Origin of the sequence: Anaerovibrio sp. (assembly GCF_024697385.1) — a bacterium.
GTDB lineage: Bacteria > Bacillota > Negativicutes > Selenomonadales > Selenomonadaceae > Anaerovibrio.
Window position 1 is genome coordinate 1 of record NZ_JAILFV010000120.1, and the last position, 57,671, is coordinate 57,671.

Genomic DNA, 57,671 nt, shown 5'->3' on the forward strand with positions numbered 1-57,671 from the left:
GCCATTGTTCAAATTTTTCTTCTTTAGAAGAAAAATCTTCCAATTAGCGTTTCAACGAGCTGGGAGATATGCTCGCCAGCTGTTGTAGTTTGTTTTCCCCCACCTAAAGAGGAAGGGGACATCTTAAAGCTCGTTATAAGTAACAGAAAGCCTAAATATTCATTAACCCCGTACATCGAGAAATTGTATCCGCCCGTGGATTTTGACAGGCTCCGAATCAGCAGGAAAAAAAACACAATCCCCCCTGAACACCCTAAGCACCTGACCATCCTCCATAAAGATACTTCCACAGCCGTTGGTACACAGCAACACTCTAAAGGACACCTCATCAGCCCTGTATTCCACCAGCTGCCGGATCCGCTCCGTGTTGACCAGCATACGATAAACCTCAAAATATTTGCAGCGACATAAAAGCTCAGTAGCACATCCTGGCTGGTATTTTATGTACCGTATTGGTTGTTTCGGACAATTGGAGCCGTGGAGATCAGCCACCTCCAATGCCTTATCTATATGAAGCTCCCTTTTATTTCCCTGTTTATCAACACGGTCATAGTCATAAAGCCTGTAGGTGAGATTTGAACTTTCCTGAATCTCAGCTACCAGCACACCGGCACCAATAGCGTGTATCCTGCCGGCCTCCACATAGAAAACATCATCCGGCTGTACCGGTATCCTCTGCAGATATTTTTCCAGAGCCCCTGTAGCTATGCTATGCCTGATAAGCTCTTTACTGGCATCATGCTGCAGACCATATACCAGCTTGGCATCCGGTCTTGCATCCAACACATACCACATCTCTGTTTTTCCCAGCTGCCCATTTTCATATTCCCTGGCATATTCATCATCCGGATGAACCTGCACCGAAAGGTCTTTTTTTGCATCGATAAATTTTATCAGTATAGGTAATTCCCCTTTGCTTTGGGGATGTGTTCCCAAATATTCCGGGTGTCTGCTTAAAATTTCCTTGAGACTGAGTCCAGTGAACTCACCTCCGGCTGCATAGCTGGGCCCGTCAGGATGAGTAGAGCACTCCCAGGTTTCTGCCAGCGGCATCATATCTATATTCTTGGCAAAATCATCATTTAATCTGCTTCCTCCCCAGATATAATCCTTACCGGTGGGGCGCAGCAAAAATGGTCTGTTCTGTTTCAAGTCCTTCACTTCCTTTAGCCCCTGTCATGCCATGAAATACTTCTTCAGCTCTCCGGCAATATCCTTTTCCACCTGTTCAGCCAGCTTCCTGGTCGCTGCAGATACGCTTATGTATGCCTTAAGCTTTGGTTCGGTACCGGAAGGTCGTACTACTACAGAGCAGTTATCCTCAAGCATAAATTTCAGCACATCTGATTTGGGCAGGCCCTCTAATCCTTTAGAATAATCAAGGGTAGTTACGACCCTCTTAGGCCCAATACTTTTTACTCCGCCATGAAATTCTTCCATTATCGACTGCATCCTATTAAATCCTGATGCCCCGTCAAATTCAAAGGAATGTAAGGTATTCAGGCAGTAACCGTATTCGTCATATATTTCATTCAGCTTGTCCAGCAGATTAACTCCCAGACTTTTATAATATGCAAACATCTCACAAATCATATAAGAGGCATTTACCCCATCCTTATCCCGTACATAGGAACCGGTCAAATATCCATAGCTTTCCTCAAACCCGAAAATGTAACTGTCTGCCTTGCCCGCTTTTTCCAGCAGGCCAATCTGTTCACCGATAAATTTAAAACCTGTAAGGACATTCTTTACTTTTACGCCATAATGTTCTGCAATCCGCTCCCCCAGATCCATGGTCACTATGGTTTTTATCATAATCGGCGCTTCAGGCATGGTGCCATTGGCCTGTCTGCGGGAACATATATAATCAAAAAGCAACAGCCCCGTCTCATTGCCGGACAGCAGCACATACTCTCCCTGACGGTTCCTTACTGCAATACCTACACGGTCACAATCAGGGTCAGTGGCCAATAACAGCTCGGCATTACTCTGTCGTGCACATTCAATGCCTATGGCCATCGCTTCTTTTATTTCCGGATTAGGATATGGGCAGGTAGGGAATTGACCATCAGGCTCAGCCTGCTCCTTTACCACCGTTACATTTGTATAGCCACCTTCCCTAAGGGCACGGACCACAGGTTTTAACCCGGTACCATTTAACGGAGTATAGCAAATATCAACATTCTTATCAATTTTACAGTTTCCCAGTACGGATTGTTTTTTTACTTCTTCGATGTAGGCAGTGTACACATCATCATCAATATAAGTGATATTCCCGGAGGTCATGCCACTATCAAAGGATTCATTTTTGACATCGTCAAAAATATCAAGCTTATTTATTTCAGCAAGTATTTTCGTAGCTGCATCAGTGGTAATCTGGCAGCCATCCTCGCCGTATACCTTATATCCATTGTATCGGGCAGGATTATGACTGGCAGTTATCATCACTCCGGCAGAGGTTCCCAGCTTACGCGTTGCAAAGGATACAGTTGGTACCGGCATAAGCTGTTTCCACAGGTATACCCGGACCCCATTGGCAGAAAATACAGTGGCTGCTCTCTGGGCAAACAGCCTTGAATTGATACGACTGTCATAGCCAATAACTACCGCCGGGGATGAAAAATTTTTCTTTAGATAATCTGCAAGGCCCTGGGAAGCTCTGCCTACCGTATATATATTCATACGATTTGTTCCGGCTCCTATAATCCCCCTCAGCCCGCCTGTTCCAAAGGCCAGGTCACGATAAAATGCGTCCTCTATATCCTTTTCCGACATATTATCCAATTCATCCCTCAGGGTTTCGTCAAGCCCTGTCCTGTTGTGCCACATACTGTATCTGTCCATCAAATTATTATCCATACTGCCCTCACAAAAATTAAGCTGCAAATCCCTGATGAAATCTGCAGCTCATGGTTATTCAAAATCTATACTCAGCTCATGCTTCCCATAATCCATGTAGATTGCAATAAGCATAAGTAGCCTTAAGGCTTTCGCCCTCTGAAAGCTTAAACACAGCCTTTGGAGCATCAGCAGGCGTCAACTGTCTCAACTGGCAGCCCTTATCTGTCTCAATGCAGATCCACTCAATATAGTGAGCGTCAGTCATAGGATGCTCTGCACTTCCTACCTTAACAGTCACCACATCGCCTTCCACGCTGGCCACAGGAACATGCTTTTCCTGTGCACCATCAGAAGTGCCGGGGATCAGCTCAGTCATCCCCTGTCCGCAGCAGGACAAAGGTCCGCCACCATCCTTAAGAACCGAAATAATGTTGCCACAAAGATCACACTTAAAAAATCTCATTTCGATACACTCCCATCAATACACACATATCAACAAAATCACTCAAAACGGATATTTTAGAACGCCTCTGTCCTATTCTTCTTCACAGAAGAAAAATCTTCCAATTAGCGTTTCAACGAGCTGAGAGATATGCTCGCCAGCTGTTGTAGTTTGTTTTCCCCCACCTAAAGAGGAAGGGGACATCTTAAAGCTCGTTATAAAGAATTATATAATATACCTGCAAAAAATAAAAGGGGCTATTGGGCTTCTGGCTATATTATCCTTTAATATCAGGAACCAACACCGTTATTTTTATTTTTTCACAAAACTGTCGGCAAAATCTGTAGCCGCACAATCCCCCAGAGGCAGCCTCACAGGCTTCCCCTCTGCAGCTGACTTATAAATAGCCAGCACGACCTCTACTGCTTTCTTCCCGGCCACGGCATCCACATAAGGCTTACGGTCGTTCTGTATGGCATCTATCATATCTGCAAATAATCTTGTGTGGCCATTACCGTATACATTGCTGGCAGGCTCCTGCAAACCATGAATATCTTCATCAGCTTCCCTGACATCGGCAAAATGCCATATATCTATGGTGTTGGCTGATTTGCCACCTAATTTTACAGTCCCCTTTTCACCAAAAATATACAGGCTCTCCTCCAGATTTTCCGGATAAACATTGGTAGTCCCTTCTATAGTACCGATTGCTCCGTTACCAAAGCTTACCACTGCCATGCCCACATCCTCGATTTCCAGATAATCATGAAGCTGCTGGCGTGTCTGTCCATAAACCTCCACAATGTCCTCATCCATCATCCAACACAGAAGGTCTATCCCATGAATGCACTGATTAAGGAGAGCTCCCCCCTCCTGTGCCCAGGTGCCCCGCCATGAAGCCTGATTATAATAATTTTTTCCACGGCTCCAGCGCACATTAACAGAACCATGGGATATTTTCCCAAATCGATGCTCATCCACGGCCTGACGCAGCTTCTGCACTGCAATATTGAATCTGTTCTGATGGCATGCGGCTACCTTTACGCCTCTTTCCTCCGCCAAATCGATTATTTTCTGGGCATCACTGACACTCATGGTCATCGGCTTTTCAATGATTACATTAATTCCCCGATCAATGCAATACAAGGCTATCTCTGCATGACTGCATATTTCTGTTGCTATGGAAACAAGCTCCGGCTTCTCCTTGTCAATCATTTCCTTGTAATCAGTATATTTCTTTACAGTAGTTTCCTCATCAAAGCCCCTTTTTATCATCAGATTGTCCATGGCTTCCGGCACCTTGTCACACATTGCCACAAAATCAAGCCTGTTGTTCCTGGCTGCAATAACATGATTTACAGCAACCCTCCCGCACCCAATTAACGCATACCTCATAATATTACCCTCCTTGCGTATAATACTTAATATGATTATACATTTCACGGTTAATAAACTCAATTGTCACTGCAATATTACAACACCATTATTGAAATCATAACGGAAACAAAAAGCTGTGAATATCATAGGGACTTCCCATACTCAATTCACAGCTTTCGTTATCCTATATCGTTAAATCAGAACTTGAACTTTTTCAATACGGACTGAACATCCTGAGCCAGTTTAGCCAAAGCATCAGATGCTGATGCAATTTCTTCGGCAGAAGCAGACTGCTCCTCTGTTGCTGCAGATACAGACTGCATCTCATCCGCAACCTTCTGGGCTCCATGATCGATTTCTTCCATATCCTTGGAAACGCCTTCTGCCTGACCGGCAACCTCCTTAACGGACTTGCTCATATGGTTGACATTATCTGACACCTGATTGACCAATGCGGCAATTTCCTCAAATACCTTGCTGAGACCTTCAACTGACTTGGCGCCTTCCATAACCGCATCATTTCCTTTGGCCATGGCCTCTACAGCCCTGCCGGTATCATTCTGAATACCACTGATAAGCTGGGCAATCTGCTGGGCTGCAGCCCCTGACTGCTCAGCCAGCTTCCTTACCTCTTCGGCTACCACTGCAAAGCCACGCCCCTGTTCACCGGCTCTGGCAGCCTCAATAGCGGCATTAAGGGCCAGCAGATTAGTCTGCCCTGCCAAATCCGAAATGGTATCAACAATTGCACCAATTTCCTGGGAACGAGCCCCCAGCTTGTCCACCAGCTCTGATGTATACTGAGAACTTTCCCGCAGAGTATGAATCTGCTGAACAGAAAGATTCACCTCATCAGTTCCGGCTGTAGCCCTGGTGGCAGCCTGACGGGAATTATCTGCAACTTCTGCAGCTTCACGACTAATATCACTTACGGATTCACGAATCCTCCCTACTTCTTCATTACCCTTATCAACAGCATGCTGCTGTCCGGCAACTATATCAGCTGCCCCGGTAACGGACTGAGCTACTGAAACAGATGCATCTGCAGACTGCATGGAGCTTGCTGTCAACTCTTCAGATGCAGCAGCAATCTGCTCGGCACTGTTGGAGACTTCCTTCAGGAATCCGTTCACTGACTTGGACATGTCTGCCAAGGCTCTTTGAACATCACCAAACTCATCACCACGCTGGGATATATACTTGGATAAAACAAAATCACCGCTTTTCAGCTTGTAGCATGTAGCTATCATGTCTGACAAAGGCTCCTTGATAGCTTTGACAATAACATAGCTTACTACCAGTAACAATATCAGACAGGCCAGGCTGCTTATCAGCATAACCCGGATAGCCGAACTGCTGGCTTCCTTATTGGCCTCATTAACAGCTGCCGCTTCCTCTATGGCATCATTACAAAGAGCCTTCAGCTGATCGCGAAGCACAACAGTATCATGCTTACCTGCCCTGTTGTACTCATCAGTACCGGCCTGAGAGCCACCTGCCTTTACGGCCTTTATTACAGCCGGGAGGGAAACCTTGAACTTGCCCCAGCTCTTTTTTACTTCTTCTAATTTTGCTACGCTTTCAGGCTTATCCTTGATTTTTTCCGAATAGGCTGTCAATGCCTCATCAAAATTCTGGATGTCCTTAGCCTGGGTGCTCAGTACCTCATCCGCCCTGCTTGGATCTGCAATAGCCTGCATTGAACGCACCTGAATGGTCCTCATGGTCTCCGTGGCCTCACCCAGCAGGTTTACACACTGGAGCTCCCTTTCATACAGAAAATTCAGCTCCTGCGCTGCATTGTCTATGGAATAATATCCCCTATAGCCTACAAACAGCATACCAATTGCACTGATTACCACCAAAATCAAAATCTTAAAGGTCACTTTCAAATTGCTCACACACACTGCCCCCCACTTAAAATAATCATCCCCATTATAACGCTACTGTTATATTTTTGCCTTAGGCAATAAATCCCAAATATGAACCACTCGAGACGCAGCCTATGATCAATATGACACATAACCTTATCTGTGAGCACGGCAAGAATACATATTTGCATTCCAGCCGGACCTCATTCCAAAGGTCTCCAATCCCTTCTCCCACAACCATCACTGCTGAAAAATGCTTATTTCTCACCCATAGAGTAAAAAATAAGCATTTTATTTCTGTCAGAATTTTTTTCTGGGACTCAAATGAAAACTGTAGCATCCACGAAAAACGACCTGATTGATTTCCATCTAAGCCAATACCTTGGAAAGTCTGATAAACTCAGTATCCAAAGTTTTCCTGTTGTTGGTAGCCTCATTAATAGGAATTTCAACAACCACACCTGTATCAAAGCCCACAACAATATCACGCTTGCCCTCCTTCATGGCAAGGACTGCCTTTTCCCCAAGAAGGCTGGCGTTAATACGGTCCTGCACTGTAGGAGAACCACCTCTTTGGATATGGCCCAACACAGATACTCTGGTATCGATTTCAGTTTTTTCCTGAACCATCTTCCCAAGCTCGGTAGCCGATGCAGCTCCATCAGATACGACCAAAAGGCTGTACCGCTTGCCGGCAGCATAATCCTCCCTGATTTCGTCACAAATCTGTTCAATATTGAATTTGGTCTCAGGTACAAGTACATATTCGGCACCACCGGCTATACCCGCAGTCATTGCCAGCCAGCCTGAGGTTTTACCCATAACCTCAATGAGGATAATGCGCCTATGGGCACTGGCTGTATCCCTAAGCTTGTTGATGGCATCTACCACCGTATTGGCTGCAGTATCTGACCCAATAGTATAATCTGTCCCCCAAACATCATTTTCAATGGTCCCAGGAATGCCTATAACCGGTAAATCAAATTCCTGGCTTAATGCTGCAGCACCCTTGATGCTTCCGCTGCCACCTATGACAATAAGTCCATCAATACCGCGGTTTTTCAAATTTTCATAGCCCTTTTGACGGCCTTCCTTTTCAAAAAACTCCTCACTTCTGGCAATACCCAGGAAGGTACCACCTCTCTGGATCATATCACCTACACTGCGGGTATTAAGCTCTTCCATCTCATCAGCCAAAAGACCTTTATAACCGTTATGAATACCCCAGATGCGAAGCCCATTATGTACCGCTGTACGAACTACTGCCCTCAGGCAGGCATTCATTCCCGGGCAATCATTACCACTTGTTAATACTGCTATGTTCTTTACCATCGAGACGCCTCCCCTTATACTACTGCCGGCGATCCCGCAGAGCACGCTCTACATCACGCCTTACAGCTTTTTCCTTTAGATCCTGACGCTTATCATAATTATGTTTACCACTGGCCAGGGCAATTTCTATTTTAGCTTTACCACTAACAAAGTATATTTTCAACGGAACTATGGTAAAACCCTTTTCTTTGGTCTTACTAAATAATTTAATTATTTCCGCCTTATGCATAAGAAGCTTACGGGGCCTGCGTTCATCGTGGTTAAAGATGTTACCATGGTCATAGGGGCTGATGTGCATATTCACAATGAATATCTCACCATTTTTTATCTCACCATAGCTATCCTTCAAGTTAGCCTTGCCTTCTCGCAGGGATTTGACCTCTGTTCCCTGAAGTACCAGCCCGGCTTCAAAGGTGTCATGAATAAAATAATCATGTCGCGCCTTGCGATTTTCACAAACCACCTTTTTCCCTTCATTTTTTCTTCCCATTTAGCCAATCTAACCTTTCTGTGAAAAATCAGTCAACTGCCTGTTTATAACGCCATTGTTCAAATTTTTCTTTTAAAAAGAAAAATCTCCCAATTAGCGTTTCCCCTAAAGGGACTAACTTCGTGTCGCAACGAGGTGGGATATATGCTCACCACCTGTTAAGGATCGTCCCCCCCACCTGTAGAGGAAGGGGACATCTTACACCGAGTTATATCTCGGCAATTATTGACTGCTTACCCTTACCTTTTTTTCCTTTGGCAGACTTATGGTCATGCTTGTTCTTTTTATTGGATTTTGTTTTTTTTGCAGGAGCTTTACCGTTTTTGTTTTTTTTGGCATCGCTGCTATTTTTGGCAACAGATGCCTTCCCTGTAACAGATTTCTTCCTGCCCGGCTTCTTTCCGGCCTGACCATGTACTTTAACAGCTTTTGCAGATTTTTTTCCTTTTTTATCACCGTTCTCAGTAGACAGCTGCATATTTAACGCCCTTGGATCGCAATTATCCTTGACTACAAAATCCAATGCCTTTTCCTGAACACTGGCACGAACGAGAATAACCTCAACATCATCCCCCAGCTGATACCGGCGATGATGATGAGTCCCAACCAGGGCAAATTGTGATTCCACATAATCGTAATAATCGTCCCTCAGGGTGGTCATATGAACCAGCCCTTCCACACAGTTATCCAACTCCACAAAGAAACCAAATCCGGTTACACTGCTGATTACTCCATTAAAGGACTCCCCAACAAACTGTGCCATATACTCCACCTTTTTCAAATCGGTGGTATCCCGTTCGGCAGCAACAGCAACCCGTTCCCTTTGTGAAGCATGCTCTGCCATTTCAGGCAGCTTTATCAGCAGTTCTTCCCTGCGGTCACGGGGTATGGACCTGGTAGCAAAGCTCTCCCTAAGCAGCCTGTGAACAATGAGATCCGGATATCTCCTTATAGGTGAAGTAAAATGTGTATAATACTCCGCTGCCAGGCCAAAATGACCCATATTGGCAGCTTCATACCTGGCCTGCTGCATGGAACGCAGCGCTACGGTACTTATTATCCGTTCCTCCGGCCGGCCTGATACCTTTTCCAGCGCGATCTGTATATCCTTCGGCTTTACATTACCTTCAGCTGAAGTACGCACATGAAGCCCAAAGGTATTCATCAGTGCATTTAATGATTCAATCTTTGCAGGAGTTGGTTGTTCATGGATACGGTACATAAATGGCTGCTTACGACGACACATATGCTCTGCGACTGTTTCATTGGCAGCCAGCATGCACTGCTCCACAATGGATTCACCCAGATTGCTTACCCTTTTTTTCAGGCCCACCGCTTTGCCATTTTCATCAAGCTTGACCTTGATCTCAGGAATCTCAAAATTGATTGCTCCCCGACTATGACGATACCGATACATGGCATTTCTTACTTCTTCCAAATTGTACAACAACGGCAGGATATCCTCATTGTCACGACAAAAATCCTTATCCCTTTCCACCAGTATTTTGTTCACCAGGGTGTAAGTAAGTCTCCGATATACATGAATAACCACCGGAAGAATTTTATAGGCAGAGACCTTACCACCCGGGCTTATTTCCATTTCACAGGCCATTGCCAAACGGTCAACTCCCGCATTTAGACTGCATATGCCATTTGATAATTCCCTTGGCAGCATAGGTATAACCCTGTCTACCAAATAGACGCTGGTCCCCCTGGCTCTTGCCTCAATATCCAGAGGTTCATTTTCACGCACATACCAGCTGACATCAGCTATATAAACTCCCAGGAAGAATCCGCCATCAGGACGCTTTTCAACATATACACCATCATCCAGGTCCTTGGCGTCCTCACCGTCTATGGTGACGATTTTCAAGTCTCTCCTGTCTGCACGCCCATTTATGCCTATATGCTCATCAGCATTTATCGATTGCTCAACGCTGTTGGCTGCCTGTTGAACACCCTCGGGGAATTCTTCCTGCAGGTCATACTGCCGCATAATGGACAAAATATCCACTCCCGGAGCACCTGCCCGGCCCAGGACTTCAATGACCTGTCCCTCAGCCTTCAAGGCTTTTTCAGGCCATTGGGTAATTTCCACAACCACCTTATCACCTGTCCTGGCTCCCATAAACCGGTCGGAAGGGATATACACATCCTCCTTGATTCTGCTGTCATCCGGCGTCACAAAACCGAAGCTGCGACTGGCAGAAAATATACCTACAATTTTGCTGTTTGCCCGCTCCAAAATGCTGCAGACTTCCCCTTCCCTGGCTCTGCCCCCGGAAACTGCCTGACGGGAAAACAGCCGTACCTGTACTTTATCACCATGCATTGCCGTATTTAGGTTGTTTTTCAGAACAAATATATCCTCTTCATTTTTCTGTGCCCCTTCAGGTGTTACGAACCCAAAGCCACGGCTGGATACAGAAATAACACCTGTAACCGGTTCTTGTTGGTCAACTTTTTCAGCTTTAATTGCCGGCTTTGTATCTTTTATTTTTTTTATAATTTTCTTTTTTTGTATTTTTCGTGTTCTCATAAATCATTATCTTTCTCCGGGTGTCCGGAACTTCCTATCTGAATCTGGCCGGAGCTTTCCCGGCAGTTTTTTGCTCCCTATGCCATCAACTATGTTTCTTAATGAATTCTGCCACAGTATCAAAAACCTTGTCCCGATCACAGCCAATTGAAACAAGATGCCCTGATTCCTCCAGCCAAACCAGTTCCTTATCATAGCTTCCGGACCGTTCATATATATATTGGGCACTTCTGTCGCGAACGGTATGATCATTATGGCTCTGGACCACCAGCAAAGGACACTTGATGCGGGGCAATTCACTTTTCCCCAATTCAATCAGCTTGAGCAGCTCATGAATTGACATCATTGGATATTCACCATAAGATGCATTGCATGCCTCCGGCACATCTTGATGAATTCTCTTTTTTTTAGGCCAGAACTTATCCTGACACAGTTCCTTTGCCGGTAAGCGATAAAGCTGCTTATCTTCATGAATATATATTGGTGCTGCCAGTGAACAGCAGCATGCCACCTGCTCGTTTGCAGACAAAATAAGACCCAGCAATCCTCCCATGGACTGCCCCACCACTGATATCTTGCTGCAGCATCCTGAAAGCAGCGCATATCCATCACAAACTGATGAATACCAGTCATCACTTGTCATATGTGACATATCCATAGGCGTAGTTCCATGTCCGGCCAACCTGACACAAAGTACTGTATATCCACAAGAATTGAGATATTTACCCAACAACAGCATCTCCGCCGGTACCCCTGTAAAACCATGTATCAAAAGTATCCCATGGTCTCCTCCCTTCATAAAAAAAGGTTCCCCTCCACGGATTATCATTCACAAATTCCTCCTGCTAATAAAAAAAGGCGCTCACTACCTTAAACTGATCAGAGGATAGAGAACGCCTTAATTTTAAAATTACATAGTCATTTTTGCAATAACCAGGGTAACGATTGCAAAAAGTATTGCAAATACCACGGTAACGCGTGCCAACAATGCATCCATACCACGAGCACTGCTGCTGAATACGGTATCACTGCCGCCGCCCAAGCCCATACCGGCAGACTTTGGTGACTGCGCCAATACTGAACCAATCAGCACAATAGCAACCAACGCGTCTATAACCATTAAAACCGTAAGCACTTTACGGACCTCCTATCACATTTCAAAGTAGATAATATCATATCATAAAATCCAATAAAATACAAGGAATTTGACATACACCCCATGGCTAAAGCCTGGGTATTGGGGGATACCAGCGAACCGTACCTACTGAAATATCAGGTCTTACGGTTTCTTTCCACAATGAACAATTCCCTGCCCATCATTATGTAATCAATCAATGGTTCTTATCTGGATCTTATTGGTATTATTCCCCTTGCTCATGTTAATTCCGGAGGTGACCACTGCAATATCGCCCTGCTCAACATAACCGGCACGCAGTGCTGCTGCAATTGATGCTCCGGCTCTGTCAGGCTCATCATCCCAGATTCGTCCGCTTACAAGCTGAACACCCCACAGGAGATTTAACTGTCTGGCCACCTTGGAGGTGGAGGCATAGGCTATTATTGTAGCCTGTGGACGATATTTGGAAACCATTTTTGTGGTAAAGCCGGTTTCAGTAGGAGTGATGATGGCCGTGGCATCCAACTCATAGGCCAGCTGTACAGTGGAATGAGCCACTGCATCTGTGATGCTCTTTTTATGCTCTACGCCCTTATTGGCAAAACGATTTTTATAATCTATGGATTCTTCTATACGGCAGGCAATCTTATTCATGGTTTTTACAGCTTCCACCGGATAGGCACCGTTGGCGGTTTCACCACTGAGCATAATTGCATCGGTTCCATCATATACCGCGTTACCTACATCAGAAACCTCGGCCCTGGTAGGACGCGGATTGCTGGTCATCGACTCCAGCATCTGGGTGGCAACAATAACCAGCTTGCCGGCACGATTACATTTTTTGATAATCTCCTTCTGTATCACCGGCACATCCTCGGCAGGAATTTCCACACCCAGGTCACCGCGGGCTACCATCACCCCATCAGCCGCTTCAATTATAGAATCAATGTTTTTTACACCTTCGAGATTTTCAATCTTGGCAATGATATCCATGTGCCCCTTGCGGCTTTTGATCAGCTTGCGGATAGCCTTGATATCACTGGCGCGCTGAATGAAGGATGCTGCCACAAAATCCATATCGTGCTCTATTCCAAAAATAATATCCTTTTCATCCTGCTCAGAAATAGGAGGGAGTCCCACAGCCACGCCCGGTACAGCCACCCGCTTGCGGGTACTCATCGGTCCGCTGTTCAAAATGGTAGTGACGATATCCTTACCTTTGATTTTCTTGACCTCAAGGCCAACAAGTCCATCGGATAACAGGATGGTATCTCCAGGCTTAACCTCTTCATATAACTTCTTGTAGCTTATTGGAGCACCGTGCTCATCTCCCGGAGTGTCCGAATTGGTAAGCACAAATTCATTGCCCTTCTCCAGTTGCACCTTACCGTCCTTGAACTCACCGAGACGCATTTCAGGGCCTTTGGTATCCAACAGAAGCGGGATAATCATATCTGTATGCAGGGCTGCCTCCCGCACCCTCTCGATACGCCCCTGCTGCTCTGCATGGTCACCGTGGGAAAAATTAAATCTGGCACAGTTCATGCCATTCTTCATCAGCTCTTCTATTACTCCTGGCTTGTCAGTAGTCGGTCCCATGGTACATACAATCTTAGTCTTTTTAAACATTGCTCAATCACTCTCCCATAAATTCCATTTATAATTAACATTTGCGAAACAGCATAATATTTATAATCAAATTATTTTACTCCATTCTACATCTATTGTCTACCATAAAGATGAGAAAAAATCAAGAATTGTTATGTTAGATAAAATGATGTATTCTAATAAGGTAATTATTTTTATGGCTTTTTCAAAAAAAGTCATAATTTGTAATCAACTTGGACTTATCCGTTGGGATACATATTGTTCCACCGGATACCGGTCGTATATATAGCACTGATAAGGAGATGTTAGAAAGCAATGAAGCTCAAGCATGTAATCAAGCGCTCCGGTGTCGTTGTGGATTACGATTCTGAGAAAATCTATAACGCTATTGCCGGTGCCAGCAAGGCTGTAAACGATTCCATGACCCAAAGGGAAATCCGCAATGTTACCGATCAGGTAGAAGAAGCAATTGCCAATTGGGAAAACATTAATGTGGAGGATATTCAGGATATTGTAGAAAAGACTCTGATGGAGCAGAATTTCTACGAGGTAGCAAAGCGCTATATAATGTATCGCCAAAAACACACCACCCGTCGTGAAGCGCAAAAGCACCTTATGAACAGCTATAGGGATATTTTCTTCGCCGATGCTGTTGATTCTGACATGAAACGCGATAATGCAAACATCAACACCGATGCATCCATGGGCATTATGCTTAAGCTGGGTGCTGAAGGCGCCAAGCATTTCGTGGATAACTATATGCTGCCGGAGGAATTCGCCAAGGCAGACAGGGAAAACTACATTCATATTCACGACAAGGATTTTTCGCTGATTACCCTTAACTGTTGTCAGATTGATCTGCTGAAGCTTTTCCATGGAGGTTTTTCCACCGGGCATGGGTTCCTCAGGGAACCTAATTCTATAAGGGCTTATGCCTCACTGGCCTGCATAGCCATACAATCCAACCAGAATGACATGTTCGGTGGCCAATCCATCAATGCATTTGATTATGCCATGGCAGAGGGCGTCACCAAAACATTTAGGAAAGCTCTTGCTGATGAAGCCTATAAAGCCTGCATTTATCGTTTTGGCTCTGATGACTTTCTTTCGGCAAAGGCCTTCCGTCAATTATTCACTGAGGCCATGGATTTTGCTAAATGCCGATTTACTGACCAGGAACCAATTGCCCATGATGCAGATGTAAGGGCCATTTCTGAGGCCCTGAATAAAATTTTGCCTCCGTCTATATTGGAAAAAACTCCTGATCTGACAGTTGATGCCCGGAATATATACAAACTGGCCTGCGATGATACCACCGAGGAAACCCATCAGGCCATGGAAGCATTGATTCATAATTTCAACACCCTCCATAGCCGGGCAGGAGCTCAGGTACCATTCAGCTCGATCAATTACGGAATGGATACATCTCCTGAAGGGCGTCTGGCAATGCGGGAAGTAATGAATGCCATCTGGAGCGGTCTGGGAAATGGTGAGACAGCCATATTCCCAATCTCTGTTTTCCAGCTGAAAGCAGGCGTAAATTACAATCCGGGAGATCCGAACTACGATCTTTTCCAACAGGCCTGCAAGGTGAGTGCCAAGCGCCTGTTCCCAAATTTTGTAAATGTTGACGCTCCATACAATCTTCAATACTACAAACCTGGCAATTACAACAGTGTAATCGCCACCATGGGATGCCGTACCCGAACCATAAGCAATGTCAATGGACCAAGCGAGGTAGGAAGCCGCGGCAATTTCTCCTTCACCACCATCAATCTGCCAAAGCTGGCGCTTGAGGCCAACGGCAACATGGACAAATTTTGGTGTCTCCTGGATAAATATATTCAGGTAAGCCATGATTATCTTCTTTTCCGTTTGCAGACCATTAAGCATAAGCATGTATATAATTACCCATTCCTTATGGGACAGGGCATATGGATGGATAGTGATAAGCTCCGTCCATCTGATTCCATTGCAGATGTACTGAAACACGCTTCTTACTCCATTGGTTTCTGTGGTCTGGCTGAATGCCTGGTAGCATTGATAGGTGAGCATCATGGGGAAAGTGAAGAGGCCCAGAAACTTGGTCTGGAGATTGTCGGACATATCCGCAAACAGACAGACAAGTACTCTAAGGAAGAAAGCATGAACTGGACTACCTTCGGTACTCCTGCTGAATCTACAGCGGGACAGTTCCAGCGGGCCAACCGTGAAAAATTTGGTATAATCCCTGGTGTTACCGACCGTGATTATATGACCAACAGCTCCCATGTGCCGGTATATTATGACATTATGGCTCTTGATAAAATACGCATTGAGGCACCATATCACGAGCTGTGCAATGCCGGGCACATTGCCTATGTGGAAATGAACGGTGACCCATCGAAAAATGTAAAGGCCTTTGAAACACTGGTTAGGGCCATGCACGACGCCAATATGGGTTATTTTTCCATCAATCATCCGGTGGACCGGGATCCTGTCTGTGGCTATACCGGCATTATTGAAAATGAATGCCCTCACTGCAAGCGCAAGGAAATAATCACCGGACGAAAAGTAGTGAAAAGAATACGCTCCTAAACTGACATAAGCTGTCAAAAAAAATTACCGTCATGAAACATCTGTTATCAATGTATCATGACGGTAGTTTTTTACTTTGTACCTTCCATTGCTCATCCAAATCCACAGCTGAAAACAGGTAAAAAATCATAATTACAAATATTACCAACAACAAAACCTTTAATCTATTTATTTACTTCCTCCATAAATTACCAGAATCGCATATTACAATAAGGAATCCAACGAATCCGGTAAAAAGAAACAATTACTGTACTTTTGATGTAAATTGTCCAATAGCTTTTCCATTTGCGGTGAAATTTTCATATCGAGACATTTGCGTATCAAAACACATTTATTACCATCGCCAATAGTCAGTGGTGACAGGCATACTGAGCTGGACGCAATGGAAATAAACACACAGTCTTCAATATCATTATTACAGGCATACAACTCCCAGGGAATTTTTCTGGGCTCAATAGACTGAAAAACGGACTCATCATACTCCTTCAGCATGCTGTCAGGCGTGCGGGGGTGATATTTTATAAATACCTTTTCTGTGCCGGCAATTTTTTTAAATGCGGCTATCTGACTCATGTATATATTATGATCTTCCATATGCTTTTTTATGGAATTAGCCAGTATCATTCTTTTCAGGCCTTTTGCATTTTGCATATATGATGGCATCAGCTCACCACCAATATCGAAAAACACCTTTTTGCCCTTTATAACCTGATGCTGTGGGTCAAAATCAAAAATCCTGTTGGCAATACTGAGGAATTCTTCACCTGCAGATGATAATCGCGGTATTTTAACAAAATCAATCCCGTCCTTGTCATAGACAACAACCTCAGGATCATATAAATATGCCTCATTCGCCTTGGTATCACCATGGCATATGGTATTATCATAATATGAGCCTACACCTTCATCAAGGATTGCCATCTTTGCCACTCCATGTAGAGACTCATAAAAATTACTTACAATAGCATTCCCGCTTTGCATCAGCACCTTATCATAATGCACTCCACGAATTTTTTCATAATCATGCAGCAGCTTACCCAGTCTATACTCCGGGCCACGCAGTTTGCCCATAAGGTCCCTGTATAGCACAAAAAAAGTATTGCCTATGGCCTGTAAAAAACTGGTTTTGGTATGTCCACCGGCGCGTACAATGCGGATATATTCATGAACATCCACTACCCAATCCTTGGCCACACAAATATTCTCAAACATACCAATTTTTTTTAGTCTATTGGCCAAGGCCTGAAAGCCTGACCTTTGCAATACAATATCCGCCTTATCCTGAGGCAATAAATGCATTTTTATGTTTAAGGCATTCAATATCTGAAACTCTGTTGAACAAACAAACAATATTCGCATTAGCCAACTCCTAACATTATCCTGTCATCTGTTGCGAAAATCAGCAAAGACATCCTTTATCGCATTATCAATCTCATCCAATAACGCAAATCGCCTTCTGTACACTGCCCGTTTTCTGGTGGGAACCTCTTCCATGGATTTTCTTTTCTCCACCAGTGGAAGCACATCAAATCTCTTATCATCTGTGGAAGCCCCACCCGCTTCGGTCCAAAAATCACTGAAGGATGTCTTCAGCTTTCTGTCCACACGCACATGATTATTGGCGTAATAGCCATAATTAGTCACGGCATATATGCGCTTTAGCCCCAATTCCCTGGCTACTGCCTGGGCAATATAAAGTATGAGGTTTTTAGTGCGATAGCTGTGACAGCTTTTGGTAATTTTCTTGATAACTTCCTTGGCATCATCCATATTAGGACCTTGCATGGCTCCAATCCACATCGACCAGTCCCCAGCCTTATCCGGAGCGATCCAAAAAATAATCTGATAAAGCGGTTCCTCATCCAATCGCAGCATCACAGATAAAATTCCTTCCTTGCGCTGTCCCGGTTCATAATAGATACATGCCCAAAATCTTTTTCCATCTATATCCATACCTTCCCACAAAGGTATATTCTTTTCCCGATAAATATCCAAAACCACTTCAGGCTTTAATACCTTGACCATGTAATTCATATGCTGTTTGACTATTTCAGCCCGCTCATCAAAAGTGGATTTATTATAAAAAAAAGCCCTGGTAGGCTGCTCGTAAACAAAAGGATACAGTTTCTGTATCTCTGTGAGCAACGGCGTACTGGTAAAATGCCTTTGCAGGCTGTTCAGCCGCCCCCTGTTGAAAATTGAACGCAATAAAAATACATAGTATCTGCGTGCTTCTCTGGTTTTTCTGATATCATAAATCTGCTGTCCCAAAGACCGGTAGCTCTGCAATTTAACCTCACCCATCACTCAATCAACTCTTTTCCTCTGCCTTCCTGTCATCCTCCGGCAATCCTATCCCCTTGCCAAGATAATACAGCTTGGAATACTTCATAAAAACATTAACACCGTGGGCTATGGTCAAAAAAAAGCCTGTTAGTCCATCCAAAAAAGCCCGTTGAATAAAAAATATCTTAAACATGCCAAAAATTGGATGAAAAATTATATCCAAAATTCCCGCCCTTTTACCGGCATCATATTTTTTCCTGGCCCCCAGGGTGGTATAGGTGTTCAGCTTGCGCAGATACTGTTCCCATGACACATAGGTATAATGCAGCAAATATGCCTGACGGGGAAATCTTTTAACAGGATATTTATAATGAATCTCCTCATGTACATAGCCTGTGACATAGGTACCTTCCTTTGGCACAAGATGAATGCCATAATCCGGAAACCATCCGCTGTGCCTAACCACACTGCCGCAGAAATGATTCAGTCTTGAATTATAATAGACTATTTTTTCATCCTTTTCCACGGCCTTCAGGATTTCATCCCTTAATGGCTCTGTCACCCTCTCATCAGCATCCAAAAGGTATATCCAGGGATTATTTGCCTCTTGGATGCCAAAGGTCTTTTGCTGTCCCCAATTGCCATCCATAGCATGCTGAACAACCCTTGCGCCCAGATTCTCAGCAATTTTTACAGTAGCATCTGTGCTGAAATCATCTATCACCAGGATTTCATCAGCAAATAACACACTTTTAATGCAATCACCAATATTTTTTTCCTCATTTTTCGCTAAAATCAATGCCGTCAGCTTGGCCATTTACAGAATCCACATCCTTATCTGCTTAAAAAGACTTTTTTAGTTCAATAATTTCAGCTATATCCCGTTTAAACTGCTCCATAATACAGTTGTAGGAAAGTTCCCGAAGCCGCTGAGTACGTCCCTTTGCCAGGCCGGCAAGCCGAGCTTCATCATGTAATACGCCGTATATGGTCTTGGCAATATTTTCAGGAGATTTATCCTCCAAAAGGATTCCGGCTTTTCCCAAGGTTTCAGGCACTGCTGAACAGGCATAAGCAAACACCGGCTTATCAAAAATCATGCCTTCCACCAGTGGTACACAAAAGCCTTCATGCTCACTGAGAGACAGTACAGCATCAGTTATTCTGAACCAGGTACATAGCTCCTCATTGGATATCTGTCCCGTAAAAATAACATTGTCAGCCAACCGGAATTTCTTCACCAGCTTTTTCAGCTTGGCGCCATAGCTTGGCTTGATATTTCCCGCCAGCACCAGCCGTACATTTACAGAAATATTGGTCTTGTACCAGTTAATGGCTGCTATGGCTTCATCCAGTTTTTTGTGTGGCACTCCCCGGCCAACCATCAGTATGGTAGTGGTATCATCCTTGTATTTCTCAATCATTTCCTTGACTGGTTGATACTGAGTGTATTTGTCCGGCTCCACTATAATGGACATTTCACTGGTATGTTCCAGCCCCAGGGCAGACAGCTCCTGTCTTGAATACTCCGAGGCCCCCCAGGCAAAAAAACAGTTGTCAGCAATTTTTTTCAGCTGCCGACGCCCCTTAATGCACTTCCACCAAGATCCCCAGGCATTGCCAAAAAAGAATTTGGCAGGCGTTATATTATGATAAAACAGGACTATTTTGTGAGGATATGCGGATACCCAATCATTGAATGAAGTCCCCGTAGTCATGTGATATATTACTATATCATCCTTTGTGGCTTCAAAATCATCCATATGCTTTACCTGCCCCGCCAGGCGCTCATCCACCTTATGGGCATACATGGCTGTCTCGTGCCCCATCTCACGGAGCATGGTATCCATATTGATCAGCTGCCGGCTTGCGGCATCATCCTTGGTAATTGCATGTGCTATCTGAACAAACTTCATCATCTGGCCCCGTTTCTTTGATTCTGCATTATTCCGGCAATAAGAGACTCATACAGATTGCCCCCGGTATATCTTATTCCATAAACTCCTGCAGCTTTGGCACATTCCACATCCCTGGCTCCATCACCAATAAGATAAGATGCCGCCAGGTCAATATTCTGCTCCCTGGCAGCCTGTATAAGCATACCTGGCTTTGGTTTACGGCAATCGCACTCCACTGCATATTTAGGAATAATCCCCTGAGGATAATGTGGGCAATAATATATGCCATCCAAATGGGCACCTGCCTCCGCCAATTGGCTATTCATCCAGGAATAGAGCTCCATAATGGCTGACTCTGGATAATAACCCCTGGCCACACCACTTTGATTGGTGACAACAATTGCCAGGTAGCCATTATCGTTACAATATTTTATAGCTTCTACAGCTCCATCAGTCCAAATAAATTCCTCTTTTTTGTGAAGATAATTAACCTCCACATTCAATGTCCCATCCCTGTCAAAAAAAATGGCTTTGTTCATATTATTTACCGTATTTAAAATATCCGCCTTCATCAAGGAAATCACAGTATTCCTTTACGGCATCATACATATCATAGAAGCCTTCATCATAGCCTGCTTCCAACAGCTTTGAGGTATCAGCCTGGGTGTAATTCTGATATTTCCCCTTAAGCACCTCCGGGAAATCACGGTATTCAATTCGGCCCTTGCCCAAAGCTTTGATAACAGAATCAGCGACCTCATTGTAGGTATGAGCTGTACCTGTTCCACAGTTATATATCCCACTTGGCCCATGGTTCTTCCAGAACCAGAGATTAACCTTGACAACATCCTTTACATAAACAAAATCTCTCTTTTGCCCACCATCAGGCACCGGAGAACCATCACTGAAGCTGCCATATCCTTCGAATAAGCGGCATACACCGGTATCCTTTATCTGATGGTATAGCTGATAGAAAATAGAGGCCATATTCCCCTTATGATGCTCCTGAGGACCATATACATTAAAATATTTGAGGCCAACAATCTGGCTCTGGGTATCTGACATTACCTGCCGTACATACCGGTCAAACAAAAGCTTTGAATAGGCATAAGGGTTCAGGGCATCCTCACAGGCGTCTCCCTCACGAAAGCCATTTTCACCGGCACCATAGGTCGAAGCAGAGGATGCATAAAGGAAAGGAATTCTGTGTTCCATGCAGAAATGAAGTACAGCCTTTGAATACTCGTAATTGGCCTTCATCATGTAATTAACATCATATTCCATGGTGTCTGAGCATGCGCCCTCATGGAAGACCACATCCACATCTGTTCCATCAAATTCATTGGTCTGTATTGCCGAAAGAAAATCGTCCTTATACATGTAGTCAATGAACTGAAGGCCACGGAGATTTCTGTACGCCTGATTTTCTTCCTTGCGGTTGTTAAGGTCATCAACTATCAATATATCACTACGGCCCTGACGGTTTAATTCCTTTACAATGTTACTGCCAATAAAACCGGCACCTCCGGTCACAATAATCATTCCTTGTTGCCACCTTTCATCTGTTCCAATAATACGCCTTCCAATTCTTCACGGCTCACTGCATATGTCCCCAATTTGGCTACAACAACACTGGCAGCCAGATTGGAAAGATAAGCTGCTTCTCTTGGGGTAAGGCCACCGGCAATCCCCAGGGCAAACACAGCAATGACTGTATCTCCGGCACCGGATACATCAAAGACCTCCTGGGATTTGGTCGGTATATGTATAACCTCAGAAGGTGTAACCATTGACATACCACATTCCGAACGGGTTGCCAGAACATTTTTGATCTTGAATTTGCTCATAATGTAATTGGCAGCCTGATGAATAGCTTCATCCCGATTCTTGATTGGTTTCTCAAGAATCATATTTATTTCCTTTACATTAGGGGTAATATAATCAGCGTTCATGTATTTATTCCAATCCCACCCCTTAGGATCAACAAATACCGGCACCTCAGAATCATTGCACATTTCAATTATGCTGCTGCATACATCCTCTGTACATGCTCCCTTGCCATAATCAGATAAAACCACTGCATCAATGCCACTTTCCAGCGTTTGCTCAACATAATTCACCAAGCGGTTGGCATACAGTGCCTTAACAGGCTCCACATCCTCGAAATCCAGCCTGAGCATCTGCTGATGCCCGCCAATTACCCTCAATTTTGTGGTAGTAGGCTCCTCACGATAAATTATTCCCTTATAATCAATACCACGGGATATAAACTTGTCAATAAGTGTCTGACAGTGATAATCGTTACCCACAAAACCGGCAATAGATGTTTTGCAGCCCAACAAGGCCAAATTATGTGCTACATTGGCTGCACCACCCATTGTATCCTTGGTATCGACAACCCTGGTAATCGGAACCGGTGCTTCCGGTGATATTCTGGTAACCTCTCCATAATAATACTTATCCAGCATCACATCACCTACCACAAGAACATGCACCTTTGACATGCCAGTAGTAACAAATTCTTTTAGCCTATCCTTTTTTGCGGTCATGATATCCTCCTTACTCTCTTGCCGTCAAATCAATAACCCGACATTTATATTTACCATATTCACGGGGTACATTACCTGCCAGATTGCCATATTTATCCAGCAGTTCCCATACATATTGCATTACGGCTTCCACCGTTATATTCTTCATACATGCCAGATTCCGTTCACCTTTCCATGGGCACTTATGTATCCCACAGGGATGGCATGGCTCAGGACTCTTGAGCAGAACAGCTTTGGCATCATAGGGATAAAACCCTGGTATAGGCGATGCCCCGAACATAGTGACCACAGGTACCCCCTGGGATACTCCTACATGCATCGGGCCAGAATCAGTCGTCAAAAACAAAGCACATTTTTTCAGCATGGCCCCCAGCTCTCCCAGGGATAGCTTTCCTGTAAAAATCCTGATCAACGGACTGTCCTTATGCTTCATCTGACTTATACATTTTTCCACCAGCTCCTGGTCCATCGGCCCACCAAAAAAAGCTATTCCGTAATCCTTTTCCAGCAGCTCATCTGCGCATTGGGCAAAATAGCTGTCCAGCCACCTCTTTGTTTGCCAGCTGGCCCCAATATTAAAGGCAACAACCTTTATGTCTTTCGGAAAACTGTCCTGCCAGAGTTTATCAGCCTTGGCGGTGATTTCCTCCGGAATCCACATTTCCAGGCCACCATCATCTATTTTTTCAATCCCCAGGCACTCTTTTAACACCTCAAGATGGGCATGGACCTGATGCTTCCACCCCGGTACATATTTGCGGGGGGGGAATAAGTTAAAGGGACCATGTCCAATATGATGGGCCACAGATGGATTTTGCATTACCTTTGAAAAAAACAGGGAAAATCCGGGCTTGCTGTAGCCTACAATTCGCTTGGCTCCGCTAAAGGCCGCAATTGCCGAAGCCCGTTCATTTCTATGCAGGTTAATCACAAGATCATATCTTTTGCGTCGTATATTTCCAATAAACCTAGCCAGGGCCAACAGAGTATTGTCTGCCCCTTTTTTATCCAGTAACAGGCACTCATCCAACCACTTGTTGTGCATCACCAGGTCAGACAGCTTCTTATCGGCCAAAAGAGTAAGCCGTGCCTTTGGGTAATTGGCCCGCAGGGTACGCAATACGGGTGTCACCAGCATCAGGTCACCAATATGCATTAAATTTATAACCAAAATATTATTGTAATCGCTCATAAAGGTCCTTCGCTTTTATTTTTTTCATACATATATTATCCTGGCATTCTCCCTTGCCCCAGCAAGGAGAGCATGGTTCCCCGGTATAGAGATAACAGCTGTTGTTATTCTGTGGCCCCCATACCTTGGGATCTGTTGGCCCAAACATGGCTACAGTAGGGCAGTTTACTGCCTGGGCCATGTGCATCGGACCAGTATCTACAGAAACCATGCCCGCCGCTTCGCTCAAAAATACTGCCAACTCCTGTAAATTCAAGGTTCCGGCAAATACATGCCCCTCATCTATTTTCCCAGCCTTGGCATAGCCCAACAGGCCCGTTTTCTCCCCCTGACCACCTATCAGGTAGACAGGCAGTTGGCTGTTTAATTCCCGAATCAATTGCGCTGCAGTGGAAAGAGGCATGTTCTTTCGCTCATAGCTGCCAAAGGGACACACTACATAATATTTCCCCGGGACTATTCCCATCTGGCGCATCCTGCTATGCATCATATTTACTGCCTCCATTGGAGGCTCCAGCTCCAGGGATGTATCCTCTGCAGAAAGCCCAATGGGCTCCAACACCTCCAGGTGATTCAAGGTTTCATGTTTTATCCCATGACGGATATGACTCATCGCCCATGTTAAAAACAACCCACCATGCTGGGCATCATATCCCAAACGATATGGAATTCCTGCCAGTCTGGCAACTACGGCACCCCTAACGGCAAAATTCATACATATCGCCAAATCGTAATTATGCTTTCGCAGTTCACCTGCCATCTGCCACATGCCCCAAAGCCCCTTATGCCTACCTCGCTTGTCATAAACAATGGTTTTATCAACATACGGATTCATCTGGGCAACCTGTGCGGTAAGTGGTACAGTCAGCATTGTGATTGCTGCATCAGGCCATTTGGCATGTACGGCTCTGGTAACAGGAGTGGCCAAAATCACATCACCTATAAAGGCCAGATCTATAATAATTATTTTCTTTGGCTTAAAATCTTTTAAATTCATATAGACTTTCCTTCACACAGGCATAAATCCGGCTATTACTTCAAATGCTTCCTTAATATAATATCCAGCTTTTTTTCCACATCCTCAGGATGAATTACCGAAAGGCAATCCAACCCCTTTGGACATGCACGCTTCCAACAATATCGGCAAGGACGGTTGCATTCAATGGCATTATCCAGCTGTCCATAGGGACCATTCCTGTTAGCATCAGTCGGGCCCATAACCATGATGGTATCTACTCCCAACCCTGCAGACAGATGCACAGGTCCGGTATCTCCACCAACTACGGCACAGGCATTTTTAATCACATAAGCCAATTGCTTTAAAGTAGTTTTTCCAACCATATTGATTGGTGGTATTTCTACAGCACCTTCTATATCAGCAGCCAGCTGTGCATCCAAGGCACCACCGCCAATGATTACAGGAATGATTTTCTGTCCATAGAGCCAATCACTCAGCTGTGCATAATATCTTGTAGGCCATCGTTTATTGGGCCAGTTGGCGCCAACTGCGAGTACCACATATGGATTATCCATGTGGGCGCCGGCATGATTCATGGCATTAATGGCAGTGTTACAATCTGAATCAGAAATTTCCATAGGAAAAACGACATCCTGAACCTTGCAGCCCATTTCCCGGACTACATCAAGATATCGTTCTACTATATGCCCCTGGGCATACCTTCCCACCACTGGCCGACTTATTTTATGACTCATTTCACGCATGTTGCAGGTACCCAGGCGCAAAGGTGCTTTGGCTGCCCAGGCAATGGCAGCAGATTTAAATAATCCTTGGAGATCAAGGGAAACATCATATTTATCGGCATTGAGAATCTTGGTAAAAGGCCCATAATTCTTGATGAAACCCTTTAAAGACTTAAATTTCTTCTTCTCAAAAACAATTATGCGGTCTATATATGGATTATCCTTTAGAATATCATAGGCAGGCGGTTCCACCACCCAGGTGACCCTGGCGTCAGGATAGGTTTCCTTTATGGCGTAGGACACCGGCAACGCATGAATAACATCTCCGATAGCACTCAACTTAACAACAAGTACACTTTGTATATCCCTCATCATCATACTCCTGCCTGAATTTTCTCGATAACCCTTGTGGTAGAACGGCCTTCCACCAGCCGTACCAGCTCCACCGTACCACCATATGCCTGCACGATCTGCCCCTCCGGCAGTGTCTCAATGGTATAATCTCCACCCTTGACATAAACATCAGGATGAACCTTTGTTATCAGGGCTTCTGCCGTAGGCTCATCGAAAATAACCACATAATCAACACAGCCCAAAGCTCCAACCACCTCAGCCCTATCAAGCTCATTGTTGATTGGCCGGGAAGGTCCTTTGATACTGCGCACAGAAGCATCACTATTCAGCCCCAGCACAAGACAGTCCCCAAAGGAACGAGCCTTATTAAGGTATCTCACATGCCCGGCATGGAGTATATCAAAGCACCCATTGGTAAACACAATTTTTTGACCACCATCACGCAGGATTTGGCAAAATTCAGTTATTTTTGCGGAATCTATCAGCATAAAAATCTCCTGTTGCAGGGGGAATATAAACCCATCCCCCTTTTCCATCATCATTCAATCAGCATCATGCAACATGAATTACAATCTCTTTTCTACAAAATCACGCAATTCGTCAACGGTTACTACAGATGTTCCCATCTTGCGCACGGCAATTCCCGAGGCTATATTGGACAGGGTTGCAGCAGACAGTGGATCCACACCTGCAGCCAAGGCCAATATCACAGTGGCAACACATGTATCCCCTGCACCTGATACATCAAAGACCTCACTTTTATCCGAAACTGGAATATTATAAACAGAACCATCATCACAAAAAAGGGTCATCCCATCACCACCACGGGTAATCAGAACACCCTTGGCAGCCATCCTGCTGAGCAGTTCCCTGCCGGCCACAATCAGGTCATCTTCACTTGTTAAAGTCCGCCCCACTGCAGCAGCCAATTCTGCATCGTTTTGCTTCACATAATCAACAGACTTAAATCTCAAAATATCATACCTTGAATCTACAATGGTAGGTATATTATGCGCCTGACAAAAGGAAAGAATTTTATTAAGGATTTTGTCGGTAATGGTGCCACTGCCATAGTCACTGAACACCACTCCCTGAACCTTTGGCAATACACCATCCAGATATCCCACCAGCCTTGATTCATATTCTGGCTGAAGTGGCAGCTTGCTCTCCCTGTCAATTCTGACCACCTGTTGACTGACAGTGGTCCTGCCTCCGGCAATAACCCTGGTTTTTGATATGGTAGGTCTTAAAGCGTCACGAATAAAACCGTCAATATCCACTCCCCTGGCTGACAATATATTACTAAGACCGGTGGCACCGGTATCATTACCAAGGACCCCGGCAGCATGGACTCTGCCCCCCAATGTCGCAGCATTGTTGACCACATTGGCCGCCCCACCGGCAACCACTTTTTCGCTTGCCTGCTCCAAAACCAGTACAGGAGCCTCCCTGGATATCCGGGAAATAGTTCCCTCCAGATAGATATCGGCTATCATATCACCAATTATCAGGACTTCACTGCCCTGCATCCTGTCTATAACCTTTATCAATGATTCCTTCATCATAGACACCTCTGTCACCATGGATTAAACTGCAGTGTTACACCAGCTGTACGACGCTTAACACGATATCTGACAATGAGCTGATAACAATGCATATCATGGAACCAATACAGGTCAACATCCTCCAGGTCATGGGTCGAAGCATTAAAGGCAGAACCAACCACCAACCTGTTGCTCTTATCCCATCTGTAACTGAAGCCTGCAGCAAATTTGCGGGAATAGCTGTCAAGATCAAAATCAAACACAGAATTCCTGCTATTGGCCTGTGTATAGCTGTATAAGGCATAATAAGCCCACCGGTCATCCACATCACGGCGTACCAAGGCTTTATAGCCAACACCCTTTATATCCCTGTGATTGGCTGACTCCTTGGTAACGGAATAATTAGTGCTCAGCTCAAGCATATGATTACCGCCCAGGGCAATCGGGTCATGGGACATAGTAATCCCATAATAGGTATGCATACTATGTATATTCCCCTGACTCCAGGAACCGCGTTCGTACATCAGCCCCCAGGAAATAGGAAAATCCTTCAGTTTTATTGTTTTTGTGTATAGGAAGGATGGTGACTTTTTCAGCCACTGATGATTGTTCCCGGCATAATATCCGTTCATAAACTCAAAGCGGCCTAAGCCGGTATCCCATATTATGCTTCCATGATTGCGGAATGCGTGCTTGGTTGTATACTTAAAAAAGCCATACAGGGATAGCTTATCCGTAAGATAATAGCTAAAATCCTTGCTCAGCCACAAGCCATCATCCTTATTGAAGCCCACTCTTGGAAGCTGCTGACTGCCATCCTTCCCATTGAGCTTAAATGTCTGCTTTTTAGTGGAATAAACAGGTATACTTCCCAACCAAAATTTCATGTTATGGCATATCATCTTGTCGTTAGGATAAACCTCAATCCTGGAGGCTGTAACCTTATAGTCCGGATTTACTGCCGAGCATTTGGTCATATATCCATCGTAAACAATAATCTTATCAGGATATAGTTCAATCCGCTTGCCCTTGATGTACTGGTGCCCAACCTTACCATCCACATCTTCCATCTTACCGGTCTTGGTTTCATAATTGTATTGCGTCTTATAGCCATCCAGGATTATTTTGGCCTGGCCCGGTGTCATCTGCAACATATGTGCCTTGCCGGGAACTTTGATTTCATGAACATCAAGATTACCATCTGTCAAATCACTCTGAAATCTCTGAGCATCCAATGTTGTGATTTTTACATTGCCCTTTGCTGTAAAATCGCCATTACGCTGATCATAAAATAAATCATCACCTTCAACGGCAATTGGTATATTCTTAGTGGGATCAAGAGGATCATGGAGATTTTTGCGCATCTCAAAAGCATCCTGTACCAGCTTCTGCTGTTCATCAGTCAGTGCATTTTCCCTTTGGGACCGTCTGTCATTTTCTATATAATCCAAAACATCTGCGTTTGTATCGGTATCACTATGATATGTGGCCGCCGATGCATTTCCGCCCAACATAAAGGATGTGCCTGCAATTCCGGCACACAATAATGCCTTAATTTTTTTCTTCATGGATTAATCCCCTATCTAAAGTTACTCTATTATATGATACTCCATTTAGTAGGCAAAAACAAGCAAAGTAAAACCCTCCCGGGCTACACCAGGAGGGTTGTTAAAGAAAGCTTAACATTATGACGCCATTGTTGAATTTTTCTTCTGCAGAAGAAAAATCTTCCCATTAGCGTAAATAAATTCAATAGGATTTACCCAACAAAATTCCCTGATAAATCGCCAATATCCGCCAGATAATTATTTCTGCATACAGCTATCAGCTATAAAGCATAAAGTATCGCAGGAACAGAAAACCTTATTCTGCAGTGGTAGTTGGTATAGCATATACTGTACTGTCACTGCTGGTCTGAATATACAGCTCAGTTCCCTCAGGCAAATTAATGTTCTTCCCCTTGACAAAGGCACCACCAATAATACCTATAGGTCCCAATACAATCATACCGGCCAGGCTGGCTCCGGCAGCCATACCAAGCTGCTCCATATTCTTCTGGGATTCTTCTCCCAATGTCATGCTTAAGCTGCTTCCATCTACAGCTTCTATATTCTTAAAATCTATTTCTATCTCAGCATCACGGCCAAAATTTTTGGCCTGGGAAACCTTGTTTATGACGCCTTCACCAGGAGCACCCTTGGTAATCAAAAGCATATCATTTTCAATCACATCTTCTGCTGCCTGATATTTGATTGTATCTCCCGCCTTCAGGTTCTTGGCATTAATAGGGGTTACCAATGCCACCTTAACCAGGGTATTGGCAGGAACAGACACCTGGGTAAGTGGGATGGTAGTTGACCCAAATGCAAAGGTAGAAAGTTTCTCTATCCTGGCCTTAAAGGAGCCCCCGGAATTCTTGCCCTGAATGGTATTCTCCATAGCGTTGACACGCTTTTGTATAGGTTCCATGCTTACAGTATGGGATATGGTCCATTCCAAGGCATTCAGCTGTGTGAGCAGGGATGGACTCTGAGTATTATCGAAGGTGGTATCATATAAGTAATTGATTCTGTCCATCATTCCCCCTTTACCAACGCCCCCATCAAAATCCTTTTCCAACCGCTCTATTCTTTCCACAATGGCCCCGGTCTGGGTGGCACCATATACTACTTTCTCAATGGCATCCAGCTTTCCATTGGCGGTGTTGGGAACTTCTGCCATGGCAATCCCTGTGGAAGTAATAAGGAAAACCATACTTAAAAATACGCTAAATAATTTCCTGATCATATAAAAATCCTCCTAAGTCAGAATATTAATACCTATAACCTTACGGAGCCAATATTCGCATCCGCATTATCCTATACCCCTATTAATACTAATATATCAGAGGCAACAGGTCAATAAATAATAATCATGCCATTTTTCTGTCCAGCCACCACATCAATACCATACCACCGGCACCTGCCACGACAAAACCTTTTAAACCGTTGTTGTACATGACTTTAACCCACCTCCTTTCCAGTCTGTATCCCAATAAAAATATTTTTTAAAAATGCTGGACTTTTAAGCAAATATTTGCTACTATGCAGGTGAGCTGTAGATACAGCTTACTCAAAAGCACTTATTTTTTTATATTTTCTTTTTTTGCCGGACTTTTCAGTCCGGCCTTTTTCTTTTTTATTATAAAAATCCTGTATAACAGCATTATATCTGTTATACAGGATTATAACATTTGATTCTGATTAATTTATGATTAATTTTAATTCAGCATCTCTACCGAAAAATATGGTTACCAGATACATTTCATGAATTTACGGTAATGCGCATCCAGGTAATCAATAATCACAGAGAACATGGTGTAAATCATATCCCCGTTCAGGTTATCATCAACAACCAGGCATACATCCAGCATCAAATCTCCAGCTGAATTAAGATAGAGCTTGAAAGGCTTGTATGCCGCAGATTCCTCATTTATCATTTTCAGGAGCTCCAACTGATTGCTCTCAGTCAAAGCCTTTGGTGAAATCTGTACCCGCACCAGTGAAAAAATTGACTCATCCAGTATCACAATGAGTGGAAGCTGCTGCCCCTCCGTCGTGATACGGGAGCGAAATACCGTTGTTTGCTGACTGTCTCCTTCCAGCTCCTCTACCTCAAATACATGGATATCCTTTTCCTCCAGATACGCTTTAAATGCCTCTGCTTTTTTATTCATTTTATCAGTCTCCTTTTTTAATATATCTAATATTATTCTACCACAATTTCAGCATCAGATGCATGTTGCCGACGAATAATATCAAGTGTTGATTCCATGCCGAAGAACACCGGTGCCTTCATGCGCCTGCCATACTCAGTCAACAGCCTGCTGTCAAAGGTATATTTACCATGCTCATTCGTAACCCGTTCACGCATCATGTCCATCACACTGAGATTATCCCCGTAAAGCTTGTTATAATTTCTGCCAGCATCAACCAGTACAGCCCTCTTGGTCCGTACCTTCCCATCCTGATATAAATGGAAGCTACGCGCCTTACTGTCTGCCATATTAAAATTGTTCCAGTAGACAAGATTGGCTCCGTCCCGTACAGGAATGCCACCAAAGACGGCGAAATTCGTATAACTGTTGTCAACATGGATCTGATTCACCGCAAACATATCGTCTATCACCAGGTCTCCCTCGTCAACATGGAGATATCCCTGATTGGTCCAGAGATTCGGTATCCGTGTGCCGTACTGTGAGTGAATACCTCCCACAGAGACACCGCCGCTGATAAGCTTCTGAGCGCCTGCTCCTTTAAATGAAACCTGCAGAGGTGATGTACCGTCAGCAGCAACAATAGAACCAATCTGAATGAAATTGCCTGACAAGTCCACATCAGCAGTATTGCCGCCCCCCGCTTTTGCTGATACACGGTTAACATTTGATGCAGCAGTATTATCATCCATGTGAAGAACCACAGTCTCACCTTCAGCAAGATCCAGGGAGAGATCACCTTGGGAAAGTACAACACTTGTAGTACCACCTGAAGTGACATTATTGCCTTTGATTGACCCCTGTGCGATGCTGGAAATGTCTATGTTCCCTGCGGAAGTCACATTTTTCAGTTCGATATCGCCGGTTCCTGCACTGATTCCTATATTGCCCCCGACAGAATTGATATCTCCTACGGTATTTATATTTCCCTTGTCCGTCGTCATGGAAATATCTTCACTGGCCTGAATATAACGAGCTTTAAGATGTCCCCTTCCTCTTTAGGTGGGGGAAAACAAACTACAACAGCTGGCGAGCATATCTCCCAGCTCGTTGAAACGCTAATTGGAAGATTTTTCTTCTAAAGAAGAAAAAATTGAACAATGGCGTTATAATCCCCAACAATGATATCTCCTTGATTAGCCTTAATCTTCACATTTCCATCTACATTCAAATCACTGTCTAAATAAACACTTCCTGCGTCTTCTGTATTAACCGTCAAATTTTTATTACTTTGAATACGGTCAGTAACATGCAGGTCACCATTGCGTCCGGTCAGCTCTATATCAGCCCCGGACTGCAGTACACCGTTCTGGCTTATGATGATATTCTGGCTGCCTGGATTATACTGAGCTTCACCGGCTGACATGGATATATCCCCATTTTTAGTAGAGGTTTTGCCATAAATCATTATCTTGCCCAAATCAACTTTTGCATTGATATTATCCCGTGCAGTAACAGTTTCCACATCCGGGCCATTATCACCAATAGTAACATCTCCCGTTCCTACCTGAAGACCTATGCTTCCCCCGGTGGAGGTGATAGCAGAGCCTATATCAATATCGCCCTTATTCGTGGTCATGTTAATATCATCAACGGCTTTCACCTCATGTCCTACAACGATTTCGCCCTCATTTGTGGTGATATTCACAATTCCATTTACATTTACATCTGTATCAAAGTATACACTTCCCTTTTCTGAGACTTCAGTCGCAAGACTCTTTTTTGGCCTGAATACGGTCGGAAACATATGGAGACTCTTCCTTTTCTACTTGATTTTTCTTGGTGGCCTCATCCTCCGCTATCTGTTCCAATACCCTTTCCCGTTCCATGTCCCTGCGGTCCCGCTCCATCTGTGCACCGGTGTCCATTCCCATCGCTGACTCTGCGACAGCCGTCCCATGACTCCCGGCAATCATACCAAGCAAAAGAGCAACAGAAATCAAATTGGATATCTTCATCATAATTCCCCTCTTATTCACATTTAACCCGACCTGAAAAAACACGGACTTCTACAACATATTATTTAGATATATTTTACCATAAAAAAGCTATGTAACTATCAGTTATCACCTGTTATCACAATCACCATTTCCTGATGATAGTAGCCGGACTCCACCTGATATATCTCCTTTTTGCCGAACATTTTATGCCAAACTTATTGCAGCAAAAAAATCCTGTATAACAGCATTGTATCTGTTACACAGGATTTTAATAATCGATTGTTTATTGTTCTTAGAACAGGAATTCTAACTGGCCAAAGTATTTCTTGCCATCAGTTTCGGCATCAGCAGTAAACTCCTTGCCCTTGAAGTATGCCAAAGAGCCTACCACATTAGTGAACGGAGTAAAGGATACACCTATCTCCCAACCCTTCTGATTCTGATCACCTGTTGCCATTACACCATCAAAGGCAGGACTTGGTGCAGCCGCACGAGTAAGATACCTGTATGCACCGTAGATTCCGAAGGAACCAGGCTGGGAAGGATCTGCCTCACCATAGGAAAGCTGAACACTGTATGCCCGCTTCATGGAAGCATCTACTCCGGAGCCCTTGAAGTTTTTGGCATATGCAGCTGCCAGACTGAGCTTGTCAGTAAAATTGTATGCTCCACCAACACTCCAGATATCCAGGGAACTGTCAGTATAATCACCAAGATTAATATATTCACCTACTTTGGAGCTGCGGAAGGTATGATAGGCAGCACCAAAGGTGTACTTGTCGGTTGTGGTCAATAACTCCAGTGAACCATAGGTTGCTACCGGGCTGTCTGTGGCAGGATCGCCAATCAGCATTCCGGCTTCATTGCTGTGCTTGCCAGGATCGAAATTAAATCGGCCTGCCGTGAGAATTCCCTGCCATTTGTCCCCATAGGCAGCCTGAAAACCGACAACATCATCACTGATAACAAGACCACTGTCTGCTACTGACTCAACAGGAACATGACCTATCATGAGATTTCCCTTATCGGAAAAGCTGGTCTCAGCAAATATTTCCTTAACAGAAAAATATGACCCATTATATGGAACATCGTCACCGGCAGTAGCATTATGTGCTGCATTTGCATCCATGCTGTACTCCATGGTGGCATGAGCAGTCCAATTATCATTGATTGCCATGGTAGGATTGAGCTGTAATACCAATTGATTACCGGTCTGTCTGTCTCCAGGACGGTCATCGCTTCTATAAAGATACTTGACGGAACCATCCCAGGTAACATTATCTATACGCTTTTCCAGCTCATCAACACGGACACCAAGATTTTTTAATTCATCCTGAAATTCCACCGCCAGCTTATCAATCATTGCCTTATCAGCCCTGGATGTATCACTGCTTAAAGAAGGTTTCTTGGCCATAGCCTTGGCCACAATCTGAGCCATTTCATACCTGGTCATGGTTTGATTCCCACGAAAAGTACCATCACCATAACCATTTACCACCCCATCCTGCTGCAATTGACTGACAGCATCATACGCCCAATGATCTGCCGGCACATCACTAAATGGATTAACTGCAGCCAACGCAGAACTGGTTGCTCCAACAATCAAAGCAGCAGAAACAGCTGCTATAGCCTTTTTACTCATATGAAAATACCTCCAATACAATATGTTATCATCTCCACTATGAGATGATAACATATTATTGGATATAATGCAAATGATTATCAATATAAATATTTTTTAACTTTTCCCAAGGCTATCCCCGCGGCCTCTATCGTTTTATCTAGATCCTCATCAGTATGGGCCCCGGACATGAACAATGTTTCAAACTGAGAAGGTGCCAAATATATGCCCTGCTCCAGCATTTCCCTGAACCATACCTTGAAGGCCTCCTGATTGGATGCTGCAGAAGTTTCATAATCAACAACTTCCCGCTCATTAAAGAAAAATCCAAACATTGAGCCTGCCTGCTGTACCTGAAATGCTAATCCCAGTTCTCTTGCCTTGGCCGCGATTCCCAATACCAATTTCTTGGTTTTGATGGTAAGCACCCTGCTGTAATCCGGTTCTCCCGGCTCTGGTTCTTCAGTAATGATTCTGAGCGTTTCCAAGCCGGCAGTCATGGCCAACGGATTACCTGACAAGGTCCCTGCCTGATAAACCGGTCCGGCAGGAGCAACGCAGTTCATAATATCTGCCCGTCCACCATAAGCCGCCACAGGAAGTCCACCGCCGATTATCTTACCAAGGCATGTAATATCCGGCTTGACTGCATATGCCTTTTGCGCTCCACCCAAGGAGGCACGGAAACCACACATCACCTCATCAAAAATAAGCAATGAACCACTTTCCTTTGTCAGCTTGCGGAGCAAATCCAAATATCCGGGTCTTGGCAACACCAATCCCATATTACCCGCCACCGGCTCAACGATAACTGCAGCTATTTCCTCGCCATGTTCATCCATAACCCTGGTAAAGGCCTCTGTATCATTATATGGAATGGTAATTGTATCGTTGGCTGTACCTGGCGTAACTCCCGGGCTGTCCGGTACACCGAAGGTAGCCATCCCTGAGCCGGCCTTCACCAGCAGGCTGTCACTATGTCCATGGTAGCAACCAATAAATTTAACAATCTTATTGCGTCCCGTAAAGCCCCGGGCCAAACGCAAGGCGCTCATTGTTGCCTCTGTCCCTGAATTTACCATGCGAATGATCTCAATGGATGGATAAACCTCCATTACCAGCTTGGCCAGCTCACTTTCTATCAGTGTAGGCGCCCCATAGCTTGTGCCCCTTGCAGCAGCCTCCTGCAAAGCCTTGACTACCCTTGGATGGGCGTGTCCAACGACCATTGGGCCCCAGGAACCCACATAATCTATGTACTCGTTACCATCTATGTCAAAAATATGACTGCCTTCAGCCCTGGCAATGAAAGGTGGATTACAGTCCACATTTCTGTAAGACCTGACCGGACTATTTACCCCACCAGGCATTAATCTCTTGGCTTCCTCAAAGGCAGCCGCTGATTTATCCAAAGTCAACATGATAATATTTCCTTTCCAAGATAATTGCTTATTTTTCATGCAGCCAGCCTGCTGCATCAATGGCATGATAAGTAATGATAATATCTGCACCTGCACGCTTCATGCTTGTAAGGGATTCCAATACAATGCGTTTTTCATCTATCCAGCCCTTGGCTGCAGCAGCTTTTACCATGGCATATTCACCACTTACATTATACACGGCCACCGGATGATTTATAGTGTCCCGTACCTGTCTTACAATATCAAGATACGCCAATGCCGGTTTTACCATAATAATATCTGCACCCTCGGCCAGATCCAGTTCAACCTCTTTCATGGCTTCCCTGCTATTGGCAGGATCCATCTGATATGCCCGCCTATCACCAAATTGTGGTGCCGAATCAGCTGCATCCCGAAATGGCCCGTAATATCCCGACGCATATTTCACCGCATAGGACATAATGGAGACATTGCTGTGGCCATCCTCATCAAGTGCTTCCCGGATAGCCGCCACACGACCATCCATCATATCTGAAGGCGCAATTATATCTGCCCCCGACTGAGCCTGACTAACCGCCACCTTCTGTAAAAGCTTTAAGGTAGCATCGTTATCCACATAATGTCCACAAAGTTGTCCACAATGACCATGGGTTGTATATTGGCAAAGACAGACATCTCCAACTATAACCAGCTCCGGAACAGATTTTTTTATAGCACTTATGGCGCGCTGTACCGGTGAATTCATATCCCAGGCACTGGAGCCCTGTTCATCCTTGTATTCAGGCAACCCGAAAACTTCTACTGCCGGTATTCCCAGATCATGAATTGTTCTGGCTATTTCCACGGCCTTATCCACAGATAAATGGTAACAGCCTGGCATACTGGATATTTCTTCCCTGACATTATTACCTGGCACAACAAAAATCGGATAAACAAAATCTTTTACCGAGATACTTGTCTCCCTCACCATGGAACGAATATTTTCATTGATGCGCATCCGCCGTGGGCGGAGCTTCTGTTCAATCATATAAATGCCTCCTTAATAGCATCTACCAATCCGGATATTGTATATTCTTCTGCCACAATATCAGCCTTGAGTCCGTACTTTGTCAGCGTATTGGCAGTAACAGGTCCAATAGCGGCAATGCACGCAGACTGAATCAAATCCCTTGAATCAATGAGCTTCAGGAGATTGACCACAGTAGATGAACTGGTAAAGGTTATTACATCGATTTTTCCCTCTATGAGAAGTTCCCTTATATTATCTGACTCCATGTCACCTATAACAGTATTATAGACAGGTATTACATCTACTATTGCACCTTTTTCCCTCAAAGCATCCGGCAGTACTTCCCGTGCTTCTGCAGCCCGGGGAATCAACACCCTGCTCCCGGGGCCTACTTCCTTTTGCATGGCATCAATTATCCCCTCTGCCTGATATCGCTCCGGAATAATATCAGCCACCAATCCGTGTACAGCCAATTCCTCAGCAGTAGCCGTTCCTATGGCACATATTTTATTTTTCCCCAAAGCTCTGGCATCCAGCTCTTTGGCCTGCAGCCTGTTCCAAAAATGTTTTACACCATTGGTGCTGGTAAAAACAATCCAATCATATCCGGCAATTTCTTCTATTGCCCTATCAATCATTCCGTAGGCATCTGCAGGCTCTTCAATTTTAATGGCAGGCGCCTCCACGCATTCCGCTCCCAAAAATTCCAGAGCCTCCATGAGCCTGGATGCCTGTGGCCTGGCCCGGGTAACAAGTATCCGCCTGCCAAACAAAGGCCTCATTGCAGGATTGTCAAACCATGCAAGCTTATCCCTGAGAGATACAACATTGCCCACCATAAAAATACATGGTGGCTTAATATTTTCCCGCTCCACCATTTGGGCTGCATCAGACAGGATTGTAGTCCACACCTGCTGTTGTGGCTTTGTTCCCCACCTGATAACAGCTACAGGAGTATCGGGATTTCTACCGTATTCAATTAATTTTGCTGTTATACCGGGCAAATTTGCTATCCCCATCAAAAAAACCAGCGTATCCGTGGCCGTTGCCAATTGCGGCCAATTTATATCTGAGTGCTCCTTTGCAGGATCCTCATGTCCGGTAACAACTGCAAAGGAAGCGGCTATCCCTCGGTGTGTAACCGGAATCCCGGCATATGCCGGCACAGATACTGCCGATGTTACGCCAGGAACAATTTCGAATCTGATGCCATTTTCCTGAAGCAGCAGGGCTTCCTCCCCACCGCGCCCAAAAACAAATGGATCTCCGCCTTTAAGCCTGACCACAGTTTTACCTTCCATGGCCAGATCCACCAGCAGCTGGCATATTTTTTCCTGGGTCATGGTATGCCTGTTGGAAGCTTTGCCCACATAGATCTTTTCGACATTCTCTGCCGCATATTGCAAAATACGCTTATCGGCCAAACGGTCATAAACAACCACATCCGCCGTTCCTAAGCATTCTACTGCTTTCATCGTCATCAACCCTGGGTCACCTGGGCCTGCACCAACCAAAAAAACCGTCCCTGACATCTATCCAATCTCCTTAATCAGCTAAATTTCTATACCCAGTTCCTGCAATATACCCTGACCACCTGCAGCCAAAAGGCCTTCAGCCAGCCTGCACCCCAACGTAACGCCATCGGCAGGATTACCGGTTATTTCATCACGATATACACATGCCCCATCAAGGGATGCAATAACCCCTTCCACATGGAGGCTCCCCTCAGCAATAGAAGCATATACACCCACCGGCACCTGACAGCCCCCCTGGACCTTGCCCAGAAATGCCCGCTCAGCACCTGTACATATGCTGGTATCACTATCATCAAGAAATGCTATCATCTCATTTATAACAGTATCATCGGCTCTGCTTTCTATAGCCAGTGCCCCTTGTCCCACTGCAGGCAGACATATATCCTTGCCTAATATATCTGTCGCCAGGTGTCCCAACCCCAGCCGCTTTAAGCCCACAGATGCCAGGATTATCCCATCAAAATGGTCTTCCTCCAGCCGTCTTAAACGCGTATTGACATTCCCCCTAAGATTGCAGATATCCAAGTCCGGTCTGACACTCAGCAATTGTGCCCTGCGCCTGAGACTGGATGTACCTATCCTGGCTCCCGGCGGAAGCTTGTCAAAATGCTTATATTGGGGGCTGACCAGTGCATCCCACGGATCTGTACGACGGGTGACCGCAGTAATTTTAAGGCCCTCAGGCAGGGTTACCGGCATATCCTTCAGGCTATGAACTGCAATATCGATTTCTCCCGCAAGCATGGCTGTTTCCAGCTCTTTGGTAAACAGTCCCTTACCACCTATCCTGGCCAAAGGTGCATCAATAATCCTATCCCCCTTGGTAGTAATAAGCTGCTTTTCAACCACTGTATCAGGATATTTTCTTTGTATCTCACCAGCTACATAATCAGCCTGCCATAATGCCAGCTGGCTGCTTCTCGTACCAATTACGATCCTATTCCTGTTCATCCATCGTTTCCTCCTGCAGCTTGAACAATTTTCTGATTGCAAACTTCAATACGCGCTCCCTGGAAGTCCCTGCCATTTTATTTACCATCCGCATAGGATCCCTAAGCATTTTTCTGACTATCATGCGAGTCATTTTATCAATAATCCGCAGCTCATCATCAGTAATATCAGGCAGCTTGCGCATAGCTCGCCGTACTTCCTGAGACCGGATGAATTCTGCCTTATCTGAAAGCTGTGCCATTATCGGTTGCATGGACAGATATTCCAGCCGTTCCATCAACAAATCCAGTTCTTCCCGGATGATTTTTTCTGCCAAAAGGCCTTCCTTGCGACGTTCCTGGATATTGTCATCTACCACGGCCTTCAAATCATCAATATTGAACAGCTTAACGCCGGGACAATCCCCCACAGCCGGGTCTACATCCCTTGGCACAGCAATATCTATCAGCACCAATGGTTTGCCCTGGCGACTGTCGATAGCATGTAATACCTCTTTCTTATGTATGACATAATGTGGAGCCCCGGTAGAAGTAATAACAATATCCATGGACTGCAGGAGGCCATATACCTCAGGCCACTCCACGGCCTGCCCGTTAAATCTTTCCGCCAGCTCTGTTGCCCTTTCTACATGACGATTTGCCACATAAAGGGATTTTAGCCCTCTGGAAACCAAATGTGTTGCTGTAAGCTCGGCCATTTTACCGGCCCCAAACAGCAATACCTGACAGTCTGTAAAATCCCCCAATATATCCCTTGCCAACTCAACAGCTGCGTAGCTGACCGATACAGCACTGTAAGCTATACGAGTCTCAGAACGCACCCTCTTTCCTGTTGCAATGGCGCGGTTAAACATAAGATTAAGTACCGTGCTTGTGGCATTGGACGACTGGGCTATATTATATGCCTGCTTAACCTGACTTAGTATCTGGCCTTCACCTATAACCAAAGAGTCAAGGCTTGCCGTGACCCGAAGTAAATGCTCAATACATTCTTCATCAGCATAACAATATGTATATTCTTCAAAAAATTCCCCGGAGCATTCTGTATTATTCAAATCCATCCAAAATTTAGCTACAGCCCCGACACAGTCCCGCCTTACCACCGCATAAATTTCACTGCGATTACAGGTTGACAGGACGACCGCCTCATTAATATCGTCATAGGCATAAAGCTTTTCCAGCCCTTTCCTGATAACCTCAGGGGGCAAACAGAACTTTTCCCTGATTTCAACGGGTGCTGTCCGATGATTTAATCCCAGCACAATTAATTGAATTCCTGATTTCATTTTTCGCTCGCTTCAAATCCTTATCCAAAATTAATTGAATAATATCCTCCTTCAATACCTGTTTCCAAAGCAACTCACGGGTGCGGGACGAATCACCGCTTTTTATCAGCTCCTGCCGCAAATTCTGCAGAAATTCGGCCATCTCCCCAAAGCCCTCATGATATCGCCTTTCCAAATCCTTGCGCAATAGTCTTACAAAAGCCGGGCTGGCACCATCGCTGGAAACTGCAAAGGTAACACTGCCACGCTTTACCACACCGGGCACTGTAAAATCACACAGCTCCGGAGCAGATGCCACATTCACCAATGCCCCGGCCGCCCTGGCCTCAGCTGCAGCCTGTCGGTTTACAACAGCATCGTCTGTTGCACAAAAAACACAAAAAAAATCCTGCAGCAAGCCTTTGCTGTAAGTTGTCTTGTTCCATGATACCTTATTGACCTTGACCATATCTGTGAGCTTTTCAGTTAATGTCGGTGCAATAATTGTTACATCCGCCCCGGCTTCCACCAGCCTTAATATTTTACGGGTTGCAACCTCCCCACCGCCAACAACGGCACAGCGCCTGTTCGTCAATACAAGATTGATAGGATACATATTATCTCCAAAACACAACACATAAATTAGTGAATCAGATTCACTTTTCAAATTATATAATATATTATCACAAAATAAAAGAGCCATAGCAGTATGCTATGGCCCACGCCTATCATCAGTCCAGTTTCATAATATTGTGCTTAAGCACATAAATCAATGCCTGAGTGCGGTCACCAACATCCAGCTTCCGGAAAATATTTGTCAAATGATTTTTGACTGTCTTCTCGCTTACAAACAGGGTTTTGGCAATTTCCTGATTACTGAACCCCTTGGCGATACAGGATAATACATCCAGCTCCCTGGCGGTAAGCCGTCCACTGCGACCGGAACGCCAAAGAGCCTTGGCTTTTTCGTTTATATTGTCATCATCCCGTATGCAGCCAAAAATACGCTCCTCCAACTCAGGATATATAAATACTCCACCATTATTCACAATGTGAATGGCCTTGATAAGCATATCAGGCTCCACATCCTTTAACAAATAGCCCGAAGCACCATTTTTCAACATTTCTATTACATAATTATCATTATCATGAATAGTCAACGCTATGATTTTAGTATCACACTTAACGGTCTGAAGCTGCTTGGCAACATCCAGTCCACTTATTCCGCCTGGCATGTTGATATCCAATAATAAAACATCTGGTTGTAAGACCAGGGTCCTTGCCATGGTCTCCTGACCATCACCGGTTTCCCCTACAACTTCAATATCCTCTTCAAAATTCAGCACCCTCTTAATGCCTTGTCTTAAAAGGACATGATCATCAGCAATCATCACTCTTATTGCCATTACAATTCCCTCTCTTCATGTTCTCCAACAAGATAATACATTATCATTATAACATACATAAATTTTTTATTGAAGTATTTGAGCCTTTATAAACACCATAATTTCCTCATTTAAGACTTTTGTACTTCGATACTGAAACAAACTTCCTAAAATCGGAATTTTATTTAGCCATGGTATTTTAGAGAATTGTTCTGCCTCTTCCCGGCTGATCAGCCCGCCGATAACCAATGTTTCTCCATCCTTCATGCGCACCCTGGTATCCACAGACCGTTTTTGAAAGCTGTATGCCTTCATTTCTTTTACATAGCTTGGAGCACTGACCTCGATATGAAGAATCGACTCTATGTCCCCGGATTTATTGACGAAGGGACGGCATCGAAGAATAATCCCTGCAGGGCGATAATCTATAGATGTTGTAGTGGTCGTGCTGGTAACAGATACTGCAGGCACCGGAACATCTCCCCCAATATTGATTACAGCCTCCCTGCCCTGGAGGGTGAGAATATTAGGCCGGGATAATACCCTGGCCCGCCCCTGGGAAATCAACAGATTAACCAACGCTTCATAGGAAAAATTGTGCGGCAGACTGGTCCAATTCCAGGTAACTCCCAAATTCTCCGCATCATCCCTTTTTACTGCTACTACCTTAGCCTCCAATGACACTTGCGCCGCCGGCACATCCAGGCATTCCACCAGTCGTTTTACCGCAGCTGCATCCTCCTGTGTACCATATATCAATAATGACCTGGTATTAATATCCACCCCCAGCTTTATTGTGTTGGTTCCGATCCGTCCCCGGTTCTGTATGACTTCAGTTGATTCACCGGTATTATTATCACTCTTTCTTTTTCCTTCTTTATTTTTACGCTTTTGAACCGTTACCCTTTCCGAGATACTATCTTTATTCCCCAAGAACATTTCCACCTCGTTTTTCAGCTCATCCAGATCCGCATATTGAACAGGAATGATATGCACATCACCAAATTGTGCATTAACCTTTTCCCTTGGCCCTATAAACAATGCTCCTTCCGCTTCGGTTACCTCCATTCCACTTATGAGGGAAATTCTTTTTATAGCCTCCAGTGGGGTAACATCCTGAAGGTTGATACTTATTTTCGCATCACAATTACTGGCCATCAAAACATTGATATTTCCTTCCCTTGCGATATATTTAATAAGTTCGTGGGCACTGCCATCAGATACATTGATATTTAAGGCCTCACAATTACCGGTCCCAAACAATACACACATAATGAATACTATTATTTTCATCTTCATAAAATGCACCATTCCTTTTTTAGAAAGCTCCGGAATATAATGTCCGCCTTACTCCACTGATAGTGACATACACACTTGTAGTGCCAATGCTTTCAATCTTGATGTCATCAAGCTGTTCTCCCTCAGCCAATATATATTGATGGCCCTGTTTTTCAATGAGTGCTGATTTTCTGTTATTTTGAATTATTACACCGCATAATCTGACCGCTTCTTTCTCCCTGGAGCTGCCTCCTTTTTCACGAGGGGCTGATTCCTTCCTTGGCTCCACCTTGACCTTTGGTGTTTTTCCCACCTTCTGCAAAGTGTCCTTTTCCCTTTGTTCATCTTTATCCATGAACGGATTATATAATTTTGTTCCCCTATTAGATTCCTGAATACCCTTGATCTCAATGAATCGGCCTGAATTGTCCTGCACCTTTCTTCCCTCTGAAAAAACAGTAATGGCCTGGGGCTGCTGCCCCAGGCCATCTGCATTTAACAACACCATTGACACACACACCACCATTATAGCCAGAATGCGTATCTGCCAATAATCTCTGAATAATCGCAAACAATGCCGGCCAGCTCTTTTCACAAGGTCCACAAAATTCCCCTGCAAATCTGCCACTCCTTTTCGACATATCGTGCTGACAAGGCAACCATGCAAAAGGAATACATGCCCGCGAAGCCTCATCACTATGATATTTTGTTAGACAGGCAGTTAGCAACAGCACCACCTGTTGATGTTTGATTCCACCCGGCTGTATAGCAGGGGGATATCTTGAACATCGTTATTTTTTTAATTCCTGCAAGCTCGGTCCCATAATGCGCTTATAGGCTTCAACACCCGGCTGGTTAAATGCATCCACATCAGCCAGTTCGCCTTCATAGGCTATGGACAGCGCCAGCATATACAACAGCTCACCTAAATGATAGGCATCCAGCTTTGGCAACGAGAACAGTGCATTAAATCTGTTATTGGACGCCAAAGCCGAAGCATTCGATTTCCGTGCCACTTCCAGTGCCTGGCTCATCCTGACACCAGAGATATCCGCCAATTTTTTCGCTTCAGGGAAAACATTTGGTACAACAAAATCCGTATCCCATTCTTCTATCCGGATAAACTGAACTACCTTGTTTAATTTTCCCTCCTGATGCTGCTGGGTCTGGGCATGCATATCAGTTGTTCCCACTGCCACAATCGGCGTGCGTCCATAAAGGACTTCCTTGCCACTGCGGTCAACCTGCTTACCCAGGGACTCAGCCAAAAGCTGGATATACCACTCAGAAACAGATTTAAGATAATCCCCATATGGCATCATAACTTCCATATCCCGACCATACTTTTCCGCTGCAATATATTTCAGGACTGCGTTCAAAAGTGCCGGATTCTTCCATACATCCTCATCCTGACAAGCTATATCCATATCCTTTGCTCCGGACAGGAAAGCTTCAATATCAAAGCCACAGACTGCAGCCAAAACCAGCCCTACATCGCAGAAAATTGAAAATCTTCCTCCGACTCCATCAGGAACACTATATTGTGGCCAATTATTTTCCATGGCCAATTTTTTCAGAAGGGTAGGCTTTTCCTCATTTGGATCGGTGACAGCAATAATCTCCACATCTATATCCGGGTTACCCTTCAGGGCATCATAAATCACCATAAAATTCGACATGGTATCCAATGTACTGCCGGATTTAGAAATAACCATCAAATCCACAACCATTTTTCTCTTGGCATGGGATTTGATAATCCGTGCTGAACGCTCCAGTTCTTTGATCAGATCACCAGTGCGCCTAGGGTCGATATTCTGACCGCTGAAATAAATCTTTGGCAATCCATCCCTTTCTTCACTGGTCATTGAGTTCCAGAATTCACCACACTGAACATCAAAAATAACCTTGTTGCCAAGATATGACCCGCCAATTCCCAAGGATACCACTGCATCCACACGATTCCTAACAGACCTGGTAAGCTCCTTGAGGTGGGCAATGGATGCCGGTGAATTAAGGTTACCCTCTTCAACATATGGTAGCTGTGAAAAATATACCTTTTCAGGTGTCCCATCCTTGGACAGGTGCCCCCTTATAATACCATCACGCCTCATTACGCCAATAGCCTTATTGGCCTCTGAAATCTTTGCTGACAACCCCTGAACATCAGCCTCAGTAACCTTTCCATCCCCCACAAGATTGGTGTAATCAAATACAAAACCTGATTTTAATCTAAGCTCCATAGAAAATCCCCCTATCGATAATCATTGTTGTATACTTCGTGATAAAATCTGGATTTCCTTGTTATTTTTTTAATGAGCCTTAATTAATCGGATTTTTATGGGCCGTTAATGCCTGCTAACAGAGTAAATACAATGGTTATAACGCCATTGTTCAAATTTTTCTTTTAAAAAGAAAAATCTTCCAATTAGCGTTTTCCCTAAAGGGACTAACTTCGTGTCGCAACGAGGTGGAGATATGCTCACCACCTGTTAAGGATTGTCCCCCCACCTATAGAGGAAGGGGACATCTTACACCGAGTTATAACGCTTGCAGACATCCAATAAATGTCTAATTATTTTTTATTTCCCTAATATTTACTTTCAGCCTGCGCAATGTATAATAGTACGCTATGGCCAAAGGAATACACGAACCAAACCAGGCCGCCGGACTGGCTATGGTTGCCCCCCAGAAGCCAAGGGTATCAACAAAGCACAGGGCTACCACTGTTCTCATCACCAGCTCCATTACTCCGGCAAAGCTGGGTACAAAGCTCTGTCCCAGCCCCTGAAGGGTATTGCGGTAAATAAACAACAATGCCAGTACAAAATAACATGCACTGGTGGTAACTATATAAACCTGTCCAAGCTCTACCACTTCCGGCGCAGAATCACCAACAAAGAGCTCCATAATGGATGACCCAAAGATAACATTAAAAATCCCCACAGCCAAACTAAAGGATCCGGACATGATTATACATTGATTGACGCCCTTTTTGATGCGGGCAAACTTACCAGCACCATAATTCTGTGCCGTATATGCCGCCATGGCAATTCCAAAGGACATCATTGGCATCAACGCAATTGTCTCAATTTTCTGGGCAGCAGCATATGCTGCTACCGGGATAGGCCCCAGCCTGTTCAGGGCAATCTGAACCACCACAGTCCCCAAGGCAATTATGGAGGTCTGAAAAGCCATAGGCAAGGCTATCATGAGATGGTTCTTTACAAAAGTCCAGTCAAAGTCCCAGTCCTTCCTGCGGATTACCAGCAAAGGAACCTTGTTCCATATATAGGCAAAAACTATCACTGCTCCCAAGAACTGAGATACGAGCACACCATAAGCGGCGCCGGGAATCCCCCAGTCGAATACCAACAAAAAAATGGGCTCGATTATTATATTGATACATAATGCCATAGCTAAAATAATCGTCGGGCGGCGACTGTCCCCTAAAGCCCGTAGGAGATTAGTTTCCAGCATAAACACCGCCGTAATAGGAATTCCCCCTAAAATAATGGATATAAAGGAATCTGCTCCATCCAGTATATCCGGTGGAGTATCCATAATAACCAGGATATCCCTGGCGAAATGAACCCCCAATACTGCCATAATAACGCCTATTACCAGCGCCAGCATCAGGCACGCAGCGGCACTTTTATGCACTCCGGTATAATCCCTGGCACCAAAACGCTGTCCCGTATATATAGACAGTCCTGATGACAGGCCTATCATATATCCTACAAGCAAAAACATAAGGCAACCGGTACAGCCTACGGCAGCAAGGGCTTCTACCCCCAAAAAGCGGCCTACCAACAAGGTGTCAATAAAGCTGTATAACTGCTGAAATATATTACCGCCTATCAATGGCAGGGTAAAATACAATATCAGCTTGGCTGGTTTGCCTTCAGTTAATTTTTTTATCATATATAAACCTTCTTATTCAAAATACCTGGTGACAAAAATCCGTAATTTCTCTTTCAGGAAAAGCTCACTGTCTTCCAGTGCCTGGGCTGACGGACTCAACTTGTTCCAGTGGAAATACCGTGGCTGGCTTACCCTGTAATCAGTTGCAAAAGGAATAGGCTCTATACCTTCCTTCTGAAAATTCAATACCGCCCTGTCCATATGGAATGCCGATGTCACCAAAATGGGGCGCGACCACCCCTGTTTTTTCATTATCTCACAGGTATTTACTGCATTTTGACGCGTATTGAGACTTTTATCCTCTACGATTATCATTTCCGGAGGAACGCCTAAAAGACCCAGGTCGCGTTTGGCAATATTCGCCTCACTGCCACTGTCAGCATAAACCTGTCCCCCCGAAACTATTATGGGAAGTGGTTTGAGACGATATAGCTGTGCTGCCGTTGTAAGCCTGCTTTCTGCAACACATGAAAGATTGCCTGTACCTTGAACTGCCGGTGTCCCGGCAGAAGCCCCGCCTCCCAGCATTACAATACAATCCCCCTCCATCGTATCAGGTGATGGGCACTGAGCCTCCAGTGAACCAATCAGGATACTGGAAATCCATTGGGTTGACAGCAGATAAAAAACTATATTCAGCCCTACCATGAATTTGGCTATGGCAGAATGTCCCCTTCGCCATATTATACAGGCAATTATAAAAAAGCATATTAAAAAAATTCCCGGCGGCATCAAAAGACTGGCACCAAACTTCAACAAATATATCATGAAACTGCTCCTGACTCATAGTTACTTTTTATCACTGATTGCACATATTTACTTCATTGTACTATAATATTGGTGTGTGAGTAATTACAATCAGGAAATATCCTCACAATGTGCCGTCTATGGCAGAGAACACCTCGGCCATATTTATATTATAATAAGGGGAGAAGTTACAATGGCAATAATTAAAAGCAATGTTGTTAAAGCAGAAAAAAAAGCGGGTGGAAAGGGCACCATTACCATTGAAAAGGTTTTGGGTGAAAACGAGCTGGGATGTAATGAAATGTTCGCCAAGGTTACCATACCACCAGGATGCTCTATAGGATATCATGAGCACCATGGCAATACCGAGACCTATCACATCCTTCAGGGACAGGCTCTCTATAATGACAACGGAAAAGAAATGACCCTCTCTGCCGGCACTACTACCTATTGTCCTGACGGCGAAGGACATGGTATCGAGAACTGTGCCACCGAAGGGGATCTGGTGTTCATGGCCCTGATTACCACAACCATCCAGTAAAAGCAGTACAATAATACGGTTTCGGCCCTTAATTTTTCAGATAGAGCCGGCAAAAAAGTCATCCTCAAATGAGCTGTGAGGATGACTTTTTTAGTTCAATATACCAGATTAATTATCCACATGTTCAAGTAAAGGAATCATCAAAATAAACTTCGTCCCCTTACCCAAATCACTTTCCAGGGATATCCCTATATCATGGTTATCTGCTATCCACTGAGCAATAGACAATCCCAGCCCTGTACCTCCCGGCTGACCTGCAGCCTTGGTACGGGCACTGTCCACGCGATAAAATCTGTGGAAAACTTTTTCCTGATCGTCCTTGGCAATACCTATACCATCATCTGCTATTTCCACACACATGTAACTTGGCAGCCGCTGACTGCTCAAGGTTATTGTTCCACCCTCAGGAGTATACTTTATGGCATTTTCCAAAAAGATCCGCATCATCTGTTTCATAATAACCTTATCCGCAAGCACCATACCTTCATCATTTCTTAATAACTCGATAGTGTGTGTGTCAGCGGCGATCTTTTGCTTTTTATATACATCATCAATAAGCTCACTTAAGGCTAGAGGCTCCTTGTGCACAATCTGCCTGTTTTGATCTGCTCTGGCCAAAAACAGAAGTTTTTCAATAAGCTCCTGCATATCCTCTGATTCAGATTGAATTGCCTCAATACCTTCCTTTAACACGGCCTCATCAGACTTGCCCCACCGACTTAAGAGATCAGCATACCCCTTAATAACAGTAATAGGTGTACGCAATTCATGGGATGCATCAGATACAAAACGGCATTGCTGCTGAAAGCCTTCCTCTATGCGATCAAGCATCCTGTTAAATGTAGATGCCAGCTCAGTGAGCTCATCATGGCTTGGTGGCACTTCAATCCTGGTACTGAGATCACTGACCTCAATGGATTTTGCAGTACTTATAAAGGCCCTGATTGGCTGAAAAGCCTTTTTGATTCCAATATACACTATCATGATGACCAGCAAGATACCCAGGATGCCGCCAAAAAGCAGCCTGATCTGCACCTTGGCAAACATTGACCTTTCAGCTGTGACCACACGGCTGAAGCATAAAGTATACTTTTTCCCATTGTAGTCACCAGGAATTTCACAGTGATAAAGCAAAAAATGCTTCAATCTAACTAATTGGTATTTATCAGTACGCCAAAATACCGGATCATCCGTTATATGGCTCCTGAGCTCTGGCAATGGTGAAAAATGCTTATCACTGTCATATATTAAATTGCCATCCTCATCCTCTATCCTTAATACCACTCCAGGTAATAGAATATCCTCAGATAAATCACGCAGCTTGTCAGCATCACTGACCAACGCCATATACAGTGGATCATTTCTCCGGCGCATGGCATTATCAATGCTGATATCCATCTCCACCTCGGCCTGATGATATATTACATAATACATACCAAGGATAGTGGCCAAGCTTGTACACAACAGCAATACAGCAATGACTGTTGCATAGACAATAGTAAGCCTGGTGGATATCTGCAAGGAGCGATAATACCTGGCAAATCTGTCCCACAGGCTAGTCTTTAACGACATAACCTACCCCCCGCATAGTGTATATATACTTTTCATTGAATTTATCATCCAGCTTGGCCCTCAGATACCTGATATACACATCAACCACATTGGTATCACCCATATAATCATATCCCCATACCTGAGACAGGATCTGATCCCTGGTCAAAACATTACGCTTGTTGCGTATCAGATATTCCAAAAGATCAAATTCCTTCTTGGTAAGCTCTACACCTGTATCATCCACCATAACCTCACGCCGGGTTATATTCATGGTGATATTTTTAAGCTTTAGTTCCTCATTGCTTTCCTCAGCAGGATCAACAGCTTTTACCGGTTTTCTCAGGGCCACCCGCATCCTGGCAAAAAGCTCCGGTATGGCAAAGGGTTTGGTCACATAATCATCAGCACCTATATCAAGTCCCTGAACCTTATCATCAATCTCATCTCTGGCAGTGAGCATGATAATGGGAATATCTGACAATTCCCTGACCTTTCTGCATATTGTCAGGCCATCCATCTCAGGCAGCATAATATCCAGAAGCACCAGGTCAAAATCCCCCTGTATGATTCGCTCATAAGCCCGTCTGCCGTTCTCCTCTACCTCAGTGACAAACCCTGCATGCTCTAACTCCATCTGCAAAAATCTTGCAATTCTCCGCTCATCTTCAACGATAAAAATCTTTTTTCCTTCTGCCATGTCATAATACCTCTCAACGCTCAATAATTAAATACAAAAGTATCTCTGCATACTGCCGGACTTAAACCAAGTAACGCTTACTTAACATATTTTTCCCTGAACATCTTGATAAAATGCTGACTGCTACTGGACATGGTACGGTTCTTCAACCAGGATACCACGGTATGAGTATATATTTCTGCCTCCCGCAGATGCTTAAACACAATATCCTTTGATTGCATCAGACTACGGGCTGATAAAGGAACCAAGGAAATTCCTATCCCCCTCTGTGTCCACAGCATATTTTGAATCTGACTGTCACTGACGCTTAAAATATTGGGTTCAAAATTTTCTTTCTGGCAATGATTCATAAAACTGGTCCGCCAGCGAAGAGGTACAATCAGTGGTTTATCGGCCAGCTCGGTGATATGTATATACTCATCATCCTCACTGCCCTCGCAAAAGCTGGTATGCATAGCCAACACCAGGGGTTCATCAGGAAGGATAATGGATTCATAGGAAGCATTATCCACCTGTGTCCTGGTAATGGCAATCTCCACGATGTGACTGTCAAGCAGCTCCAATACCCTTGCCCCGTCACCTTCCCAAACCTGAAATGTCACCATAGGATATTTTTTAGTATATTCTGCAACCAGCTCCGGTATTAACATGGCCCCGGAGGAGGTGATTGTCCCCAGCTTGATAGTTCCGGCCACTCCGGTTCCTATATCAACCAGTTCCCTCATTGTTCCGTCAACCATGCCTAAAATATGCTTTACCCTGGAATACAAAAGCATTCCCGCATCCGTTAATCTGATACGGCGGCTTCCTCTTTCAAACAACTTGATTCCCAATGAGGTTTCCAGCCGTTTCATCTGCCGGCTCAGTGCAGGCTGTGCCACATTCAGCCGTATAGCCGCATGACTGATATTGCCCTCCTCCACTATAGCATAAAAAGCCTGCATATCTTTTATTTCCATAATAATACCTTCCCAGTACATGATTTTTATTTCATATTATACTGTAATTTCCAACTATGCAAATTTATTTCAAAAAAACTTGTTTTCCATGCCAAAAAGTCATAGCTATATTCACCTGCTCATCAAAAAGGACAATATCTGCTGCCTTGCCGACTGTCAGGGACCCGATTTCCTTATCCATGCCAATGGCCCGTGCCGGTGTAATAGTTGCACATTCCACAGCCTTCCACACCGGAATTCCCACATTCACAGAATAATTATTTATTGCCCTATCCATAGTCAGGACACTGCCCGCTATAGTTCCATCCGCCAGTGTGGCGCGGCTGCCACTGACAAAAACCTTTTGTCCGCCGAGTTCTGATTCACCATTCCCCAAGCCACAGGCCCGCATGGAATCAGTAATCAGGACTACCTCGGATGTAGTTTTTATCTTATGTACAATTCTCTGACTGCATGGAGCACAATGTATGTTATCAGCAATAATCTCGCAAAATACATCCGTATCCAAGGCAGCGCCAACAATACCAGGATTGCGATGATGAAAACCGGTCATGGCATTGAACAGGTGGGTTATATGCCCAATACCACCTTCTTTGATAGACCTGATTGCACATTCATAACTGGCTGCACTATGACCAATGGACACACCAATACCTGCCCTACGACAGGATAAAAGGAAATCACTGCCCTCAGGAATTTCCTCCGGCGCAACCGTTATTAGGCGTACAACCTTTTCATAGCCTTCCAAAAGGCTATATGCTGCTTTCTGTATATTGCATGAGGCCTGGGCTCCCTTGTACTGTTCACTGATAAATGGGCCTTCCATGTGTGCCCCAATAATATGTGCCCCATCTGTATACTCACCGGCTTCCCTTACAGCATCCAAAGCCCTGTATATTCGTGGCATATCATAGGTCATAGTGGTAGGCAAAAAAGCTGTAACCCCTGTAGAAGCCTGAAAAACAGCCATCTTATGCAATGAAGCAGTATCACAGTCCATGGTATCTGCCCCTACACAACCATGAACATGGAGATTGACAAATCCAGGCGACACATATCGGCCACCTGCATCTATTACCTCATCAAAATCCGATGGCTCCATGGCAGCGAAATCTCTTTCAGTTACGATTGAATCAATGGTTTCGCCAAAAATAATCACCCTGTTATCCTCTGCGCGAAATTCCCCCCGAGAATCAGGAACAATCAACCGCCCATTTTTTATTGCTTTCATATCAATCACCCTTAAACACTGTATTGTAACGCCAATTGAAAGTTTTTTATCTGAAAGGAGAAAATTTTAAACAACTGCGTTATAATAAAATATAACACGATACAGGAGGATTTTCTATGAAGGGATTTGAAATACTTGAAAAAGTCGATCACACTCTACTGAAGGCTGGTGCAACCTGGGAGGAAATACAGCAGCTGTGCAGGGAGGCAATTAATTGCAAAACTGCATCAGTATGTATTCCTGCATCTTATGTTGCACCGGTCAGCAAAGCCTATGGTAATCAACTAAAAATTTGTACCGTCATTGGTTTCCCTCTGGGCTACGATACAACAGAAACAAAAATAAAAGCAGCTCAACAGGCCATAAAAGATGGTGCCCAGGAAGTTGATATGGTCATAAACATTACTGATGCCAAAAACGGTTATTTCGACAAAATCACCTCTGAAATAGCTTCCATCAAGGAAGCTATCGGAACCAATATATTAAAGGTAATTGTTGAAGCCTGTTATCTGGATGAGACAGAAAAAATCCGACTTTGTCAATGTGTAACAGATGGCCATGCGGATTTTATCAAGACTTCCACCGGATTTGGTACCGGAGGGGCTACCCATGAAGATATTATTCTTTTCAGCAAACATATAGGACCCAATGTAAAAATCAAGGCTGCCGGTGGCATCCGAACCATAGAGGATATGAAGCAGTACGTCTCTGAAGGCTGCAGCCGCATTGGCGCCAGTGCTGCTGTAGGACTTTTAAAAGACCACAAAAATGATGATTTTTAAAAGTGAACATTAATCCAAAACAGCCCTGTTTGATTGCCTTACAAAAGCATCTAACAGGGCTGTTTTTTTACTGAAGTTTTTAGTTCTGTTGTACTATAGCTTCCGTCTTTTTGTGATAGTCATCAATGGCTGCCTGTATGGCCTCTTCTGCCAATACCGAACAATGCAGCTTATGGGGTGGAAGTCCGTCCAAAGCCTCTGTAACAGCCTTATTGCTAAGCTGTGCTACCTCAGACAACGGCTTGCCCTTGATAAGCTCTGTAGCCATAGAGCTTGAAGCAATAGCCGAACCACAGCCAAAGGTTTCAAATTTAACATCTGTTACAATATCATCATCAATTTTCAGGTATATCTTCATTATATCGCCACACCGTGCATTACCAACTTCACCAATGCCATCAGCATTTTCTATACTACCTACATTTCTTGGATTTCGAAAATGATCCATTACCTTATCACTGTAAAGAGCCATAATTATCTCCTTTCTTATCTGAACTGATACGATTATAACGCCATTGTTCAAATTTTTCTTTTAAAAAAGAAAAATCTTCCCATTAGCGTTTCCCCTAAAGGGACTAACTTCGTGTCGCAACGAGGTGGAAGATATGCTCACCACCTGTTAAAGATTGTCCACCCCACCTATAGAGGAAGGGGACGTCTTACACCGAGTTATAATTCACTGATTTTTATGGCAGCAAAAATTCCCGCTTGCCTGCCACCTTCTCATGCCATAGTGGTGATATTCCACGAAGGTATTCAACCACATTTTTTACGGCCTCCGCAATTTGATTTATTTCTTCCATTGTGTTGTATTCTGAAAGGGACAACCGTAAAGAACCATGTGCTATCTCATGGGGGCGCCCTATAGCCAACAGCACATGACTTGGATCCAATGAGCCTGATGTACACGCAGACCCTGAAGAAGCACAGATACCCCTGTCATCCAATAATAACAGCATACTTTCCCCTTCAATTCCCTCAAAGCAGAAATTAACATTCCCAGGCAGGCGTTTATCCCTGTCACCATTTAATATGCTATGGGGGATTTTATTCAGCTCACCTATTAATTTTTCCCTCAGCATGGTGACATGATCAGCATTTTCCTGCAAATTATCACAGGCATCCTTTAATGCCACTGCCATACCCACTACTGCTGCCAGGTTTTCAGTTCCACCGCGTTTGCCCCGTTCCTGGGCACCACCCTCAATAATATTGGTCAACGGAATTCCCTTTCTGGCATAAAGGACCCCAATGCCTTTTGGTCCATGAAATTTATGTGCCGATACAGACAACATATCTATATGCTGAGCAACCACATCAATAGGGATATGCCCTGCCGCCTGGACAGCATCTGTATGAAAAATCACCTGCTTTTCACGACATATTTTTCCAATTGCCTGGATAGGCTGGATAGAACCAATTTCATTATTGGCAAACATAACGGTTACCAGGCATGTATCAGGGCGAATACTGTTTGCAACCTGCTCCGGGGAAATAATGCCATTTTCATGAACATCCAACAGCTCCACCTCAAAACCATGCCGCTCAAGCTTTTTCAGGGTATGAAGCACGGCATGATGCTCAAAGGAAGTTGAAATAATATGCTTTTTCCCTTTACGGGCACCATTCACCGCGGCTGAGACCAGGGCCTGATTATCACCTTCGCTGCCCCCGGAAGTAAAATAAATCTCTTCCGGCTCAGCTCCCAAGCAGGCTGCAATCTGCATCCGTGCTGATTCAAGGGCCTCTTTGGCCTGCTGGCCAAAATGATACAGGCTGGACGGATTACCCCAATTGGATTCAAAATATGGCAGCATGGCCTCAAGGGCCTGCTTACTGATTTTAGTTGTCGCTCCATTATCTGCATAAATCATAACAAAGCCTCCTCTCGTTCGATACTCAAATATTAATCCCATTATACCTATTATGTCAATAGGTTTTTATTGCTTAATTCCAACTTATTTAGTATAATAATATAAATTAATATTTCACGAATAAACAACAAAGAGGTGATATTATGATATCCACAAAAGGCAGATACGCATTACGCGTCATGCTTGATCTAGCTGAGCAGGCCTCTGATAACTATATTCCTTTGGAGGAAATAGCCCAAAGGCAGGGCATATCAAAAAAATATCTTGAAATAATAATTAAGGTTTTGGTTCAAAACCACCTGTTAGAGGGACATCGTGGCAAAGGTGGTGGGTATAGGCTCACAAGGCCGCCAAAGGATTATACTGTAGGTGAAATTCTTGCATTAACCGAGGAGCGATTGGCCATCGTTTCATGTCTCAGCAGCAATTCTGAACATTGCGAGCGTAAGCCGTTTTGCCATACTATCCCAATGTGGGAAAAATTTGAGCAGATTACCCATGATTTCTTTTTTGGCATAACCCTTGAAGACTTACTGAACAGAAGATTGCCGGAATGATATAACTTATTTGGCAAAAATAAGTCCATAATTCATAAAACCTTGGGGCTGTTGCCGATTTTATTCATCACAAAAGCTCCTGCAAATCAGCCATAATAATCTGATTTGCAGGAGCCTTTTTATTTCAAAAATTTATTGTCTGAAAATTTTACCCTAAAACTCAGTCCAGCGTTGGATGCGCCTTAACATAATCTACAGGACGGCTCCAATCCACATGAACCTCCGTATTTTCCCACAGACGGGTGAGCACAGTCTGAAAGCTCTCCACATCAGCCAGTGGATCAATGGTTTCTTCTATGAAATCCAACAAGGATTCCTGCGGAATTTTTATCTGGTGCTTTTCAGTAAGAAATTTCTCTGCATCAGCCACAGCCTTTGCATCATCAAGAAAAACCTTTACTGTTTTCGCTTCTGTATCAAATTCAACCCAACCGTTTGCTCCGCGGCAACTGACGGCAACACTGTAAATCTTATCCATATTTATTCTGTCTCCCTTTTTTATTTTTAATAACAAAATCGTTAATTATTCTCCCTGGTCCAATTCAGACAGCATCTAAAGCTCCGGTCAATAACAGCAATACTACTGCTGTCATCTAATTAAGCCTGGCACCGGAAGTATATACTGCCACTTTTTTAAAAAATCTCTTGTTAATCTCCATAACCTCCTGGGCGGGCATGCGATAGAACATGACTCTTCCCGCCTGCAACGGCTCCGGCAAATTGGACGGCTCCGATATTTCAAGCCACCTGTACGGAGCAGGATTGCCATCCTGGTCCTCATCATAATACAGCGTATCTTCAGGCCGTGGCTCCTCAGTACCATCACACAGCTGAAAATTCAGCTTTATCTGTTCAATGAACATCAGACACATCTCCTGAGACATATCCAATGTCCCCTCCTTATTTTCATCCTCACCATTATAGGCCGCAATAAAAATAGCCTTGCCCCATAT

General features: G+C 44.3%; 54 protein-coding genes (1 of these 54 running past the window's edge). 4 read left to right on the forward strand and 50 right to left on the reverse strand.

From position 1 onward, the window contains the following. Positions 1 to 162 precede the first annotated feature (162 nt). The 11 genes from K6C05_RS06570 to pyk all read right to left on the reverse strand — a co-directional run bounded on the left by K6C05_RS06570 (position 163) and on the right by pyk (position 13,638). Positions 163 to 1,152, reverse strand: coding sequence for a type I phosphomannose isomerase catalytic subunit (locus K6C05_RS06570; RefSeq protein ID WP_296732750.1), 990 nt, complete (start codon positions 1,150 to 1,152; stop codon positions 163 to 165). A gap of 24 nt (positions 1,153 to 1,176) precedes the next feature. Then, on the reverse strand, positions 1,177 to 2,859 hold the full coding sequence (locus K6C05_RS06575) for a phospho-sugar mutase (RefSeq protein ID WP_296732752.1): 1,683 nt from the start codon (positions 2,857 to 2,859) through the stop codon (positions 1,177 to 1,179). A gap of 76 nt (positions 2,860 to 2,935) precedes the next feature. Beyond that, complete coding sequence (locus K6C05_RS06580) at positions 2,936 to 3,310, reverse strand: desulfoferrodoxin family protein (RefSeq protein ID WP_296732887.1); 375 nt, start codon at positions 3,308 to 3,310, stop codon at positions 2,936 to 2,938. Positions 3,311 to 3,595: 285 nt separating this feature from the next. After that, on the reverse strand, positions 3,596 to 4,678 hold the full coding sequence (locus K6C05_RS06585; protein WP_296732754.1) for a Gfo/Idh/MocA family oxidoreductase: 1,083 nt from the start codon (positions 4,676 to 4,678) through the stop codon (positions 3,596 to 3,598). 179 nt (positions 4,679 to 4,857) lie between these two features. Then, positions 4,858 to 6,561 (reverse strand): methyl-accepting chemotaxis protein, encoded by a 1,704-nt coding sequence (locus tag K6C05_RS06590; protein ID WP_296732756.1) that lies wholly within the window; start codon positions 6,559 to 6,561, stop codon positions 4,858 to 4,860. A gap of 339 nt (positions 6,562 to 6,900) precedes the next feature. After that, entirely contained in the window at positions 6,901 to 7,863 is a 963-nt protein-coding gene (pfkA, locus tag K6C05_RS06595; RefSeq protein WP_296732759.1) for a 6-phosphofructokinase, read from the reverse strand. Positions 7,864 to 7,882: 19 nt separating this feature from the next. Then, on the reverse strand, positions 7,883 to 8,353 hold the full coding sequence (gene smpB, locus K6C05_RS06600) for an SsrA-binding protein SmpB (RefSeq protein ID WP_296732761.1): 471 nt from the start codon (positions 8,351 to 8,353) through the stop codon (positions 7,883 to 7,885). A gap of 208 nt (positions 8,354 to 8,561) precedes the next feature. Continuing rightward, positions 8,562 to 10,892, reverse strand: a complete 2,331-nt coding sequence (gene rnr, locus K6C05_RS06605; RefSeq protein ID WP_296732764.1) for a ribonuclease R — start codon at positions 10,890 to 10,892, stop codon at positions 8,562 to 8,564. Positions 10,893 to 10,977: 85 nt separating this feature from the next. Then, a complete protein-coding gene (locus K6C05_RS06610) occupies positions 10,978 to 11,721 on the reverse strand; it encodes an alpha/beta fold hydrolase (protein ID WP_296732767.1) in 744 nt (247 codons plus the stop codon). Between the two features lie 81 nt (positions 11,722 to 11,802). After that, positions 11,803 to 12,012 (reverse strand): preprotein translocase subunit SecG, encoded by a 210-nt coding sequence (gene secG / locus K6C05_RS06615; protein ID WP_296732890.1) that lies wholly within the window; start codon positions 12,010 to 12,012, stop codon positions 11,803 to 11,805. Between the two features lie 207 nt (positions 12,013 to 12,219). Then, positions 12,220 to 13,638, reverse strand: coding sequence for a pyruvate kinase (pyk, locus tag K6C05_RS06620; RefSeq protein ID WP_296732769.1), 1,419 nt, complete (start codon positions 13,636 to 13,638; stop codon positions 12,220 to 12,222). Positions 13,639 to 13,932: 294 nt separating this feature from the next. On the opposite strand from pyk, the gene K6C05_RS06625 reads away from it, so the two are divergent. Next, positions 13,933 to 16,194 carry an anaerobic ribonucleoside triphosphate reductase gene (locus tag K6C05_RS06625; protein WP_296732772.1) on the forward strand — a complete coding sequence of 754 codons (2,262 nt, stop codon included), beginning with the start codon at positions 13,933 to 13,935 and terminating at the stop codon, positions 16,192 to 16,194. A gap of 204 nt (positions 16,195 to 16,398) precedes the next feature. On the opposite strand, the gene K6C05_RS06630 is transcribed toward K6C05_RS06625, so the two are convergent. The 31 genes from K6C05_RS06630 to K6C05_RS06780 form a co-directional block, all read right to left on the reverse strand. After that, entirely contained in the window at positions 16,399 to 17,553 is a 1,155-nt protein-coding gene (locus K6C05_RS06630; RefSeq protein ID WP_296732774.1) for a hypothetical protein, read from the reverse strand. A 24-nt stretch (positions 17,554 to 17,577) separates the two neighbouring features. Continuing rightward, positions 17,578 to 18,498 carry a VirK/YbjX family protein gene (locus K6C05_RS06635; RefSeq protein WP_296732776.1) on the reverse strand — a complete coding sequence of 307 codons (921 nt, stop codon included), beginning with the start codon at positions 18,496 to 18,498 and terminating at the stop codon, positions 17,578 to 17,580. Between the two features lie 7 nt (positions 18,499 to 18,505). After that, entirely contained in the window at positions 18,506 to 19,297 is a 792-nt protein-coding gene (locus K6C05_RS06640) for a glycosyltransferase family 2 protein (protein ID WP_296732779.1), read from the reverse strand. A gap of 25 nt (positions 19,298 to 19,322) precedes the next feature. After that, positions 19,323 to 20,399: a glycosyltransferase family 4 protein gene (locus K6C05_RS06645; RefSeq protein ID WP_296732781.1), complete on the reverse strand. Its 1,077-nt coding sequence runs from the start codon at positions 20,397 to 20,399 to the stop codon at positions 19,323 to 19,325. After that, positions 20,396 to 20,917 (reverse strand): HAD family hydrolase, encoded by a 522-nt coding sequence (locus tag K6C05_RS06650; protein ID WP_296732784.1) that lies wholly within the window; start codon positions 20,915 to 20,917, stop codon positions 20,396 to 20,398. The genes K6C05_RS06645 and K6C05_RS06650 overlap by 4 nt, the downstream gene beginning before the upstream one ends. Before the next feature lies 1 nt (position 20,918). Next, a complete protein-coding gene (gene rfaD, locus K6C05_RS06655; protein WP_296732787.1) occupies positions 20,919 to 21,920 on the reverse strand; it encodes an ADP-glyceromanno-heptose 6-epimerase in 1,002 nt (333 codons plus the stop codon). Beyond that, on the reverse strand, positions 21,917 to 22,927 hold the full coding sequence (rfaE1, locus tag K6C05_RS06660) for a D-glycero-beta-D-manno-heptose-7-phosphate kinase (protein WP_296732790.1): 1,011 nt from the start codon (positions 22,925 to 22,927) through the stop codon (positions 21,917 to 21,919). Before rfaE1 ends, rfaD begins: the two co-directional genes overlap by 4 nt. A 10-nt stretch (positions 22,928 to 22,937) precedes the next feature. Continuing rightward, complete coding sequence (locus K6C05_RS06665) at positions 22,938 to 24,119, reverse strand: glycosyltransferase family 9 protein (RefSeq protein WP_296732792.1); 1,182 nt, start codon at positions 24,117 to 24,119, stop codon at positions 22,938 to 22,940. Then, positions 24,103 to 25,116: a glycosyltransferase family 9 protein gene (locus K6C05_RS06670; RefSeq protein WP_296732795.1), complete on the reverse strand. Its 1,014-nt coding sequence runs from the start codon at positions 25,114 to 25,116 to the stop codon at positions 24,103 to 24,105. Before K6C05_RS06670 ends, K6C05_RS06665 begins: the two co-directional genes overlap by 17 nt. A gap of 35 nt (positions 25,117 to 25,151) precedes the next feature. Then, positions 25,152 to 26,192: a glycosyltransferase family 9 protein gene (locus tag K6C05_RS06675; RefSeq protein WP_296732892.1), complete on the reverse strand. Its 1,041-nt coding sequence runs from the start codon at positions 26,190 to 26,192 to the stop codon at positions 25,152 to 25,154. A 2-nt stretch (positions 26,193 to 26,194) separates the two neighbouring features. After that, complete coding sequence (gene rfaE2, locus K6C05_RS06680; RefSeq protein ID WP_296732893.1) at positions 26,195 to 26,662, reverse strand: D-glycero-beta-D-manno-heptose 1-phosphate adenylyltransferase; 468 nt, start codon at positions 26,660 to 26,662, stop codon at positions 26,195 to 26,197. Positions 26,663 to 26,740: 78 nt separating this feature from the next. Then, on the reverse strand, positions 26,741 to 27,757 hold the full coding sequence (locus tag K6C05_RS06685) for a PfkB family carbohydrate kinase (protein ID WP_296732798.1): 1,017 nt from the start codon (positions 27,755 to 27,757) through the stop codon (positions 26,741 to 26,743). Next, positions 27,751 to 29,286: an LPS-assembly protein LptD gene (locus K6C05_RS06690; protein WP_296732800.1), complete on the reverse strand. Its 1,536-nt coding sequence runs from the start codon at positions 29,284 to 29,286 to the stop codon at positions 27,751 to 27,753. The genes K6C05_RS06685 and K6C05_RS06690 overlap by 7 nt, the downstream gene beginning before the upstream one ends. A 295-nt stretch (positions 29,287 to 29,581) precedes the next feature. After that, on the reverse strand, positions 29,582 to 30,505 hold the full coding sequence (locus tag K6C05_RS06695; protein WP_296732802.1) for a hypothetical protein: 924 nt from the start codon (positions 30,503 to 30,505) through the stop codon (positions 29,582 to 29,584). A 502-nt stretch (positions 30,506 to 31,007) separates the two neighbouring features. Then, positions 31,008 to 31,433 (reverse strand): hypothetical protein, encoded by a 426-nt coding sequence (locus K6C05_RS06700; protein ID WP_296732804.1) that lies wholly within the window; start codon positions 31,431 to 31,433, stop codon positions 31,008 to 31,010. A 32-nt stretch (positions 31,434 to 31,465) separates the two neighbouring features. After that, the gene (locus K6C05_RS06705) at positions 31,466 to 32,416 is read right to left on the reverse strand and encodes a hypothetical protein (protein WP_296732806.1); all 951 of its coding nucleotides are present in this window, start codon (positions 32,414 to 32,416) and stop codon (positions 31,466 to 31,468) included. Positions 32,417 to 32,550: 134 nt separating this feature from the next. Beyond that, positions 32,551 to 33,219: a hypothetical protein gene (locus K6C05_RS06710; protein WP_296732808.1), complete on the reverse strand. Its 669-nt coding sequence runs from the start codon at positions 33,217 to 33,219 to the stop codon at positions 32,551 to 32,553. Next, positions 33,176 to 33,433: a hypothetical protein gene (locus K6C05_RS06715; RefSeq protein WP_296732810.1), complete on the reverse strand. Its 258-nt coding sequence runs from the start codon at positions 33,431 to 33,433 to the stop codon at positions 33,176 to 33,178. Before K6C05_RS06715 ends, K6C05_RS06710 begins: the two co-directional genes overlap by 44 nt. Positions 33,434 to 33,704: 271 nt before the next feature. Further along, positions 33,705 to 35,054, reverse strand: a complete 1,350-nt coding sequence (locus tag K6C05_RS06720) for an S-layer homology domain-containing protein (protein WP_296732812.1) — start codon at positions 35,052 to 35,054, stop codon at positions 33,705 to 33,707. Between the two features lie 80 nt (positions 35,055 to 35,134). Further along, entirely contained in the window at positions 35,135 to 36,454 is a 1,320-nt protein-coding gene (hemL, locus tag K6C05_RS06725; protein WP_296732815.1) for a glutamate-1-semialdehyde 2,1-aminomutase, read from the reverse strand. Positions 36,455 to 36,482: 28 nt separating this feature from the next. Then, positions 36,483 to 37,460, reverse strand: coding sequence for a porphobilinogen synthase (gene hemB, locus K6C05_RS06730; RefSeq protein WP_296732817.1), 978 nt, complete (start codon positions 37,458 to 37,460; stop codon positions 36,483 to 36,485). Next, positions 37,457 to 38,974 carry a uroporphyrinogen-III C-methyltransferase gene (gene cobA / locus K6C05_RS06735; protein WP_296732820.1) on the reverse strand — a complete coding sequence of 506 codons (1,518 nt, stop codon included), beginning with the start codon at positions 38,972 to 38,974 and terminating at the stop codon, positions 37,457 to 37,459. Before cobA ends, hemB begins: the two co-directional genes overlap by 4 nt. A 21-nt stretch (positions 38,975 to 38,995) precedes the next feature. Next, positions 38,996 to 39,928 (reverse strand): hydroxymethylbilane synthase, encoded by a 933-nt coding sequence (gene hemC / locus K6C05_RS06740; RefSeq protein WP_296732823.1) that lies wholly within the window; start codon positions 39,926 to 39,928, stop codon positions 38,996 to 38,998. Further along, entirely contained in the window at positions 39,915 to 41,213 is a 1,299-nt protein-coding gene (gene hemA, locus K6C05_RS06745; RefSeq protein WP_296732826.1) for a glutamyl-tRNA reductase, read from the reverse strand. The genes hemC and hemA overlap by 14 nt, the downstream gene beginning before the upstream one ends. Continuing rightward, on the reverse strand, positions 41,155 to 41,829 hold the full coding sequence (locus K6C05_RS06750) for a bifunctional precorrin-2 dehydrogenase/sirohydrochlorin ferrochelatase (RefSeq protein ID WP_296732829.1): 675 nt from the start codon (positions 41,827 to 41,829) through the stop codon (positions 41,155 to 41,157). The genes hemA and K6C05_RS06750 overlap by 59 nt, the downstream gene beginning before the upstream one ends. 94 nt (positions 41,830 to 41,923) lie before the next feature. Then, positions 41,924 to 42,598: a response regulator transcription factor gene (locus K6C05_RS06755; protein WP_296732832.1), complete on the reverse strand. Its 675-nt coding sequence runs from the start codon at positions 42,596 to 42,598 to the stop codon at positions 41,924 to 41,926. A gap of 66 nt (positions 42,599 to 42,664) precedes the next feature. Beyond that, a complete protein-coding gene (locus tag K6C05_RS06760; protein ID WP_296732834.1) occupies positions 42,665 to 43,888 on the reverse strand; it encodes a secretin N-terminal domain-containing protein in 1,224 nt (407 codons plus the stop codon). Positions 43,889 to 43,895: 7 nt separating this feature from the next. Further along, positions 43,896 to 44,426 (reverse strand): hypothetical protein, encoded by a 531-nt coding sequence (locus K6C05_RS06765; RefSeq protein WP_296732836.1) that lies wholly within the window; start codon positions 44,424 to 44,426, stop codon positions 43,896 to 43,898. A 220-nt stretch (positions 44,427 to 44,646) separates the two neighbouring features. Then, positions 44,647 to 46,095, reverse strand: a complete 1,449-nt coding sequence (locus K6C05_RS06770) for a glucose-6-phosphate isomerase (protein WP_296732838.1) — start codon at positions 46,093 to 46,095, stop codon at positions 44,647 to 44,649. Between the two features lie 328 nt (positions 46,096 to 46,423). After that, the gene (locus K6C05_RS06775) at positions 46,424 to 47,776 is read right to left on the reverse strand and encodes an MATE family efflux transporter (RefSeq protein ID WP_296732841.1); all 1,353 of its coding nucleotides are present in this window, start codon (positions 47,774 to 47,776) and stop codon (positions 46,424 to 46,426) included. Positions 47,777 to 47,788: 12 nt separating this feature from the next. Beyond that, entirely contained in the window at positions 47,789 to 48,544 is a 756-nt protein-coding gene (locus tag K6C05_RS06780) for a YdcF family protein (RefSeq protein ID WP_296732843.1), read from the reverse strand. Positions 48,545 to 48,716: 172 nt separating this feature from the next. Between K6C05_RS06780 and K6C05_RS06785 the strand changes: the two genes are divergently transcribed. After that, positions 48,717 to 49,064: a cupin domain-containing protein gene (locus K6C05_RS06785; protein ID WP_296732845.1), complete on the forward strand. Its 348-nt coding sequence runs from the start codon at positions 48,717 to 48,719 to the stop codon at positions 49,062 to 49,064. A 108-nt stretch (positions 49,065 to 49,172) separates the two neighbouring features. On the opposite strand, the gene K6C05_RS06790 is transcribed toward K6C05_RS06785, so the two are convergent. The 4 genes from K6C05_RS06790 to nagA form a co-directional block, all read right to left on the reverse strand. Beyond that, positions 49,173 to 50,636: an ATP-binding protein gene (locus K6C05_RS06790; RefSeq protein WP_296732847.1), complete on the reverse strand. Its 1,464-nt coding sequence runs from the start codon at positions 50,634 to 50,636 to the stop codon at positions 49,173 to 49,175. Further along, entirely contained in the window at positions 50,620 to 51,315 is a 696-nt protein-coding gene (locus K6C05_RS06795; protein WP_296732849.1) for a response regulator transcription factor, read from the reverse strand. Before K6C05_RS06795 ends, K6C05_RS06790 begins: the two co-directional genes overlap by 17 nt. A gap of 77 nt (positions 51,316 to 51,392) precedes the next feature. Further along, positions 51,393 to 52,274, reverse strand: coding sequence for a LysR family transcriptional regulator (locus tag K6C05_RS06800; RefSeq protein WP_296732852.1), 882 nt, complete (start codon positions 52,272 to 52,274; stop codon positions 51,393 to 51,395). Between the two features lie 64 nt (positions 52,275 to 52,338). Beyond that, a complete protein-coding gene (gene nagA, locus K6C05_RS06805; RefSeq protein WP_296732854.1) occupies positions 52,339 to 53,505 on the reverse strand; it encodes an N-acetylglucosamine-6-phosphate deacetylase in 1,167 nt (388 codons plus the stop codon). Between the two features lie 116 nt (positions 53,506 to 53,621). Here nagA and deoC point away from each other — a divergent pair, with 116 nt between their 5' ends. Then, on the forward strand, positions 53,622 to 54,287 hold the full coding sequence (gene deoC / locus K6C05_RS06810) for a deoxyribose-phosphate aldolase (RefSeq protein WP_296732855.1): 666 nt from the start codon (positions 53,622 to 53,624) through the stop codon (positions 54,285 to 54,287). A 79-nt stretch (positions 54,288 to 54,366) separates the two neighbouring features. On the opposite strand, the gene nifU is transcribed toward deoC, so the two are convergent. Both nifU and nifS read right to left on the reverse strand, forming a co-directional pair. Beyond that, complete coding sequence (gene nifU, locus K6C05_RS06815; protein ID WP_296732896.1) at positions 54,367 to 54,759, reverse strand: Fe-S cluster assembly scaffold protein NifU; 393 nt, start codon at positions 54,757 to 54,759, stop codon at positions 54,367 to 54,369. A gap of 214 nt (positions 54,760 to 54,973) precedes the next feature. Next, positions 54,974 to 56,161, reverse strand: coding sequence for a cysteine desulfurase NifS (nifS, locus tag K6C05_RS06820; RefSeq protein WP_296732858.1), 1,188 nt, complete (start codon positions 56,159 to 56,161; stop codon positions 54,974 to 54,976). 143 nt (positions 56,162 to 56,304) lie between these two features. Here nifS and K6C05_RS06825 point away from each other — a divergent pair, with 143 nt between their 5' ends. Beyond that, positions 56,305 to 56,718 (forward strand): RrF2 family transcriptional regulator, encoded by a 414-nt coding sequence (locus K6C05_RS06825; protein WP_296732859.1) that lies wholly within the window; start codon positions 56,305 to 56,307, stop codon positions 56,716 to 56,718. A 160-nt stretch (positions 56,719 to 56,878) separates the two neighbouring features. Here K6C05_RS06825 and K6C05_RS06830 read toward each other — a convergent pair whose 3' ends face one another. Then, the gene (locus K6C05_RS06830) at positions 56,879 to 57,196 is read right to left on the reverse strand and encodes a hypothetical protein (protein WP_296732862.1); all 318 of its coding nucleotides are present in this window, start codon (positions 57,194 to 57,196) and stop codon (positions 56,879 to 56,881) included. 115 nt (positions 57,197 to 57,311) lie between these two features. Beyond that, a protein-coding gene (locus K6C05_RS06835; RefSeq protein ID WP_296732864.1) for a hypothetical protein crosses the window boundary here: on the reverse strand, positions 57,312 to 57,671 show its 3' portion. It continues 345 nt past the right edge of the window; 360 of the gene's 705 nt are visible here — the last part of the coding sequence; its start codon lies off the right edge, out of view; it ends in the stop codon at positions 57,312 to 57,314.

What these genes read in the sequence shown, in the direction of transcription:
- K6C05_RS06575 (WP_296732752.1), bottom strand. Translation starts at nt 2,859, where the DNA reads ATGGATAATAATTTGATGGACAGATACAGTATGTGGCACAACAGGACA.
- K6C05_RS06585 (WP_296732754.1), bottom strand. Translation starts at nt 4,678, where the DNA reads ATGAGGTATGCGTTAATTGGGTGCGGGAGGGTTGCTGTAAATCATGTT.
- pfkA (WP_296732759.1), bottom strand. Translation starts at nt 7,863, where the DNA reads ATGGTAAAGAACATAGCAGTATTAACAAGTGGTAATGATTGCCCGGGA.
- smpB (WP_296732761.1), bottom strand. Translation starts at nt 8,353, where the DNA reads ATGGGAAGAAAAAATGAAGGGAAAAAGGTGGTTTGTGAAAATCGCAAG.
- rnr (WP_296732764.1), bottom strand. Translation starts at nt 10,892, where the DNA reads ATGAGAACACGAAAAATACAAAAAAAGAAAATTATAAAAAAAATAAAA.
- K6C05_RS06610 (WP_296732767.1), bottom strand. Translation starts at nt 11,721, where the DNA reads ATGATAATCCGTGGAGGGGAACCTTTTTTTATGAAGGGAGGAGACCAT.
- secG (WP_296732890.1), bottom strand. Translation starts at nt 12,012, where the DNA reads ATGGTTATAGACGCGTTGGTTGCTATTGTGCTGATTGGTTCAGTATTG.
- pyk (WP_296732769.1), bottom strand. Translation starts at nt 13,638, where the DNA reads ATGTTTAAAAAGACTAAGATTGTATGTACCATGGGACCGACTACTGAC.
- K6C05_RS06625 (WP_296732772.1), top strand. Translation starts at nt 13,933, where the DNA reads ATGAAGCTCAAGCATGTAATCAAGCGCTCCGGTGTCGTTGTGGATTAC.
- K6C05_RS06630 (WP_296732774.1), bottom strand. Translation starts at nt 17,553, where the DNA reads ATGCGAATATTGTTTGTTTGTTCAACAGAGTTTCAGATATTGAATGCC.
- K6C05_RS06635 (WP_296732776.1), bottom strand. Translation starts at nt 18,498, where the DNA reads ATGGGTGAGGTTAAATTGCAGAGCTACCGGTCTTTGGGACAGCAGATT.
- K6C05_RS06640 (WP_296732779.1), bottom strand. Translation starts at nt 19,297, where the DNA reads ATGGCCAAGCTGACGGCATTGATTTTAGCGAAAAATGAGGAAAAAAAT.
- K6C05_RS06645 (WP_296732781.1), bottom strand. Translation starts at nt 20,399, where the DNA reads ATGATGAAGTTTGTTCAGATAGCACATGCAATTACCAAGGATGATGCC.
- K6C05_RS06650 (WP_296732784.1), bottom strand. Translation starts at nt 20,917, where the DNA reads ATGAACAAAGCCATTTTTTTTGACAGGGATGGGACATTGAATGTGGAG.
- rfaD (WP_296732787.1), bottom strand. Translation starts at nt 21,920, where the DNA reads ATGATTATTGTGACCGGAGGTGCCGGTTTTATTGGCAGTAACATTGTA.
- rfaE1 (WP_296732790.1), bottom strand. Translation starts at nt 22,927, where the DNA reads ATGACCGCAAAAAAGGATAGGCTAAAAGAATTTGTTACTACTGGCATG.
- K6C05_RS06665 (WP_296732792.1), bottom strand. Translation starts at nt 24,119, where the DNA reads ATGAGCGATTACAATAATATTTTGGTTATAAATTTAATGCATATTGGT.
- K6C05_RS06670 (WP_296732795.1), bottom strand. Translation starts at nt 25,116, where the DNA reads ATGAATTTAAAAGATTTTAAGCCAAAGAAAATAATTATTATAGATCTG.
- K6C05_RS06675 (WP_296732892.1), bottom strand. Translation starts at nt 26,192, where the DNA reads ATGAGGGATATACAAAGTGTACTTGTTGTTAAGTTGAGTGCTATCGGA.
- rfaE2 (WP_296732893.1), bottom strand. Translation starts at nt 26,662, where the DNA reads ATGCTGATAGATTCCGCAAAAATAACTGAATTTTGCCAAATCCTGCGT.
- K6C05_RS06685 (WP_296732798.1), bottom strand. Translation starts at nt 27,757, where the DNA reads ATGGTGACAGAGGTGTCTATGATGAAGGAATCATTGATAAAGGTTATA.
- K6C05_RS06690 (WP_296732800.1), bottom strand. Translation starts at nt 29,286, where the DNA reads ATGAAGAAAAAAATTAAGGCATTATTGTGTGCCGGAATTGCAGGCACA.
- K6C05_RS06695 (WP_296732802.1), bottom strand. Translation starts at nt 30,505, where the DNA reads ATGATCAGGAAATTATTTAGCGTATTTTTAAGTATGGTTTTCCTTATT.
- K6C05_RS06700 (WP_296732804.1), bottom strand. Translation starts at nt 31,433, where the DNA reads ATGAATAAAAAAGCAGAGGCATTTAAAGCGTATCTGGAGGAAAAGGAT.
- K6C05_RS06705 (WP_296732806.1), bottom strand. Translation starts at nt 32,416, where the DNA reads ATGACGACGGACAAGGGAAATATAAATACCGTAGGAGATATCAATTCT.
- K6C05_RS06710 (WP_296732808.1), bottom strand. Translation starts at nt 33,219, where the DNA reads ATGTTTCCGACCGTATTCAGGCCAAAAAAGAGTCTTGCGACTGAAGTC.
- K6C05_RS06715 (WP_296732810.1), bottom strand. Translation starts at nt 33,433, where the DNA reads ATGATGAAGATATCCAATTTGATTTCTGTTGCTCTTTTGCTTGGTATG.
- K6C05_RS06720 (WP_296732812.1), bottom strand. Translation starts at nt 35,054, where the DNA reads ATGAGTAAAAAGGCTATAGCAGCTGTTTCTGCTGCTTTGATTGTTGGA.
- hemL (WP_296732815.1), bottom strand. Translation starts at nt 36,454, where the DNA reads ATGTTGACTTTGGATAAATCAGCGGCTGCCTTTGAGGAAGCCAAGAGA.
- hemB (WP_296732817.1), bottom strand. Translation starts at nt 37,460, where the DNA reads ATGATTGAACAGAAGCTCCGCCCACGGCGGATGCGCATCAATGAAAAT.
- cobA (WP_296732820.1), bottom strand. Translation starts at nt 38,974, where the DNA reads ATGTCAGGGACGGTTTTTTTGGTTGGTGCAGGCCCAGGTGACCCAGGG.
- hemC (WP_296732823.1), bottom strand. Translation starts at nt 39,928, where the DNA reads ATGAACAGGAATAGGATCGTAATTGGTACGAGAAGCAGCCAGCTGGCA.
- hemA (WP_296732826.1), bottom strand. Translation starts at nt 41,213, where the DNA reads ATGAAATCAGGAATTCAATTAATTGTGCTGGGATTAAATCATCGGACA.
- K6C05_RS06755 (WP_296732832.1), bottom strand. Translation starts at nt 42,598, where the DNA reads ATGGCAATAAGAGTGATGATTGCTGATGATCATGTCCTTTTAAGACAA.
- K6C05_RS06760 (WP_296732834.1), bottom strand. Translation starts at nt 43,888, where the DNA reads ATGGTGCATTTTATGAAGATGAAAATAATAGTATTCATTATGTGTGTA.
- K6C05_RS06770 (WP_296732838.1), bottom strand. Translation starts at nt 46,095, where the DNA reads ATGGAGCTTAGATTAAAATCAGGTTTTGTATTTGATTACACCAATCTT.
- K6C05_RS06775 (WP_296732841.1), bottom strand. Translation starts at nt 47,776, where the DNA reads ATGATAAAAAAATTAACTGAAGGCAAACCAGCCAAGCTGATATTGTAT.
- K6C05_RS06780 (WP_296732843.1), bottom strand. Translation starts at nt 48,544, where the DNA reads ATGATATATTTGTTGAAGTTTGGTGCCAGTCTTTTGATGCCGCCGGGA.
- K6C05_RS06785 (WP_296732845.1), top strand. Translation starts at nt 48,717, where the DNA reads ATGGCAATAATTAAAAGCAATGTTGTTAAAGCAGAAAAAAAAGCGGGT.
- K6C05_RS06790 (WP_296732847.1), bottom strand. Translation starts at nt 50,636, where the DNA reads ATGTCGTTAAAGACTAGCCTGTGGGACAGATTTGCCAGGTATTATCGC.
- K6C05_RS06795 (WP_296732849.1), bottom strand. Translation starts at nt 51,315, where the DNA reads ATGGCAGAAGGAAAAAAGATTTTTATCGTTGAAGATGAGCGGAGAATT.
- K6C05_RS06800 (WP_296732852.1), bottom strand. Translation starts at nt 52,274, where the DNA reads ATGGAAATAAAAGATATGCAGGCTTTTTATGCTATAGTGGAGGAGGGC.
- nagA (WP_296732854.1), bottom strand. Translation starts at nt 53,505, where the DNA reads ATGAAAGCAATAAAAAATGGGCGGTTGATTGTTCCTGATTCTCGGGGG.
- deoC (WP_296732855.1), top strand. Translation starts at nt 53,622, where the DNA reads ATGAAGGGATTTGAAATACTTGAAAAAGTCGATCACACTCTACTGAAG.
- nifU (WP_296732896.1), bottom strand. Translation starts at nt 54,759, where the DNA reads ATGGCTCTTTACAGTGATAAGGTAATGGATCATTTTCGAAATCCAAGA.
- nifS (WP_296732858.1), bottom strand. Translation starts at nt 56,161, where the DNA reads ATGATTTATGCAGATAATGGAGCGACAACTAAAATCAGTAAGCAGGCC.
- K6C05_RS06825 (WP_296732859.1), top strand. Translation starts at nt 56,305, where the DNA reads ATGATATCCACAAAAGGCAGATACGCATTACGCGTCATGCTTGATCTA.
- K6C05_RS06830 (WP_296732862.1), bottom strand. Translation starts at nt 57,196, where the DNA reads ATGGATAAGATTTACAGTGTTGCCGTCAGTTGCCGCGGAGCAAACGGT.